This window comes from Paractinoplanes abujensis (assembly GCF_014204895.1).
In the GTDB taxonomy this organism is placed as follows: Bacteria; Actinomycetota; Actinomycetes; order Mycobacteriales; family Micromonosporaceae; genus Actinoplanes; species Actinoplanes abujensis.
In genome coordinates this window covers 2,002,598-2,059,498 of the sequence record NZ_JACHMF010000001.1, presented here as the reverse complement: position 1 = coordinate 2,059,498, position 56,901 = coordinate 2,002,598, and the positions used below count along the sequence as shown (strand labels likewise).

General features: G+C 70.6%; 49 protein-coding genes and 1 pseudogene (2 of these 50 only partly in view). 21 read left to right on the top strand and 29 right to left on the bottom strand.

Annotated elements, in window-relative coordinates; genetic code table 11:
• The 6 genes in view from BKA14_RS08890 to BKA14_RS08865 are tightly spaced (at most 48 nt apart) and all read left to right on the top strand, a layout consistent with a single transcriptional unit that may run on beyond the window.
• Window positions 1-1,140, top strand: partial view of a glycosyltransferase gene (locus tag BKA14_RS08890; protein ID WP_184950428.1) — the 3' portion only. 105 nt of this gene lie to the left of the window's left edge; 1,140 of the gene's 1,245 nt are visible here — the last part of the coding sequence; its start codon lies beyond the left edge, outside the window; the stop codon is at window positions 1,138-1,140.
• On the top strand, window positions 1,137-2,660 hold the full coding sequence (locus BKA14_RS08885) for an ArnT family glycosyltransferase (RefSeq protein ID WP_184950427.1): 1,524 nt from the start codon (window positions 1,137-1,139) through the stop codon (window positions 2,658-2,660). Before BKA14_RS08890 ends, BKA14_RS08885 begins: the two co-directional genes overlap by 4 nt.
• Window positions 2,657-3,877 carry a glycosyltransferase gene (locus tag BKA14_RS08880; protein ID WP_184950426.1) on the top strand — a complete coding sequence of 407 codons (1,221 nt, stop codon included), beginning with the start codon at window positions 2,657-2,659 and terminating at the stop codon, window positions 3,875-3,877. Before BKA14_RS08885 ends, BKA14_RS08880 begins: the two co-directional genes overlap by 4 nt.
• On the top strand, window positions 3,874-5,946 hold the full coding sequence (locus tag BKA14_RS08875; protein ID WP_184950425.1) for a galactose oxidase early set domain-containing protein: 2,073 nt from the start codon (window positions 3,874-3,876) through the stop codon (window positions 5,944-5,946). The genes BKA14_RS08880 and BKA14_RS08875 overlap by 4 nt, the downstream gene beginning before the upstream one ends.
• The gene (locus BKA14_RS08870) at window positions 5,943-6,512 is read left to right on the top strand and encodes a hypothetical protein (protein WP_184950424.1); all 570 of its coding nucleotides are present in this window, start codon (window positions 5,943-5,945) and stop codon (window positions 6,510-6,512) included. The genes BKA14_RS08875 and BKA14_RS08870 overlap by 4 nt, the downstream gene beginning before the upstream one ends.
• Window positions 6,513-6,560: 48 nt before the next feature.
• Window positions 6,561-7,520: a hypothetical protein gene (locus tag BKA14_RS08865; RefSeq protein ID WP_184950423.1), complete on the top strand. Its 960-nt coding sequence runs from the start codon at window positions 6,561-6,563 to the stop codon at window positions 7,518-7,520.
• 474 nt (window positions 7,521-7,994) lie between these two features.
• On the opposite strand, the gene BKA14_RS08860 is transcribed toward BKA14_RS08865, so the two are convergent.
• Window positions 7,995-8,507, bottom strand: coding sequence for a carboxymuconolactone decarboxylase family protein (locus tag BKA14_RS08860; RefSeq protein WP_184950422.1), 513 nt, complete (start codon window positions 8,505-8,507; stop codon window positions 7,995-7,997).
• Between the two features lie 190 nt (window positions 8,508-8,697).
• Here BKA14_RS08860 and BKA14_RS08855 point away from each other — a divergent pair, with 190 nt between their 5' ends.
• Entirely contained in the window at window positions 8,698-11,034 is a 2,337-nt protein-coding gene (locus tag BKA14_RS08855) for an alpha-amylase family glycosyl hydrolase (RefSeq protein ID WP_239092382.1), read from the top strand.
• Window positions 11,035-11,043: 9 nt separating this feature from the next.
• On the top strand, window positions 11,044-12,828 hold the full coding sequence (locus tag BKA14_RS08850) for a carbohydrate-binding module family 20 domain-containing protein (RefSeq protein ID WP_239092383.1): 1,785 nt from the start codon (window positions 11,044-11,046) through the stop codon (window positions 12,826-12,828).
• A gap of 29 nt (window positions 12,829-12,857) precedes the next feature.
• On the opposite strand, the gene BKA14_RS08845 is transcribed toward BKA14_RS08850, so the two are convergent.
• From BKA14_RS08845 to BKA14_RS08830, 4 genes are all read right to left on the bottom strand, one after another.
• Entirely contained in the window at window positions 12,858-13,496 is a 639-nt protein-coding gene (locus BKA14_RS08845; protein WP_184950420.1) for a lysophospholipid acyltransferase family protein, read from the bottom strand.
• Between the two features lie 305 nt (window positions 13,497-13,801).
• Entirely contained in the window at window positions 13,802-14,752 is a 951-nt protein-coding gene (locus BKA14_RS08840) for an AraC-like ligand-binding domain-containing protein (RefSeq protein WP_184950419.1), read from the bottom strand.
• A gap of 154 nt (window positions 14,753-14,906) precedes the next feature.
• Window positions 14,907-16,460, bottom strand: coding sequence for a dolichyl-phosphate-mannose--protein mannosyltransferase (locus tag BKA14_RS08835; protein WP_184950418.1), 1,554 nt, complete (start codon window positions 16,458-16,460; stop codon window positions 14,907-14,909).
• A gap of 109 nt (window positions 16,461-16,569) precedes the next feature.
• Window positions 16,570-17,178 (bottom strand): LysE family translocator, encoded by a 609-nt coding sequence (locus BKA14_RS08830; RefSeq protein WP_203721903.1) that lies wholly within the window; start codon window positions 17,176-17,178, stop codon window positions 16,570-16,572.
• A 106-nt stretch (window positions 17,179-17,284) separates the two neighbouring features.
• Between BKA14_RS08830 and BKA14_RS08825 the strand changes: the two genes are divergently transcribed.
• Entirely contained in the window at window positions 17,285-17,884 is a 600-nt protein-coding gene (locus tag BKA14_RS08825; protein WP_184950417.1) for a DUF4232 domain-containing protein, read from the top strand.
• 4 nt (window positions 17,885-17,888) lie between these two features.
• On the opposite strand, the gene BKA14_RS08820 is transcribed toward BKA14_RS08825, so the two are convergent.
• The 4 genes from BKA14_RS08820 to BKA14_RS08805 form a co-directional block, all read right to left on the bottom strand.
• Window positions 17,889-19,166 carry an outer membrane protein assembly factor BamB family protein gene (locus tag BKA14_RS08820; RefSeq protein ID WP_184950416.1) on the bottom strand — a complete coding sequence of 426 codons (1,278 nt, stop codon included), beginning with the start codon at window positions 19,164-19,166 and terminating at the stop codon, window positions 17,889-17,891.
• Window positions 19,163-19,399: a hypothetical protein gene (locus BKA14_RS08815; RefSeq protein ID WP_184950415.1), complete on the bottom strand. Its 237-nt coding sequence runs from the start codon at window positions 19,397-19,399 to the stop codon at window positions 19,163-19,165. Before BKA14_RS08815 ends, BKA14_RS08820 begins: the two co-directional genes overlap by 4 nt.
• A 56-nt stretch (window positions 19,400-19,455) precedes the next feature.
• Window positions 19,456-20,112, bottom strand: a complete 657-nt coding sequence (locus BKA14_RS08810) for a phosphate signaling complex PhoU family protein (RefSeq protein WP_184950414.1) — start codon at window positions 20,110-20,112, stop codon at window positions 19,456-19,458.
• Between the two features lie 262 nt (window positions 20,113-20,374).
• The gene (locus tag BKA14_RS08805; protein ID WP_184950413.1) at window positions 20,375-21,472 is read right to left on the bottom strand and encodes a diguanylate cyclase domain-containing protein; all 1,098 of its coding nucleotides are present in this window, start codon (window positions 21,470-21,472) and stop codon (window positions 20,375-20,377) included.
• 197 nt (window positions 21,473-21,669) lie between these two features.
• Between BKA14_RS08805 and BKA14_RS08800 the strand changes: the two are divergent.
• A pseudogene (locus tag BKA14_RS08800) lies at window positions 21,670-23,591 on the top strand (Na+/H+ antiporter NhaA); the annotation flags it as partial.
• A gap of 236 nt (window positions 23,592-23,827) precedes the next feature.
• On the opposite strand, the gene BKA14_RS08795 reads toward BKA14_RS08800, so the two are convergent.
• The 4 genes from BKA14_RS08795 to BKA14_RS08780 form a co-directional block, all read right to left on the bottom strand.
• Window positions 23,828-24,118 (bottom strand): CHAT domain-containing protein, encoded by a 291-nt coding sequence (locus tag BKA14_RS08795; RefSeq protein WP_369076704.1) that lies wholly within the window; start codon window positions 24,116-24,118, stop codon window positions 23,828-23,830.
• A 17-nt stretch (window positions 24,119-24,135) separates the two neighbouring features.
• Window positions 24,136-24,561, bottom strand: a complete 426-nt coding sequence (locus BKA14_RS08790; RefSeq protein ID WP_184950411.1) for a hypothetical protein — start codon at window positions 24,559-24,561, stop codon at window positions 24,136-24,138.
• 62 nt (window positions 24,562-24,623) lie between these two features.
• A complete protein-coding gene (locus BKA14_RS08785; protein WP_184950410.1) occupies window positions 24,624-25,601 on the bottom strand; it encodes a hypothetical protein in 978 nt (325 codons plus the stop codon).
• A 47-nt stretch (window positions 25,602-25,648) separates the two neighbouring features.
• The gene (locus BKA14_RS08780; RefSeq protein WP_184950409.1) at window positions 25,649-27,046 is read right to left on the bottom strand and encodes an Nramp family divalent metal transporter; all 1,398 of its coding nucleotides are present in this window, start codon (window positions 27,044-27,046) and stop codon (window positions 25,649-25,651) included.
• A gap of 178 nt (window positions 27,047-27,224) precedes the next feature.
• On the opposite strand from BKA14_RS08780, the gene BKA14_RS08775 reads away from it, so the two are divergent.
• Complete coding sequence (locus BKA14_RS08775; protein WP_184950408.1) at window positions 27,225-30,179, top strand: 3-keto-alpha-glucoside-1,2-lyase-like domain-containing protein; 2,955 nt, start codon at window positions 27,225-27,227, stop codon at window positions 30,177-30,179.
• On the opposite strand, the gene BKA14_RS08770 is transcribed toward BKA14_RS08775, so the two are convergent.
• Window positions 30,176-32,431: a putative bifunctional diguanylate cyclase/phosphodiesterase gene (locus tag BKA14_RS08770; protein ID WP_184950407.1), complete on the bottom strand. Its 2,256-nt coding sequence runs from the start codon at window positions 32,429-32,431 to the stop codon at window positions 30,176-30,178. The genes BKA14_RS08775 and BKA14_RS08770 overlap by 4 nt on opposite strands.
• A 163-nt stretch (window positions 32,432-32,594) precedes the next feature.
• On the opposite strand from BKA14_RS08770, the gene BKA14_RS08765 reads away from it, so the two are divergent.
• Window positions 32,595-33,086, top strand: coding sequence for an anthrone oxygenase family protein (locus BKA14_RS08765; protein ID WP_184950406.1), 492 nt, complete (start codon window positions 32,595-32,597; stop codon window positions 33,084-33,086).
• A gap of 19 nt (window positions 33,087-33,105) precedes the next feature.
• Here the strand turns inward: BKA14_RS08765 and mmsB are convergent, their stop codons facing one another.
• The 3 genes from mmsB to chvE are packed head-to-tail and all read right to left on the bottom strand — an operon-like array spanning window position 33,106 to window position 36,988.
• The gene (gene mmsB / locus BKA14_RS08760; RefSeq protein WP_184950405.1) at window positions 33,106-34,338 is read right to left on the bottom strand and encodes a multiple monosaccharide ABC transporter permease; all 1,233 of its coding nucleotides are present in this window, start codon (window positions 34,336-34,338) and stop codon (window positions 33,106-33,108) included.
• On the bottom strand, window positions 34,335-35,861 hold the full coding sequence (gene mmsA / locus BKA14_RS08755) for a multiple monosaccharide ABC transporter ATP-binding protein (protein WP_184950404.1): 1,527 nt from the start codon (window positions 35,859-35,861) through the stop codon (window positions 34,335-34,337). Before mmsA ends, mmsB begins: the two co-directional genes overlap by 4 nt.
• On the bottom strand, window positions 35,861-36,988 hold the full coding sequence (chvE, locus tag BKA14_RS08750) for a multiple monosaccharide ABC transporter substrate-binding protein (protein WP_184950403.1): 1,128 nt from the start codon (window positions 36,986-36,988) through the stop codon (window positions 35,861-35,863). The genes mmsA and chvE overlap by 1 nt, the downstream gene beginning before the upstream one ends.
• A 190-nt stretch (window positions 36,989-37,178) precedes the next feature.
• Here chvE and BKA14_RS08745 point away from each other — a divergent pair, with 190 nt between their 5' ends.
• Entirely contained in the window at window positions 37,179-37,577 is a 399-nt protein-coding gene (locus BKA14_RS08745; RefSeq protein WP_184950402.1) for a GNAT family N-acetyltransferase, read from the top strand.
• Between the two features lie 127 nt (window positions 37,578-37,704).
• Here BKA14_RS08745 and BKA14_RS08740 read toward each other — a convergent pair whose 3' ends face one another.
• Complete coding sequence (locus tag BKA14_RS08740; protein ID WP_184950401.1) at window positions 37,705-38,133, bottom strand: hypothetical protein; 429 nt, start codon at window positions 38,131-38,133, stop codon at window positions 37,705-37,707.
• Between the two features lie 216 nt (window positions 38,134-38,349).
• Here BKA14_RS08740 and BKA14_RS08735 point away from each other — a divergent pair, with 216 nt between their 5' ends.
• A complete protein-coding gene (locus BKA14_RS08735) occupies window positions 38,350-38,805 on the top strand; it encodes an NUDIX domain-containing protein (protein ID WP_184950400.1) in 456 nt (151 codons plus the stop codon).
• Between the two features lie 69 nt (window positions 38,806-38,874).
• Here BKA14_RS08735 and BKA14_RS08730 read toward each other — a convergent pair whose 3' ends face one another.
• Both BKA14_RS08730 and BKA14_RS08725 read right to left on the bottom strand, forming a co-directional pair.
• Window positions 38,875-39,045, bottom strand: a complete 171-nt coding sequence (locus BKA14_RS08730; RefSeq protein WP_184950399.1) for a hypothetical protein — start codon at window positions 39,043-39,045, stop codon at window positions 38,875-38,877.
• A 137-nt stretch (window positions 39,046-39,182) separates the two neighbouring features.
• The gene (locus BKA14_RS08725) at window positions 39,183-39,668 is read right to left on the bottom strand and encodes a hypothetical protein (RefSeq protein ID WP_438861874.1); all 486 of its coding nucleotides are present in this window, start codon (window positions 39,666-39,668) and stop codon (window positions 39,183-39,185) included.
• 792 nt (window positions 39,669-40,460) lie between these two features.
• Here BKA14_RS08725 and ybiA point away from each other — a divergent pair.
• Window positions 40,461-41,018 (top strand): riboflavin biosynthesis intermediates N-glycosidase, encoded by a 558-nt coding sequence (ybiA, locus tag BKA14_RS08720; protein ID WP_184950398.1) that lies wholly within the window; start codon window positions 40,461-40,463, stop codon window positions 41,016-41,018.
• Here the strand turns inward: ybiA and BKA14_RS08715 are convergent.
• A complete protein-coding gene (locus BKA14_RS08715; protein ID WP_184950397.1) occupies window positions 41,012-41,866 on the bottom strand; it encodes an MEDS domain-containing protein in 855 nt (284 codons plus the stop codon). The two genes, ybiA and BKA14_RS08715, sit on opposite strands and share 7 nt — an antisense overlap.
• A gap of 298 nt (window positions 41,867-42,164) precedes the next feature.
• On the opposite strand from BKA14_RS08715, the gene BKA14_RS08710 reads away from it, so the two are divergent.
• From BKA14_RS08710 to BKA14_RS08700, 3 genes are all read left to right on the top strand, one after another.
• Window positions 42,165-43,094: a glycosyltransferase family 2 protein gene (locus BKA14_RS08710; protein ID WP_184950396.1), complete on the top strand. Its 930-nt coding sequence runs from the start codon at window positions 42,165-42,167 to the stop codon at window positions 43,092-43,094.
• Window positions 43,087-44,184, top strand: a complete 1,098-nt coding sequence (locus tag BKA14_RS08705) for a glycosyltransferase (protein ID WP_184950395.1) — start codon at window positions 43,087-43,089, stop codon at window positions 44,182-44,184. Before BKA14_RS08710 ends, BKA14_RS08705 begins: the two co-directional genes overlap by 8 nt.
• 135 nt (window positions 44,185-44,319) lie before the next feature.
• On the top strand, window positions 44,320-45,000 hold the full coding sequence (locus tag BKA14_RS08700) for a DUF4190 domain-containing protein (RefSeq protein ID WP_184950394.1): 681 nt from the start codon (window positions 44,320-44,322) through the stop codon (window positions 44,998-45,000).
• A gap of 49 nt (window positions 45,001-45,049) precedes the next feature.
• Here BKA14_RS08700 and BKA14_RS08695 read toward each other — a convergent pair whose 3' ends face one another.
• Complete coding sequence (locus tag BKA14_RS08695; protein WP_184950393.1) at window positions 45,050-46,492, bottom strand: hypothetical protein; 1,443 nt, start codon at window positions 46,490-46,492, stop codon at window positions 45,050-45,052.
• A complete protein-coding gene (locus BKA14_RS08690) occupies window positions 46,489-47,346 on the bottom strand; it encodes a hypothetical protein (RefSeq protein WP_184956644.1) in 858 nt (285 codons plus the stop codon). The genes BKA14_RS08695 and BKA14_RS08690 overlap by 4 nt, the downstream gene beginning before the upstream one ends.
• Window positions 47,347-47,547: 201 nt before the next feature.
• Here BKA14_RS08690 and rho point away from each other — a divergent pair, with 201 nt between their 5' ends.
• A complete protein-coding gene (gene rho / locus BKA14_RS08685) occupies window positions 47,548-48,699 on the top strand; it encodes a transcription termination factor Rho (RefSeq protein WP_438861873.1) in 1,152 nt (383 codons plus the stop codon).
• 15 nt (window positions 48,700-48,714) lie between these two features.
• Here rho and BKA14_RS08680 read toward each other — a convergent pair whose 3' ends face one another.
• On the bottom strand, window positions 48,715-49,473 hold the full coding sequence (locus tag BKA14_RS08680; protein WP_184950391.1) for a hypothetical protein: 759 nt from the start codon (window positions 49,471-49,473) through the stop codon (window positions 48,715-48,717).
• Window positions 49,470-50,000 (bottom strand): RNA polymerase sigma factor, encoded by a 531-nt coding sequence (locus tag BKA14_RS08675; RefSeq protein WP_184950390.1) that lies wholly within the window; start codon window positions 49,998-50,000, stop codon window positions 49,470-49,472. The genes BKA14_RS08680 and BKA14_RS08675 overlap by 4 nt, the downstream gene beginning before the upstream one ends.
• Before the next feature lie 51 nt (window positions 50,001-50,051).
• On the opposite strand from BKA14_RS08675, the gene BKA14_RS08670 reads away from it, so the two are divergent.
• A complete protein-coding gene (locus BKA14_RS08670; RefSeq protein ID WP_184950389.1) occupies window positions 50,052-50,798 on the top strand; it encodes a serine hydrolase in 747 nt (248 codons plus the stop codon).
• A gap of 165 nt (window positions 50,799-50,963) precedes the next feature.
• Here BKA14_RS08670 and BKA14_RS08665 read toward each other — a convergent pair whose 3' ends face one another.
• The 3 genes from BKA14_RS08665 to BKA14_RS08655 all read right to left on the bottom strand — a co-directional run bounded on the left by BKA14_RS08665 (window position 50,964) and on the right by BKA14_RS08655 (window position 54,528).
• Window positions 50,964-52,835, bottom strand: coding sequence for a pectate lyase-like domain-containing protein (locus BKA14_RS08665; RefSeq protein ID WP_184950388.1), 1,872 nt, complete (start codon window positions 52,833-52,835; stop codon window positions 50,964-50,966).
• Between the two features lie 188 nt (window positions 52,836-53,023).
• Window positions 53,024-54,178 carry an RNA polymerase sigma factor gene (locus tag BKA14_RS08660; protein ID WP_184950387.1) on the bottom strand — a complete coding sequence of 385 codons (1,155 nt, stop codon included), beginning with the start codon at window positions 54,176-54,178 and terminating at the stop codon, window positions 53,024-53,026.
• A complete protein-coding gene (locus BKA14_RS08655; protein ID WP_184950386.1) occupies window positions 54,175-54,528 on the bottom strand; it encodes a YciI family protein in 354 nt (117 codons plus the stop codon). Before BKA14_RS08655 ends, BKA14_RS08660 begins: the two co-directional genes overlap by 4 nt.
• A 239-nt stretch (window positions 54,529-54,767) precedes the next feature.
• On the opposite strand from BKA14_RS08655, the gene BKA14_RS08650 reads away from it, so the two are divergent.
• Window positions 54,768-56,141, top strand: a complete 1,374-nt coding sequence (locus BKA14_RS08650) for an FAD-binding oxidoreductase (protein WP_184950385.1) — start codon at window positions 54,768-54,770, stop codon at window positions 56,139-56,141.
• A 66-nt stretch (window positions 56,142-56,207) separates the two neighbouring features.
• On the opposite strand, the gene BKA14_RS08645 is transcribed toward BKA14_RS08650, so the two are convergent.
• On the bottom strand, window positions 56,208-56,901 hold the 3' portion of the coding sequence (locus BKA14_RS08645; RefSeq protein WP_184950384.1) for a TetR/AcrR family transcriptional regulator. 47 nt of this gene lie beyond the right edge of the window; the window shows 694 of its 741 coding nt (coding positions 48-741); its start codon lies off the right edge, out of view; it ends in the stop codon at window positions 56,208-56,210.

The window sequence follows — 56,901 nt, the reverse complement described above, 5'->3', positions numbered from 1 at the left end:
CCGCCCGACGGGGAACAGCACCTGACCTTCTCCCTGCTGCTGCCCGCGCGCCACGAGAAAGCCGTGCTCGAGCACACGGTCGGGCGGCTGCTGCGATCCACTCACGAGGCCTTCGAGATCATCATCATCGTCGGGCACGACGACCCCGAGACGACCGAGGCCGCGCACCGCGTGGCGGGCACCGCGCCGGGGCGGATCCTGGTCGTGACCGATCACAACGAGCAGAAGAACAAGCCACGCGCCCTCAACACGGCCCTCCCCTACGTACGCGGGGACGTGGTCGGGGTCTTCGACGCCGAGGACCAGGTGCATCCGCTGCTGCTCGAGCACGTCGACCACGCGTTCCGGGCCACCGGGGCCGACGTCGTGCAGGGCGGCGTTCAGCTGATCAACTTCCATTCCAGCTGGTACAGCCTGCACAACTGCCTGGAGTACTTCTTCTGGTTCCGCAGCCGGCTGCACCTGCACGCCAAGAAGGGCTTCATCCCGCTCGGCGGCAACACCGTGTTCGTCCGCTCCGACGTGCTGCGCGAGGCCAACGGCTGGGACGGCACGTGCCTGGCCGAGGACTGCGACCTGGGCGTGCGCCTGTCCAGCCGGGGCAAGAAGGTCGTCGTCGCGTACGACTCGACGATCGTCACCCGCGAGGAGACCCCGCATTCGGTGGGCGCCCTGCTCAAGCAGCGCACCCGCTGGCACCAGGGCTTCCTGCAGGTGCTGCGCAAGGGCGAATGGCGGCGGCTGCCCACCTGGCGCTCCCGCATGCTCGCGCGGTACACACTGACCAGCCCGTTCCTGCAGGCGTTCTCGGGTGTGGTCATCCCGGTCGGCGTCGCGATCGCGATCTGGGCCCGGCTGCCCGTGCTGGTCGCGCTGTTCACGTTCCTGCCGGTGCTGCCGATGGCGGCCACGCTGATGTTCCAGGTCGTCGGCCTGCACGACTTCGGCCGCGAGTACGAGCTGCGCATCCGCTGGCACCACTACGCCAAGCTGGTTCTCGGAGCCTTCCCGTACGCCCTGGTGCTGTCGGCGGCGGCGCTGCGCGCGGTCTGGCGGGAGTACACCGGCCGCCGCAACTGGGAACTGACCGCCCACGTGGGCGCGCACCTCCCTGCGTCCGTCAAGGAGGCCGCGGCATGACCGTCCTGGAGCTGGTCAAGCCGCTGCCACCGGTGCAGCGCGAGGAGAAACCCAAGGACCGCACCGATTTCTACCTCGCGGTCGGCCTCACGACGGCCGTGCTGGCCCTGCTGGCCTGGAACATCACCGGCTTCCCGGCCGCCAGCGACGACGAGGGCACGTACCTCGCGCAGGCCTGGGCCGTGCAGAACGGCAAGGGCCTGGCCCACTACACCTACTGGTACGACCACCCGCCGCTGGCCTGGATCCAGCTCGCCGCCGGCGCGTGGCTGCCCGGCCTGATCGCGCCGAGCCTGCTCGCCGTGGCCGCGGGCCGGATCGCCATGCTGCCCCTGCAGGCGGCCGGGCTGCTGCTCGTCTACGTGATCGGGCGACGCGTCGGCTTCCCGCGCTGGGCGGCCGCGCTCGGCCTGCTCACGTACGGGCTCTCGCCGCTCTTTCTGACGATGGGCCGGCAGATCTATCTGGACAGCTTCGCGGTCGTGTGGATCCTGGCCGCGCTGGCCCTCGCGCTCTCCCCCAGCAGACACCTGTGGCACTACGCCGCGGCCGGGGCCGCCGCCGCGGTCGGGGTGCTGTCCAAGGAGACGATCCTGGTCATCCTGCCCGCCGTGCTGGTCGCGCTGTGGCAGAACACCGCTCGCAGCACGACCCGGACGTGGGCCTTCGGCGCGTTCGCGAGCGGGCTCGTGCTGGTCGGCTGCTTCTATCCGCTGTACGCGCTGCTGCGCGGCGAACTGTTCCCCGGTGCGGGGCACGTGTCGCTGTTCGGCGCGATCCAGTTCCAGCTGGGCTCGCGGTCCGGGTCGGGCAGCGTCTTCGAGGCCGGCTCGGGCGCGAACTCGCTGCTGCACTCGTGGATGTACTACGACAGCGTGCTGCTGATCGCCGGTGCGGTGGCCACGATCGCGGGCCTGGTCCTGCGGCGGCTGCGGCCGGTCACCGTGGCCGGGGCGATCCTGATCCTGGTGGCGTTGCGGCCCGGCGGCTACCTGCCGGCCATGTACGTGGTGCAGGTGCTGCCGTTCTTCGCGCTCGCGATCGCCGGGGTGCTCTTTCATACGCTCTCCCGGCTTCAGCATGGGTGGAAGTGGTCGGCGATCGCCCTTGCCGTCGTGCTCGCCGCGGTGGTCGTCGCGCCGAGGTGGTACGTCGGTGACCGCCGGGCGCTGACCGCGAACGACAACGCCGCGTACGTGCAAGCTGCGCAGTACCTGCGGGCCCAGCCGCCGTCGACCGTGGTCGTCGACGACGTGCTGTGGCTCGACTGCGTCAACGCCGGCTACCCCGAGGACCGGGTGCTCTGGTTCTACAAGCTCGACCTGGACTCCGAGGTCGCGGCCCGGCTGCCCGGCGGCTGGCGCGACGTCGACTACATCGTCTCGTCGCCCGCCCTGCGCCAGGACCCGGGCACCCTGCCGACCGTCACCGCCCTGCTCAGGAACAGCACCGTGATCGAGTCGTTCGGCTCGGCCGACGGCGTCATCGAGATCCGCAAGGTCGACAAGGAGCCCTCATGACCATCACCGCCGACTCTTCCTCGACCTCCTCGACCCCCGTCGCCTCTCCGACCGCGATTCCGGCCCCTGCGTCGGTGCGGGCGGCGCTGCGCGGGACGATCGGCGAGCTGCCGGTGGCCACGGCGCTCAAGCAGACGATCGTCGTGCCCACCTACAACGAGCGCGACAACATCGGCACGCTGCTCGAACGACTGGCGGCAGCGCTGCCCCACGACGGCACCGAGGTCGTCTTCGTGGACGACAGCACCGACGACACCCCCGACGTGATCCGCGCCGCCGCTGCCGACTGCCCGATCCCGGTCACCGTCGTGCACCGCGAGCACGCGACCGGCGGGCTCGGCGGCGCGGTGGTCGAGGGTCTGCGCGCGGCCCGCGGCGAGTGGATCGTCGTGATGGACGCCGACCTGCAGCACCCGCCCGAGGTCGTGCCGGCGCTGGTCGCGGCCGGGCGGCGCGACGGGGCCGACCTGGTGGTGGGCAGCCGCTACGCGGGCGGCGGCAGCAGCCGGGCCGGGCTCGACGGCGGCTACCGGCGGCTCGTCTCGGGCGGCTCCACGCTGGTCACCAAGGTGATCTTCCGGAACAACCTGATCCAGGTCAGCGACCCGATGAGCGGGCTGTTCGCGATCCGGGCGAGCTCGCTGGAGACGGAGGAACTGCGGCCGCTGGGCTACAAGATCCTGCTCGAGCTGATCGTGCGCAACCGGCCCGGCCGCATCGTCGAGGTCCCGTACGCGTTCCAGCCGCGCCACGCGGGCGAGAGCAAGTCGAGCCTGGCCGAGGGCGTACGGTTCCTCAAGCATCTGGCGATCCTGCGGTTCGGGGCGAAGCGGGCCCGGATGCTCGTGTTCGCGCTGATCGGCGTGTCGGGCCTGCTGCCCAACCAGGGCACCCTGTGGTTCCTGCACGAGGTGGCGAACGTGCACTACCTGCCGGCCGCGATCATCGCCAACCTGGTCGCCGTCGGATGGAACTTCGCGCTGACCGACACGCTGCTCTACCGTGACCGGCGGCAGCATCGCCGCTTCACCGGGCGGATCACCCGGTTCTTCGTGCTCGGCCACGCCGACCTGCTGCTGCGGCTGCCGCTGCTGGCCCTGCTGGTCTCCGGGCTGCACGTCGGGGTGCTGATCGCCAACCTGATCACACTGCTGGTCTCGTTCGTGGTCCGCTTCCTGATCCTGGACGGGGTCATCTACCGGGCGCGGCGCCCATGACTCCCCGCCCCTGGCTCAGCCGCCGCAACCGTCGCGACATCGGCGTCGTCACCGTTCTCTCACTTCTGCTGACCCTGGCCTCCGCGATGCCGGCCTCGGCGGGCGCCAATCTCGTGGCCAACGGCGGCCTGGAGGCGCTGGCCCCCGACGGCTTCCCGGTCTGCTGGGAACGGTCCGGCTGGGGTGACTCGCCGTACACGTTCGACGTGACCGCTCAGGCCCACACCGGCACCAAGGCCATGCAGATCACGCTGGCCCGGACGGCTCCGGGCGACCGCAAGGCGATGATGCTCGAGAACCCGTCCTGCGCGCCCAACGTCACGCCGGGCCACCAGTACGACCTCAGCGTCTGGTACACGACCACCACGCCCAACACGGTCATGACGGTCTTCCGGCACGACGTCGCGCAGGGCTGGGTCTACTGGACCGACCTGGCCACGCTGCCCGTCACCGCGGCCTACCAGCAGCAGACCGTACGCACCCCCGTGGTCCCGCCCGGCACCGACCAGATCGTCTGGGGCGTCACCGTCTACGGCGCGGGCACGCTGCGCACCGACGACTACCGGATGGAGGACGTGACCCAGCCCGCCCCCGGCACGACCGCCTGCACGGCCGGGGCGGCCTGCACGAAGGGGGCCTGGCAGGTAATGCCGTTCGACACCCCCGTACGGGCCATTCACGCCGTCGTCCTGCACAACGGGGACGTGCTGCTGGTGGCCGGGTCGGGCAACAACCTCGACGACTTCGCGGCCGGCACGTTCAAGACCGCCGTCTACCGGCCGTCGACCGGCACGTTCACCAGCGTGCCGACGCCGGCCGACCTGTTCTGCGCCGGGCACGTCCAGCTGGCCGACGGGCGGGTGCTGGTGATGGGCGGCAACAAGGACTACCCCTCGGCCGACGGGACTGTCGGCTACAAGGGGCTGCCCGACTCGTTCATCTTCGACCCGGCCACCAACAGCTACTCGCGCGTCAACGACATGACCGCGGGCTCGTGGTATCCGTCGGCCACGGTGCTGGGCAACGGCGACGTGATCTCGCTGGGCGGGCTGAACGAGAACTCGTCGGGCATGGTGGCCACGCAGTACTTCGACGCCGGGGAGCAACGCTGGCTGGGGCTCAACGAGGCCAACCAGACGTGGAGCTTCTGGGGGCTGTACCCGTCGATGATCCTCATGCAGGACGGGCGGCTCTTCTACACGGGCAGCCACGTCTTCGGCAACGGCCTGCCCGGCACCGGCGCGTCGATCTACAACTACGACGCGAACACGATCACGCCCGTACCGGGTCTGCAGAACAAGGACGAGCGGGACCAGTCGATGAGCGTTCTGCTGCCACCCGCCCAGGACCAGCGAGTGCTCACTCTGGGCGGCGGCAACATCGACACCAACCCGGACGCCAACCGGCTGACCGACCTGATCGACCTCAAGCAGGCGGCGCCCGTCTACACGGCCGGCCCGCTGCTGCCGACCGGCACCGGGCAGACCCCGAGCCAGGGCAAGATGTACGTCTCGGCGGTGCTGCTGCCCGACGGCAAGGTGTTCGAGACCGGCGGGGCGCTGCACAACCGGGCCGACCCGGTGTACGAGGCGTCCCTGTTCGACCCGGTCACCAACACGTTCGCGGCGGGCATGGCGACCGACCCGGTGCCGCGCGGCTACCACTCGTCGGCGTTCCTGCTGCCCGACGGGCGCGTGATGGCGGTCGGCAACAACCCCGGCGACGGCACGTTCGACATGCGGGTGTCGGTTTACTCACCGCCGTACCTGTTCAAGGGGGCCCGGCCGCAGATCCTCACGATGCCCGACAACACCTGGGCGTACGGGAGCTCCAACACCATCACGGTGGACGGCCCGATCGTGAGGGCGGAACTGATCCGCCCGGCCGCGGTCACCCACTCCAGCGACCCGAACCAGCGCTTCGTCGACCTGCCGATGACCGTCACCGGCAGCACGATCGACCTCAACCTGACGAGCAACCCCAACCTGGCCCCGCCCGGCTGGTACATGCTCTTCGTGGTCGGCGCCAACGGCGTCCCCTCCGTCGCGAAGTGGGTGAAAGTCGGATGACCGCCCGCATCGTCGCCGCGGTGGCCGGCCATCGCGCCGTCGTTGTCACCGCGCTGGTCCTTCTCGCGGCGGCGGCCGCCGTCATGTCTTTGCCGGCGCTACGCCCGGGGCCGGCCGGTTCGGCCGGTCCCGGCCCCGCCGCCGCGATCCCCTCGCCCGGCGTCCCCGCCACCGCCGTGCCACCCACTCGCCCCGCGCCCCCGCCCGCCTCGGCCCGCCCGGCCGGCGGGGACCCCGTGGCCGTTCCCCCGGCCTCTCCGACCTCGACCCGTACGGTCGTCGCCCCCGCCGCCCCGGCGCCGTTCGTGCAGACCTTCGCCGCCCAGCCCGGCGTCAAACCGTTGCCGCCCAAGCCGTCGCCGACCGCACCCGTCAAGGTGCCGGCCAACGTCGACGGCTGCGACCACGGCTACGGCACCCGCACCCAGTGCGTCCCGTGGACCTTCCCGTCCGCGGTCACCGACAAGTGCGCCTGGCTGGCCGCCCAAGGCTTCGAGGCGCTGACCGTACGGGGAAACGACCGTCACCGCCTCGACACCGACAACAACGGCATCGCCTGCGACTGACCGTTCTCATGATCCGTTGGCCTGCGGGATGCCCTACGCTCCCCCGCTGTGCCGTTCTTCAAGAAGAAGCGCCCCGCCCCCGGCGCCGACATCGAGTTCCCGGAGTTCTACGACGACGACGCCGAGAGCCTGAACGAGGCCCTGCTGGCCCGGGAGTGGGGCATCGCCCGGAAGATCCTGGCCGGGGCGGGCAAGGACGAGTTCATGTATTACGTGCAGACCGCCATGGGGGTCGACGGCGTCGAGCAGTGGATCCCCGAGGTGATCCGCCAGGACCCGGACGACCCGCTGCCCCGGCTCGTCCGCGGGGTGCGGGCGATCGCCTGGGCCTGGGACGTCCGCGGCGACGGCACCGCCGACACGGTGAGCCGGGAGGCCTGGCCGGTGTTCTTTCAGCGGCTGGCCCTGGCCGAGGACTCGCTCGACGAGGCCCTGGACCGCGACCCGTACCTCGCCGAGGCCTGGCACTACAAGATCGTCCTGGGCCGGGCCCGCCAGTTGCCCGCCGAGGAGGAGTGGCGGCGGTTCCACCGGCTCATCGAGCTCGATCCCAGCCACTATTTCGGGCACAAGGCGATGCACGAGGGCCTGCTGCCCAAGTGGGGCGGCACCTGGGAGGGCGTCTTCCGGTTCGCCCGGCAGCGGACCGCCGCCTGCCCCGGCACGCACGTGCCGCACCTGATCTCGATGGCCCACCTGGACGCCCGCTGGGTCGACGGCCACGGCGGCGACGCCTACCTCAAACGCGACGAAGTCTCGGCGGAGATCCTCGAGGCGGCCTACCAGTCCGTCTGGCACGACGACCACGAGACGACGATCCTGACGCCCAACCTCTGGAACTCGTTCGCCTACACGCTCACCTTCGGCCGGTACTTCAAGCAGGCTTGCAACCTGTACGACGCCATCGGCGACGACTTCGTCCGGCTCCCGCTGCTGTGGCGCGGCACCGACCGCTTCGCCGAGCTGCGGGCCTGGGCCCGCGAGGAAGCCGCCGACCCCGACTACTGACCGGCGCGTTTGCCCAGCGCCGCGGATGAGGCCACCGCCGGCTACCGCCCTGACCGCGCTGCGGCGAGAGCTGCGCATCATCGCGAGTTCCCCGGACGCGAGGGCCTGCCCCTGCCGGGGTTGCGACGCGACTCGAACGCGGCCCGCCAGACCTCCGCCCGCCTTCCGGAGGCACGGGAACCCCTCGCCGAGGCTCTTCGCCTCGCGACGCCACCGCTCGAGGCGCCGGACGTGGCCTGCGCGCCTGAGTCACGAGCCGGCGAGCCAGAAGGCGGGCAAGACGCTGCTCGCTGTCACGGACCGCCGCATCCTCGTGACCCGGTCCAACGCGTTCCTCGAGCAAGGCGACATCCGCCGGGACATCGGAATCGATCAGGTTCGTTACGTTCGGGCAGCGAGAGCGCGGAACGGGACGGCCCGTCGAGGATCGACCTCATCGGCGATCGAGGCGGATCCGGCAGTCGGCCGGACCGGTCAGGACGGCGGCAGGTAGCCGCGCTTGACGATGTGTGCGGCGCCCAGCTCGTAGGCCCGGGGGTTGTCCGGTGCGGTGGTGCCCAGGCCGTCGACGTAGCGGTTGAACATGCTGAAGGCCGCGGCGATCAGGACGGTGTCGTGGATTTCGAGGTCCGTGGCGCCGGTCGAGCGGGCGTCCGCGATCAGCGCCGGCGTGACCGCGTGACCGCCGGAGGCTGTCGCCGAAGCGACAGCTAGCAGAGACCGGAGCTTGTCGGTGACCGGCGCGTCGGCCGGCATGCCCTCGGCGGCCGCGACCGCGCCGTGCGAGCCCGTGCAGTAGGCGCAGTCGTTCAGGCTCGACACGTACGCGGCGATGTACTCGCGCTCGCCGCGGGTCAGCGGGCTGTCGCCGCGTAGCAGTGCCTCGGCCAGGTCGCTCAGGGGTTTGCCGGTTGACGGGCGGTAGCGCAGCAGCCCTCGGATGCCCGGCTCGCGGGTCTCGTCCACGCCCAGATCGATGTACGCCATGGGAAGCATCCTGGCAGAGATTTATGGCGGCAAGTATCTGCAAGCACTTCCAACCACTGCAAGCGCTTGCTATGGTCCGTTCCAATGTGAACGCGGGATTACGTCCTTGCTACCGGTTCCGTCCCTGGTAGTGGAGGTGCCCCGGCTCCCCATGCAGCGATACCTGTCGTTGAAACACGTTGGAGAACCTGTGCCCCCACTCCGATGGGCCGCCCCGGCCGCCCTGCTGCTCCTGGCTCCGGTGGTCCCCGCCGCCGCGGCCACGACCACCGTCGTCTACTACAAGCCGCCCGCGGCCTGGGCCACCGTCAACATCCACTACGCCGCGGACGACGGCGCCTGGACCCCGGTGCCCGGCGTCGCCATGGATGCAGCCTGCACCGGCTGGCGCAAGAAGGAGGTCGGCGCGACCGCCGGCTTGCAGATCACGTTCACCAACGGCGCCGGCACCTGGGACAACAACGCGGGCCGCAACTATCGCACCGGCGCCGGAACCGTGGTCGTCAACGCGGGCGTCGTTTCCTCCGTCGATCCGTGCACGAACACACAACCGACCCCCGCCCCCACTGCGACGCCCACGCAGCCGCCGCAGACGACCAGCGGCGAGATGCTGGGCGGCGACCCCCGCAAGGAGAGTATCTACTTCGTCATGACGGCCCGGTTCGCCGACGGCGACGCGTCCAACAACCGCGGCGGCAGCCAGCACGCGACCTCCGGCAACCAGGCGAACAACGACCCGATGTTCCGCGGCGACTTCAAGGGCCTGATCGACAAGCTGGACTACGTCAAGGGCCTCGGCTTCTCGGCCCTGTGGATCACCCCGGTCGTGCTCAACCGCTCCGACTACGACTTCCACGGCTACCACGGCTGGGACTTCCACCGCGTCGACACCCGCCTCGAGTCACCCGGCGCCACCTATCAGGATCTGATCGACAAGGCCCACGCCAAGGGCATCAAGATCTATCAGGACGTCGTCTACAACCACAGTTCCCGATGGGGCGCCGACGGCCTGTACGTCCCGAAGGTGTGGGGCGCGCGGGACGGCCAGTGGGACTGGCTGTACAGCGCGAAAACCGCGGGCAAGACGTACGACCCGCTCGACGAGAACAGCGCGGGCCGCCCGTACAACGGGGATCTGTGGAGCACCGAGGAACCGGCCGGCAACACCTGTCGCAACTGGGGCACGCCGACCGGGCAGAAGAGCCCCGAGGGCTACCCGCTGCACAACTGCCAATGGCCGTCGCCCACCAGCGGCATGTTCCCGGCGAGCCTCTATCACCAGTGCTGGATCGGCAACTGGGAAGGCGAGGACTCACGGTCCTGCTGGCTCGCCGACGACCTGGCCGACTTCAACACCGAGAACGCCACCGTGCAGCAGTACCTGATCGACGTCTACAACCGGTACATCGAGATGGGCGTCGACGGTTTCCGCATCGACACCGCCGTGCACATTCCGCGGGTCACCTGGAACCGCCGTTTCCTGCCCGCCATCCAGCAGAAACTGACCCAGAAGTACGGCGCCGCCAAGGCCGGCGACTTCTACGTCTTCGGCGAGGTCGCGGCCTTCGTGCACGACAAGTGGAACCGCGGCTCGGTCAACCATTCGGCCCAGTTCTTCACGTGGAAAGAGCGCAAGGACTACAGCGCGGACGACACGCAGGCCGCATGGGAGCAGTACGACTACGAGAACGGCCAGGGCACGGCCAACCAGCCGACGTCGGCCAACGCGTTCCTGAACGGCAACACCTATCACGCGCCCGACCGCAGCCGGTTCAGCGGCATGAACATCATCGACATGCGCATGCACATCAACTTCGGGGAGGCCTCGAACGCGTTCCACAACGGCAAGGACTCCGACGACACGGTCAACGACGCGACCTACAACGCGGTCTACGTCGACTCGCACGACTACGGTCCCAACAAGTCCTCCGTACGGTATGACGGCGGCACCGACGCCTGGGCCGAGAACATGGCACTGATGTGGACGTTCCGCGGCATCCCCACGCTCTATTACGGCTCGGAGATCGAATTCCAGGCCGGGAAACGCATCGACTGCGGCCCGACCTGCCCCCTGGCCACGACCGGCCGCGCCTACTACGGCGACCACGTGGCGGGCTCCGTCACCGCCGGCGACTACGGCGTCGTCACCAGCGCCGGCGGGGCGGTCGCCACCACCCTGGCCAAGCCGCTGGTCAAGCACGTGCAACGCCTCAACCAGATCCGCCGCGCGGTGCCGGCCCTGCAGATGGGCCAGTACTCGACCGAAGGTGTCAGCGGCACCATCGCCTTCAAACGCCGCTACACCAGTGGTAGCACCGACAGCTTCGTGCTTGTCACCGTCTCGGGCAGTGCCACCTTCACCGGCATCCCCAACGGCACCTACACCGATGCCGTGACCGGCGACGTCAAGACCGTCAGCAACGGCACCCTGACCGCCTCCGTCAACGGCAAAGGCAACCTCCGCGCGTACGTCCTCGGCAGTTCCGCCCCCGGCAAGGTCGGGTCCGACGGCCCGTACCTCAAGTAAGGAGCATCAATGATGATGAAACGGTTCGCCCCGCTGATAGTGACCCTGATGGCCGCCCTCGTCGCGGTCGTCGTGGTCGGCCGTCCCCACCAGGCCGACGCCAAGGCCGACGCGAACCCCGGTCCGCGCGACGTCATCGTCCACCTCTTCGAGTGGCCGTGGGCGTCGATCGCCTCGGAGTGCACGAACGTGCTCGGCCCCAAGGGTTTCGGCGGCGTGCAGGTGTCGCCGCCGCAGGAGCACGTGGTGCTGCCGGGCGCGGGCTACCCGTGGTGGCAGGACTACCAGCCGGTCAGCTACAAACTGCAGACCCGGCGCGGCGACCGGGCCGCGTTCGCGACCATGGTCAGCACGTGCCACGCGGCCGGTGTGAAGATCTACGTCGACGCGGTGGTCAACCACATGGCGGGCGGCGCGTCCACCGGCACCGGCTCGGCGGGCTCCACGTACAGTCACTACTCCTACCCGGCCGTGCCGTTCGGTAACGACGACTTCCACCACTGCGGCCGTAACGGCAACGACGACATCGCCAACTACGGGGACCGCTGGGAGGTCCAGAACTGCGAACTGGTCGACCTGTCGGACCTCAAGACGGAGGCGGAGTACGTACGGGGAAAGCTCGTCGCCTATCTGAACGACCTGATCTCGCTGGGTGTGGACGGGTTCCGGGTCGACGCGGCCAAGCACGTGCCGGTGGCCGACCTGCAGAACATCTACTCGCGGCTCAACGGCACCCCGTACATCTTCCAGGAGACGATCGAGGGCGGCGCGGGTGAGCCGTCACCGTCGGAGTACACGGGCATCGGGGACGTGACCGAGTTCCGGTACGGCGATGTGGTCGGCAACGCGTTCCGTGACGGCAACCTGTCCGGGCTGCAGAACCTGCCCTCGCAGATGCTGGTGGCCGGCGGCGACGCCGTGGCGTTCATCGACAACCACGACACCCAGCGCAACGGGCGGGCCAAGCTGACCTACAAGGACGGCACCACCTACGCGCTGTCCGAGGCCTTCATGCTGGCCTACCCGTACGGGACCCCGTCCGTGATGTCGTCCTTCACGTTCAGCAACCCGGAAGCGGGCCCGCCGGCGTCGTCCAACGGCACGACCAGCGCGGTCAACTGCGCGTCGGGCTGGGCCTGCGAGCACCGCTGGCGCACCACCGCCAACATGGTGGGCTTCCACAACGCCGCGTACGGCACGGGCCTGACCAACTGGTGGTCCAACGGCGGCAACCAGATCGCGTTCGGCCGCGGCGCCAACGCGTACGCCGTCTTCAACCGCGGCGGCGCGTTCAGCCGCACCTTCCAGACGTCCTTGCCGGCCGGCACCTACTGCGACGTCGCCAACGGTGACTACAGCAACAACACCTGCTCCGGTACGACGTACACCGTCAACTCCTCGGGCCAGTTCACCGCGAACGTGCCCGGCAGCAGCATGATCGCGCTGCACATCAACGCCCGCACCACCGGCGGCGGCACCACCCCGCCCCCGACCGGCTGCACCACCGTGGCGGTCACCTTCGCCGCCAACGCCACCACCGTGTGGGGCGAGAACGTCTACGTCCTGGGCAACCGCGCCGAACTGTTGAACTGGAACACCGCCGCCGGCGTGGCCCTGTCGTCGGCCACCTACCCGGTCTGGCGGGGCACGGTCAACCTGCCCGCCAACACGGTGGTCGAATACAAGTACGTCAAGAAGAACGGCTCCACCACGACCTGGGAGTCCGGCACCAACCGCACCCTGAGCACCGGCTCCGCCTGCACCCTCACCGTGAACGACACCTGGCGCTCCTGACCGCAGCGTCCCGGGCGGCCGTGCCACCTTCAGGCGCGGCCGCCCGGCGCAGCAACCGGCGCCACAGCGCGCAGTTCCGCCGTCAGCCTCGTGGACAGTTCCTGAGCGGTTTCCGCCGTCGAGGCCGGGCGGGGCTCGAAGAACGTCACCTTCAGCCGTGGCCGTCGCGGGAAACGGGCGATGTCCACGGTCCCCGAGACCGCCGCGCAGACGATGCGGGCCTGCGGCACGGCCTGCGCGAGCCGCCCGGCCCCGCTCCGGGCGCGCAACTGCCGGCCCTGCGAGCGCGTGCCCTCGGGGAAGATGCCGAGGCAGCCCCCGTCGGCGAGACACCGGATCGCGGCCTCCAACGCGTCCGTGTCGGCCTGCCCCCGCCGTACGGGGATCTGCCCCATCCCGTCGAGGACGCGACGCAGCACCGGATGCTTCCACAGCGACGCCTTGGCCAGCGCCTGGATCTGCCGGCGCCGGCGGGCCGCGTACGCGATGACCACGGGATCCCACGAGCTGTCATGGTTGGCCGCCACGATCGTCGCCCCGTGCGCCGGGAAGACGTCCAGGCCCTCCACCTCGAGCCGCCCCCACCACCGGACAACCGGCCCCGCCGCCGCCATGACCGCCCGATAGACCGGCGGGATCCGCCCGGTGTCACCCGTGTTGCGCCGCATCAATCACCTTCGCTGCTGGAGCCGAGCCGACTGGCCGGCTCTGTCTAACAGCCCGGACGGCCCCCGGGCAAACGCCGAGGCGCTCCCCGCACCAGTTTGCGATGTTCGGACGCGACCACGCCCGCACCACCGCGCCTGAAGTCGAGGCCGGTGCGGCCGGTCGTGGTTCAATGCAGGCGATGGCCACCCGGCCAACGTCGCGAAATCACCACGCCGCGCAGCCATGGGCACGGCCACGGCTGGAGGATCAGGGTCGGTAGCCGGCGCGGGTGTGGAAGCGCTCACGTTGGTGAGCCGGCGTGGCCTCACCCGCGCCGGTAGTCGTGGGGTGACTGGCCCGTGTGGCGGCGGAACGCGCGGCTGAAGTCGGACGGGCGGTCGAAGCCCCAGCGGGTGGCGATCGAGGCCACCGTGTGCTGGGCGAAACGCGGGTCGATCAGGTCACGGGCGGCCCGTTCGAGGCGGCGGGCGCGGATGTGGGCGGCGATGCTCGCGTGGTGGTGCTGCTGGAAGATGCGGTGCAGGTAGCGCAGCGAGACCCGGTGGGCGGCGGCGACCGCGGCCGGGGTGAGGCCGGGCCGGTCCAGCCGCGTCTCCACGTACGAGATGATCTGCAGGTAGAGCACGTGCGAAGGTGAGCGCAGCGGCGGGTCCTCGCGTTCGAGGTGGTGGGCGACCAGCGCGGTGGTGAGGTCGACGGCGGTGTGCCCGAGCCGTTTCGCGTCGCGCTCGGTGTAGTCGTCGTGGTCGTCACGCACGGTCAGCAGGAACTGGGCCAGCAGCCGGCCCAGGCCGCCCGTGCCGGGCAGCGACGTCGCGCAGAGCCTGGTCACCTGCGCCGGGGCCAGGGGCAGCAGCCGGCGCGGGAACTGCAGGATCACCGATTTCGAGACGCCGTCGCCCGTACGGGCCTCGAACGGCCGGGAACTGTCGTAGAGCACGAACTCACCGCCGCCCAGGACCGCCCGGACGCCCTCCTGGTCGATGCACTGCGGACCGGCCTGGATCAGGGCGATCTGGTAGAACTCGGGATCGGAGATCCGGATCGTGCGCGGGGACCGCCGCGAGGTCAGCGACGTGTACGACATCGCCGTGACCTGCACCTCGCCCAGCGCGACGGCGCCCAGCCGGGCCGTGAAGGCCAGCGGGTCCACACTGCCGATCTCGGTGGGGATCAACGACGTCGAGGTCGCGCTCTCCCACGCCTGCAGGCGGTCCGGCGCGGGCAGGGTGGCGCTGTCGAACAGCGTGCGCATGACCTCAGCGTGTCATGCGTGCGCCAATTGCACAGGGCAGTGCGCTGCATGCTGCGGACACGGCCGCGTCACAGGCCGACAATGGCCACTGTGGAGCGCTCCGGGCAACGAGGGGGCGGCCGGTTGGCGGGCGCGGCCGTGACCGGGGCGCTCCTCAGATCCACCTGCTGCCCAGCCACATGCGGGCGGACCAATCCTCGTACGGGATGGTCTCGTTGGTGAAAATCGGGAAGAAGTAGGCGAAACACAGCGCCACCAGGATGATGTAGGCCCCGGCGACCACAGTGCCGACCAGCTGGCGATCGGTCCGGGCCGGGCCGGTCGTCATCCCCCCGGGCGGTGTCATGATCGCGCCGAGCACGTAGACGACGGCCAGGATCAGGAACGGCAGCGCGGGCAGCACGTAGAACGAGAACATCGTCCGGCTGTCCTTGACCGCGTAGTAGAACCACGGCGCCAGGCCCGCGAAGGCCGGGACGAAGATCGCCCACGCCCGCCAGTCGCGCCGGGCCAGACCGAAGAAGATCAGGCCGGCCAGGGCGGGCAGGAACGACCACCACAGCAGCGGCGTGCCCAGCAGCAGGATCTCGCGTGCGCAGCTGGGCGCCCCGCAGCCGGTGGGGGTGTTCCAGTCGAACGCCACCGGCCGGCCGAGCAGCAGCCACTGCCACGGCCAGGACTGGTACGGGTGCGGCTTGGTCAGGCCGCTGTGGAACCCGTACGCCACCTGGTGGTAGTGCCACAGGTTGAGCAGCGCGCCCAGGATCGGTGGCTCACTGAGACCGCTGACCTCGCGGTGGTGGCGGAGATAACCCGAGTCGGTGACGAACCAGCCGGTCCACGTGGCCAGATAGCACACGACCGTCAGGGCCACGCCGGTCACGCCCCAGGCGAGGTCCTGGCCGAGCCCGGTCACGATCGGCCGGCGCAGACCCGCCGAGCAGCGGGCCTGCCAGCGCCACATCAGCACCAGGCCGCCGAAGAACGGCAGGAAGAACAGGGCACTCCACTTCACCCCGAGCGCCAGCCCGAACAGCACGCCGGAGACGAGCAGCCACCACGGCACGATCCGGGGCGCGCGGAACTCCATCGCCGGGTCGTAACCGCCTTCGAGCGCGCGCAGCAGCCGCCGCCGGTAGTGGTCCCGGTCGAGCACCAGCGCGGCGAACGAGGCCAGGACGAACAGGCCGAGGAAGATGTCGAGCAGCGAGGTTCGCGACAGCACGAGCTGGAAGCCGTCCAACGCCATGAGCAGCCCGGCCGCCCCGGCCAGCAGCACCGAGCGGAACAGCCGATAAGCCACCCGTACGAGGATGAGGATCATCAGGGTGCCCGCCACCGCGACCGGGACCCGCCAGCCGAGCTCGTTGTTGCCGAACACGGCCTCCCCCGCCGCGATCAGCCACTTGCCCAGCGGGGGATGGACGACGTACGCGGGCCCGTTGGTCTTCTCGTCCCATTCCACGCCGTGCTGCAGCATGTCCCAGGCGTCGGTCGGGTAGTACACCTCGTCGAAGATGTAACCCTTGCGGTCGCTCAGCCCCGGGAACCGCAGCAGCGCCGCGACGACCACGACGAACCCGGTGACGAGCCACGAGTACGGGTTGAGCCAGTCGTCGAGCGTGCTCAGCCGGCGGCGCACGACATCCGGAACGTTCCTCGGGGCCTGCTCCGGAGGCGCTTCGCTCTGCACGGTCACCGTCGTCACCCCGCGATCGTAGTGCTGCCGCCCACACCCCTCACGACCCGCGCCTGCGCAATCGGCGGCCGGCGAACTCGTGCCCGATCCACGGGCCTGGTCCGTTGTCGCGCGCCGGCTAGCGGGCGCTCGTCACCGCCAGCCGCACGCCCAGGCCGATCAGCACCACGCCGGTCACGCGGTCGATCGCGCGGCGCACCGGGGCGCGGTCCAGCAGCCGGCGCAGCGCCGAGACGAGTGCGGCCACACTGGTGAACCAGACGATCGTGACCGCCACGGCCAGTCCCGAGAGCACCACCGTGTCGGCGATGCCGGGCTCGGCCGGCAGGAACTGCGGCAGCAAAGCCACGAAGAACACGGCCGCCTTGGGGTTGAGCACGTTGCAGAGCAGCCCGTCCCGGAACGCGGCCCGCTTGGACTTGCGCGCCCCCGGTTCGACCGCCGCGGCCTGCCCACCCGAGCGCAGCGAACGCACCCCCAGGTAGAGCAGATAGCCCGCCCCCACCAGCTTCAACGCCGTCAGCGCGCCCGGCGCCCACGCGATCAGCGCCGCCACCCCCGAGGCGGCCGCGGCCGCCCACACGAACACGCCCGCCGCGATCCCGGCCGCCGTGGCCATCCCGTGCCCGCGCCCGGACACCACCGAGTGCCGTACGACCACGGCGAAGTCCGGACCGGGCGACATCGCCCCCAGCGCCACCACCAGGATGAAGGCCCACGTGTTCATGCTGTCTCCCGCTCCCTGGGCTCCCGGCCCCGCCGTCCGGGCCCGCCGGCCACCTTAGGCCCCTGCGACCCCCGCCCGCAGCGCCCATTGGTTAGGGTCCGTCGGCATGACCGCCCGCCTCCGCCTCCTCGCCGCCGGGCTGGCCACCGTGCTCTCCGGCTGCACAGCGCTCTCCGGTTGCACAGCGGACCGCCCGTGGACCACCGCCCCACCGGCGGCGCCGGCACCGAGCGCGATGCCGTCCGCCGGGGCTCCCGCATCCCTGTGCGCCTCCGACGGCAGTTACCTGCGCACGGAGACGGTCGACGCCGCCATGGGTCTGCGCGCCCTCGGCATCTCCCTGGTCAATTGCGGCCGTACGCCGTACGAGGTCGACGGCTACCCCGAAGTGCGGGCCTTGGACTCCCGGCGGTCCCCCCTCCCCGTCGAGGCTCTCGAGGGCGTCGGCCCCATAGCCCCCGGCATTCCACACCGCGACGCCGCCCCGAGCCCGTTCACCCTGGCCCCGGGCGCCCGAGCCACGGCCATCATCGTCTGGCGCGCCAAGTACGACGACCCGAGCCGGCCACCCCTCACCGTCCCCCTGCTGCAGATGGCGGTCCGCCCCGGCCGGCCCGCGCACGTGCTGGCCCCGGAGGGCGGCCTCGACCTGGGCACCACGGCCCGTTTCGGCGTCAGCCCGTGGCTGCTCGTGGATGGCCCCTGACCCGTCAGCCGACGGCGGTGACGGTCAGGACGTCCCCGCGCGGGCAGAGCAGATAGCCGGGGACGCCCTGGCATCTCTGCTCGGTGAGCCGGTCGACCGTGCCGAGGACGGTCTGCCGGCCGGTGGCCAGGTCGAGGCGGTTCACCGCGGTGCGGTCGCCGGATGGTCCGGTGGGCCGCAGCAGCGTCAGCGACCCGGCCCGGCCGGCCACGAACGCTTCCTGACCGCCGATCGGCCGGCCGATCGTACGGCCGGTGGCCGCGTCGACCAGCACCGTCGTGGCCGAGGCCAGGTTGGCGGCGGCGGAGAGCAGCAGGCGGTCCGGGCCGAGGTCCCACACGAACTTCATGTCGTCGCGCCGCCAGACCGGGCGGCCGGTGGCCGGATCGCGCCCGGCCACACCGCGCACGCCGGCCGTGCAGATCAGCGGGCCGCAGCCGGTGACGGAGCCGATCAGTTCGTCGGATCGCCACAGCGGGCGCAGGTCAGCGGCGCGATAGACGGTGGCGACGGTCTGGGCCGACGCCGTACGGACCACCACCAGCTGGGCGCCGACCGGGAAGAACGTCGAGGAGTACACCCCGTTCCAGGGGATGCGCGCCCGATGGCGGACGGCGCCGTCGGCGTAGCCGTGGACGGTGGTGTCGCCCGTGCCGGTCACCGTCACGACCGCGGCCGGGCGACCACCCTCGACGACCGTCGTCCACTCCTCGGCCGGGGTGATCGACCGTCGCCACACCTGCTGACCGTCGCGCCGCCCGACCAGGCGCAGGCCGTCGACGGCACCGGACCGGCCGGTCTCGGCCAGCAGCACCTCCGCACCGGACGCGCTCGGCGAGAAGCTGCCGAAGGACTGCCAGAGCCGCGCGCCGGTCTCCGCGTCGAGCGCGACGGTGCGAGGCCCCGGCGCGGACGTGGACGGCCCGGTGGCCACCAGCACGACGTCGCCGGCGGGCCGGATCCCGTACGCGTCACCGGTCGGCGAGCTCCACCGCAGGCGCCCGGTGGGCAGGTCGTACGCGACGACCTCGGCCGGACCGGAGGCGCTGCTGCGATTCAGGTACACGGTCCGCCCGTCCACGGCCACGATGTCGCTCGGCCGCAACGTCGTCGCCCACAGCGGCCGCACCAGCGACGGCGCCGGCGGCGCGGACGCGGTCATCGCGGCCAGGCCCACCACGGTCAGGAAGGCCAGCACCAGCCGGCGCAGCCGGGCCACATCGACCGCCGCGGCCGCCGGCTCGACGGCCGCGCCCGCGTCACCGAGGTCGATCAGGGTCATGACGCCGGTGTGGTGGCCGGCCGCACGGCCTTGCTGACCACGGGGTAGCGGTCGCCCCGGCACTGGTAGATCTTGCCGCCGGCGGTCCGGTGGCGGGCCAGCTCCGGCACGACGATCGCCCGCCCGGTCACCCGCTCGTCGCCGGACCCGGCCGGCTCGTCGAAGCGGCGGTCGTCGCAGCAAGCGAGATACCGCCCGTACCAGGCGGCGGTCTCCGACCGTGCAGGTGCCATGACGCCGATCGTCGCACGTCGGCGGCTCGGCCCGGGGCCGCGGCGGTTGCGCATGTTCACCTGGGTGATCGAGCCTCGCCGGCCGGGCGGGCCAGGTCGACGACGTGACCGGCCACGTTGACCGCGTGGTCGGCGTACCGCTCGTAGAAACGCCCCAGCAGGGCCCCGTCCACCGCGGCCTCCACGCCCAGCGGCCAGTCCGGGCTCAGCATCACGGCGAACAGCCGCCGGTGCAGCTGGTCCATCGCGTCGTCGTCCTGGTCGAGGCCCGCCGCGAGCACCGCGTCCTGATCGGCCAGCGCGGCCACCACCTTGCCGGCGAGCCGGTCGGCCACCTCGCTCATCGCCGCGAACAGGGTGGTCAGTTCGGGCGCGACGGCCGGTGCCGGGTGCCGGCGCAGGGCGGACCGGGCGACGTGCACGGCGAGCTCCCCCATGCGTTCCAGGTCGGCGGCCACCCGTACGGCGGTCATGGTCACCGGCAGCTCGGCCGGGCTCAGCCGCCGCCTGCCCACCAGGTCGTACACCCGGTCCTCGACGAGGCGGAACAACACAGTGATCTCGGCGCCGCGCTCGAGCACCAGCTGGGCGGACGTGTGGTCGGTCGTGAGCAGGGCGGTGCTGGCCTGCCGCATCGTCTCGCGGACGGCCTTGGCCATCGTGACCAGCGTGCCGCCGACCTGACTCAGTTCGCCGTGAAAACCCTGGGGCATGCCCTCTCCCAGCCTCCCGCTCGCGTCGTCTCCGGCATGTACTGATGGCGCACGTCGATGATGCCAGCAACCACGCGCCGCGGTGTGGTCCCGAGACGCGGGCCACCTCACACCGGCTTGTCGGCAAGATCGCGGCTTCCGTTCCAGCGCGTGCCCGGCTGCGAGCCGTCGCCGGTCGAGCGTGCGCTGGTTGCGACGTCGGCGGGCGGCCGGCCACCCCGCGAGCCGCGGCGCAGCCCCGCGTGATCGGCAGGACAGGCCCCTAGGCCACCCACGGGCGCTTGGCGCGGTGGCGTTGCTTCGTGCGGTACATGTCGGCGTCGGCTGCGGCGGCCAGCTGGGCGAAGTCGGTTCCGGTTTCGGCGTGGGCGTGGCCTATGCTCGCGCCGACCTTGCGGGGGCCGCTGCGGGTTGCGATCGGTTCGCTGAGGGCGTGGTGGATCCGGTCGGCGGTGTCGCGGAGCAGCGGGCCGACCTCGGGGCCGGTCAGTACGACTATGAACTCGTCGCCGCCGGCCCGGGCGAGCAGGTCCTCGGGGCGTACGAGGTGGGTCATGCGGTCGGCCACGGTGCGCAGGACCTCGTCGCCGGCGTCGTGACCGCCCGCGTCGTTGACTGCTTTGAAGTCGTCGAGGTCGATCACCATCACGCCGATCTGGCTGCCGGGGCAGGCGGCCAGCTCGTCGGTGAAGGAGCGCAGCAGAGCCCGGTTGGCCAGGCCGGTCAGGGGGTCGTGGGTGGCCGCGTGGGCCAGGCGGGCCCGGCTCTCGGCCAGCTCGTGGTGCAGGCGGGCGTGGTGCACGGCGATCGAGGCGTGCTGGGCGAACAGTTCGAGCATCTCGCGCTGCACGGGGCCGGGCAGGCGGCCGTTCAGGGGCAGGTCGACGCTGAGCACGCCGGCCAGTTCGCCGGTGGGCGCGGTGAGTGGCGCCAGGAGCATGTCGTCGGGGTGCCAGCCCTCCGGTGAGTCGGGGACCGGGAGCGTGCCCGACGTCCAGGTGATCATGTCGTCGGGCATCGCGTGGCCGTGGCCGATGAAGAACAGCGAACCCCACCGCTCGGCCTTGCCGAACAGTTCGTCCCAGATGGCCAGGGTCGTGCGGGTGCCGAGCAGCGAGCGCCGGATCTCCTCGGTGCCGTCGGCCGAGACGACCAGGAAGTCGCCGTCCGGCTGCACCACGTTGATCACCGCGACCTCGAAACCGGACGCCCGGGTGACGCCGTGCACCACCGCGTCCATGGTCGCGGTCAGGTCGAGGCTGGCGTGGACCGCCCGGCTGACCTCCTGGAGCGTACGGAGGCTTTCGAGCTGCGCGAGGGCGTCGGACAGCCGCGTCGACAGGTCCTCGATGTCGGTCACGCCGCCTCCCCAAGCGGGCCGCGGCCTCCGTGCCACGCGCCTGAACGTCGGATCTTATCCAGATTACGAGCCGAGCGCGTCCCGCAACGTGCGGGCCGGTCCGCGTACGGGGAAGGGGTCTTGATAGGCGCTGGTCACAGACTGTGGCACGACGGCGCGCGAAGTGCTTGGGTTTGTCCGTGAGTGAGGCCACCGAGCTGGACGATGCCACCACGACGACCAGGTGGACGCACAGGGTTACGACGCCGTTGCGCGACTTCCTGCGCACCGAGGCGGGCAGCGCCGGGGTGCTGGTCGCCGCCGTCGTCGCCGCGCTGCTGTGGGCGAATCTGGCCGACGGCAGCTACGAGTCGTTCTGGGAGACCCCGGTCAGCCTGCGGTTCGGCGACGCCGACCTCGAACTGGCCCTGCGGGAATGGGTCAACAGCGGCCTGATGACGCTGTTCTTCCTGGTGGTGGGGCTGGAGGCGCGGCGCGAGTTCGATCTGGGTGATCTGCGGGACCGGCGCCGGTTCGTGCTGCCCGCGGTGGCCGGGGTCGTCGGTATGCTGTTGCCGATCGGCATCTACCTGGCCGTCACCCACGGCGGGCCGGGCGCGGCGGGCTGGGGCGCGGCGATGTCGACCGACACCGCGCTCGCGCTGGGCCTGCTCGCGCTGGTCGGGCGGAACGTGCCCGTGCAGGCCCGGTTGTTCCTGGTCACCGTGTCCGTGGTGGACGACGTGGTCGCCCTGATCGTGATCGGTGTGGCCTACTCCGAGGAGTTCCACCTGCCGCCGCTGCTGCTGGCGCTCGGGGTTTACGCGTTCACGCTGCTGATGGTGCGGGCCGGTGTCCGCAGCGGTTTCGTCTACCTGCCGTTCTTCCTGGTCATCTGGGGTGCCACCCTGCAGAGCGGGGTCGACCCGGTGGTCAGCGGGCTGGCGATCGGCCTGGCCGCGGCCGCCTACACGCCCGCGCGGGGCGAACTCGAACAGGCCAGCGACCTGTTCCGCTCGTTCCGCGAACAACCGACGGCTGAATTGGCCCGTTTCGCGAGGATCGGCGTGCTGCGTTCGCTGTCCCCCAACGACCGTCTGACCCGTACGTGGTCGGGGGTGTCGAGTAATCTCATCGTGCCGCTGTTCGGCCTGGCCAACGCGGGCATCGAGATCCACGGCGACTTCCTCGGTCAGGCGCTCATGTCCCCGGTGACCGTGGGCATCTTCCTGGCGTACGTGGTGGGCAAGCCCGTCGCCATCACCGGAGTGTCCGCGCTGGTGACGTGGGTGACCGGGGGCCGCATCCGCCCCGCGGCGGGCTGGGCCTCGGTGCTGGGCACGGGCACCATCGCCGGCATGGGCTTCACGGTGTCGTTCCTCATCGCGAACCTGGCCCTCGAAGGCCCCGATCTGGCCGAGGCCAAACTGGGCCTTCTGCTCGGTGTCGTGGCCTCGTCCGCGACCACCTGGGCCGTCTTCTTCGTGACCAGCCGGATGCCCAAGCCGCGCCGGGCGGTGGCCCTGCTGGGCGACGTCGACGAGCTGACCGACCTGATCCCCGACGTCGACCCCGAGCGCGACCACGTGCGAGGTCCGGCCGAGGCCTCGGTCACCCTGGTCGAGTACGGCGACTTCCAATGCCCCTACTGCGGGCGCGCCGAGCCGACCGTACGGGAACTGATGACCGACGACGACCTGCGTTACGTCTGGCGGCACCTGCCCCTGACCGACGTGCACCCCCAGGCCCAGCTGGCCGCGCAGGCCGCCGAGGCCGCCGGGCTGCAGGGCCGGTTCTGGGAGATGCACGACTTGCTGATCAGCCGGCAGGAGCACCTGCGCATCGCCGACCTGATCGCCTACGCCGGGGAGCTGGGGCTCGACCAGGACCGCTTCCACGCCGACATGATGGAACCGGTCTGCAAGGAACACATCACCGCCGACCTGGAATCGGCCGACCTGAGCGGGGTGTCGGGGACCCCGACGTTCTTCATCAACGGGCGCAGGCATTACGGGGCGTACGACGTGGCCACGTTGAAGGAGGCCATCCGGGTGGCGCGCGTCCGGGCGAAGATCGCCGCCAAGCGCCGCTGAGACGGTCGGAGTCAGGTGGACAGCCCCGAGATGAGGAACCGGGCGACCATCCCGTCCTCCGCGTGATCCTCGTTGTCCTCGTCGTCCCCGGCTTCGCTGTAGAGGCGCGCCGCGGCTTGCGCCGCTTCGAGCCGGTCGTACGGATCGTGGCAGCGTCGCGAACAAGCCAGCCAGCCGGCCTGTTCTGGCGGACACGTCGACCGGCAGGACGCGTTTGAACATTCAGCGATCTACGGCGCGTGGGGGACGATCTCCCGGGCCGGCTCGAGCCGGACGTCGACGGTCACCGGTCCACGGTCAGGCGGGCGGCCACGCCGGGGCGTGAGAGTAGTTGCGGTACGTCGTGGTCCGGCGTGGTGTGCAGCATCAGGCTGGTGCGAGCCTGGTCGAAGGACTCGTGGACGGTCCGGCCGAAGGCCAGCGCGGAGTAGAAGGCCGCGGCGAAGATGGTGGCCGAGCGGTCGTCGACGGGGCGGCGCATGCCGACGACGTGGTCGATGTGCTGGGCGATCTGCTGGGCCTGGGTGGCCGACCAGCAGGCGTTGAGGACAACCAGCCGGACGGTCTCCTTCATGATGCGGAAAAGCTCAGTCAGGGCCGCTGGTCTGATCGGGCTGCTGCTGCCGGCACCGGACAGCACGATCTCGCCGGCGGGCTGCCGTGTCCGCTGAAGTGGACGATCTGCGGGTTGTGTTCGTTGAGATGCTGCAGCAGGTCACCGGGGCGTACCGCCCATCGCGTGACGAGGTCGAAGACCTGGCGGTCACGGGACAACCGGAGCTTCTCCGTGACCTCCCGTGCCTCCTCGTCGAGCGCAAGCCGCGATGTGGCCAGGGGGTTGGCCGCCAGGAACAGGATCCGGACGCGCGGCTGATGGCCTGGCACCGGGGCGGACTCGCCGTGCTGGATCAGGTTGCCGCCCTGAACGGCGTAGACGGTGGCGTTCGGCCCGGCCGTGTTGTGCTGGACCCAGGACGGGGCCAGATCCCGATCCGAGTCCTGACCGTTGGTTCCCATCCACTCACTCTTGCAGACAGTGCCGCCGTCCGGGGAGCGGCGGCTCTGCCGGGCAAGGACGGTCAGGAGGCTGTGCGCGGGGTGAGGCGGCTCTCGGCGGGGACCGGGGACGGGAAGCCCAGCACGGCGAGTTCGCCGCGGACCTGGTTCTCGGCCTGGCAGTCGGTGGTGCAGGTGGTCGGCGGGTTGGCCACCTCGGTGGCGTCCTCGCCGGTGACCATGCCCATGCGGCCGCCCGAGGCGACGTCCCAGATGGACACCCCGCCGCAGTGGTCCTTCGTCTCGGTCAGGCCCAGCGTGTTCGTGAAGTCGGGGCCGCACTCAGGTGAAGGGACTCGGGTGGCGACCTGGGCGCTGTCGCGGAGGACCAGGCGTGGGGCTGTGTCGTTGGCGATGGTGACTCGGGGGGTCACGCGGACGCAGGCCGGCCCGGCGGGACCCGCGACCGAGGTGCATCCGGAGCCGAGGTACTGGCCGAGGCGGGCCCGGAAGTTCGGGTTGTCGTAGTAGAACGTGGTGTCGGCCAGGGTGTGCACGATCCGGGTGGCGGTGCCGTCGCCGCGGGCGGGTTCCATCTGGAAGATGCCGCCCTGAGCGCAGTCCTTGGCCTGGATCTTCATGCTGAGGCCGCCGGGGCCCGTACGGGAGATGACCATGTCTTCGTCGCGCAGTTCGAGGCTGATCGCGCTCGTCAGGGTGAGCCCGCGGTGGTCGGGGACCTTGCCGGCGTAGATGCCGACCGCACGGCCGCCGGTCATGTCACCGGTGTTCGGGGCGCCGGTGAAGGCGTAGTCGTACAGGGCGAAGGTGGCCGGGTCGATGGTGAAGCGGGTGTATTTGCCCTGGACGGTGAACCGGCCGGCGGGCGCGGCGACCGTGCCCCGGAAGCGGTCCTTGGTGCCGGTTGTGCCGAGGACGGTGTAGCTGCCGCCGGTGCAGAACTTGGAGCTGGCGGCCTGCGCGGCGGGCTGGGCGGCGACGACCGCCAGCGGTACCACGGACAGAGCGGCCAGGGCCGCGAACGTGCGCTTGATTGACATGCGCTGCACTTTCGCGGCCCGGCGGCTAAGACCGGGTTAAAGCGGCGCTAAAAGACCCGGTCGATGAACGTGGCCACGGAGAGCACCCCGAAGAGGGCGAAGGACCAGATCAGGGCGGCCAGCCGGACGCCCCGGACCCGGATGGGGGCGGGCAGGATGCGCCGGTTGATCAGGATGAGCAGGGCCGAGTAGACGAACATCATGAAGCCGCCGACCACTGCCGAGATGACCAGCAGGACGATGGGCTGGTCGAAGCCGGCCACCAGCACCACGATGCCGATCGCGACCAGGCCCCAGACCAGGCCGGCGTAGACCTTGCTCTCGTCGGCGTCGCGGGCGTACGAGGTCTTGATGACGTCGGCGGCCAGCCGGCTGGTGTAGTCGACGATGCCCAGGGCCGCGGCGAACAGGGAGAACGCGCCGATGATCCAGAACAGGTACTGGAACCAGTTGCCGACGCGGTCGGCCAGCACCGCGCCCTCGACCTCGAGGAAGCCGATGCTGTTCTCCAGCCCGTCGCGGCCGAAGACCGTGGAGTAGGCCAGCAGCGACGTGAACAGGATCGTCACGAAGGTGATCAGCACGAATGTGGCCAGCTGCTCGATGTTGGCGAACTTCCACCAGCCCCGCCAGCGCCGCAGGTTCTCCTCCGTCGGCTCGAACACGTAACCCGTGCTGGGGGCGGCCTCGGACTGGCCGGTCACGGGGCTGACGAGCCGGGGCGCGTACGAGCCCATGCCGTATCCCTTGTCGCGGATCCAGTTGGACTGCACCAGGTTCTGCCCTCCCCCGGCTCCGGCGAAGGCGAGCGCACCCAGCAGCAGCGCGAAGCCGAGCTCGTCGACGGGCACGCGGGGCCGGGTCACCACGTCGGGCAGGTCGCTCCAGGCGGACGCGCCGATCGCGAAGATCGCGGCCACGACGAAGAAGGTGAGCACGGCGGCGACTTTGAGCATCTGGGCTCGTTCGAGGGCCACGTAGACGACCGGGGCCAGGGTGAGGATCAGCCCGATGGCGATCAGCATGCACACCGCGATCACGGTGCGGTTGCCGCCGAAGATGTACGTGGTGAGGGTGGCCGAGCTGGTGGCCCAGCCGGGCCAGAGGTTGGCGAAGTACGTGAGGATCGCGAAGACCAGGCCCCAGTGTTTCCAGTAGCGGCTGAACCCGGTGAGCGCGGTCTCGCCGGTGGCCAGGGTGTAGCGCTCGATCTCCATGTTGAGGAAGTACTGGGTGATCAGGCCGACCAGCGCGGCCCAGACGAAGACCAGGCCGACCTGCGAGGCGATGTACGGGAAGAGGACGAACTCGCCGGAGGCCAGGCCGACCCCGGCGGCGATGATGCCCGGGCCGATCAGTTTGCCGTAGCGGCGGGGCTCGTCGGGCAGTTCACGGATCTCGGGCGCGGGCAGATAGCGGGTCGGGAAGGCGTCGGTGGTCGCCACGGCCGCTCCTCACGGGACCTCCACCCTGGACAGTCCAAGACCAACATGTCAAGGGGCCCCGTACTTTCGGCTCGTACGGGAAAACTTTTGTCCAATCAGCGGAAAGCCATGGACTTTCCAACGAAAGCAAACGAAGGTATTCACCACCCTGAATCGTCGCGGTAACCCTGGAGTGCCGATGAAACGTTTGTTCGTGGCCGCCCTGCTCGTCGGGACGTTCACCGCCGCGCCGGCCTACGCCGCCGCCGACCCACCGCAGGAGCCCGGCGTCACGCTCCGGACGTACGACATCGGCCTGCCGATGAGCAAGGTGTGCGAGCTCAAGCCCAGCCAGACCCCCAATGTGGACAAGCTCATGCCCACCGTCGACTGGTCCACCACCGACCAGTTCGGGCTCAACGACAACTTCATCACGCACGCGCTGGCCAACCTGACCGCGCCGGCCGCCGGGGCGTACACCTTCCGGCTGGTCAGCGACGACGGCTCCAAGCTCTACATCGACGACGCGCTCGTGGTCGACCACGACGGGCTGCACGACGTCGAGCCGCCCGGGGAGGGCACGGCCGAGCTGACCGCGGGCGTGCACAAGTTGCGCGTCGAGCACTTCGACAAGACCGGCGGCCAGCGGCTGACCCTGTCGTGGAAGACGCCGGGCGCGAGCGACTTCGAGGTCGTGCCCACGAGCGCGCTGAGCACCGACGCCGGTGTCGTACGGGTGACCGCGCCCGGCCAGAAGGAGTGCGCCGAAGGCACCGACGCGCCCGGCGACGGGCTGCCGCTGACCGCTGTGAACCCCGGCTACAACCTCACGAACCTGCGCCCGCCGGGCTTCGAGCCCCAGGTCACGGGCATCGCGTGGCGCCCCGACGGCAAGATGCTGATCAGCACGTGGGGCGGCTCGGACAAGGTGCTCGGCGAGGTCTACCTGGTCTCCGGCACCGCCGGCACGACCGGGCCGGACAAGGTCACGTACAAGAAGATCGCCGAAGGCCTCAAGGAGCCGATGGGCCTCGCGGTCGTCGACGGGCTGGTCTACGTGTCGCAGAAGCACGAGCTGACCGAGCTCAAGGACACGAACTCCGACGACGTCCTCGACACCAAGCGCACCGTCGCCACGTGGCCGTTCGGCGGCAACTTCCACGAGTTCGCGTTCGGGCTGCTCTACAAGGGTGGCAACTTCTACCTCAACCTGAGCGTCTCGATCAACCTGGGCGGCGCGACGACCGACCCGCAGCCGGTCCGCGGCCGCGGCACGCACATCGTGGTCAACCGCAAGAGCGGCAAGGTCACGACGGTCGCGGGCGGCCTGCGTACGCCCAACGGGATCGGCTGGGGCGAGGGCGGCGACATCTACGTCACCGACAACCAGGGCGGCTGGCTACCGTCGTCGAAGCTGCTGAAGATCGAAGAGGACGCGTTCTACAACCACTACACCAACCCGGACGGCAAGTTCGACGCCAACCCGGTGACCCGGCCGGTGCTGTGGATCCCGCAGAACCAGATCGGCAACTCCCCCAGCACGCCGGTGCTGCTCAAGTCGGGCCCGTTCAAGGGTCAGTTCGTGATCGGCGACGTCACGTACGGCGGTCTGCAGCGGGCCGCGCTGGAGACGGTGCACGGCGTCGAGCAGGGTGCGATCTTCCGGCACACCCAGGGCCTCGAGGCGGGCATCAACCGGGTCGCGATCGGGCCCGACGGCGCGATCTACGTGGGCGGGCTCGGCGCCGACGGCAACTGGGGGCAGGAGGGCAAGCTGCGCTTCGGGCTGCAGAAGCTCACCCCCAACGGCAAGACCGTGTTCGACATGAAGACGATGAAGGCCACCCAGACCGGCTTCAAGATCGAGTACACGAAGCCGCTCAACGCTTCGACGATCGAGGGGCTCAAGGCGAAGTACGCCGTCGAGCAGTGGCGCTACGTGCCGACCGCGCAGTACGGCGGCCCGGAGGTCGACCGGGAGACCCTGGCGGTCACCGACGCGAAGGTCTCCGGTGACAAGAAGACGGTGACCCTGACCGTCCCGGGGCTGCGCAAGGACCGGGTGGTGCACCTGCGCTCCCCGCGCCCCTTCGCGGCCGCCGACGGTGAGACGCTGTGGAGCACCGAGGCCTGGTACACGATGAACGAGAAGCCCGGCCCGCAGACCCAGCAGGTCTTCTACGAGGCCGAGGAGGGCAACCGGGAGGGCGGCGCGTCGCTGGCCACCGACCACCGCGGTTTCTCCGGCATCGGGTTCGTGGCCGGGTTCGGCAACCTCAACGCCTCCACCACCAACCACGTGACCGTCGACAAGGCCGGCGACTACACGGTCGGGCTGCGCTACTCCAACGGGCCCAACCCGTTCAGCGGCACCAAGACGGTCAGCGTCTACGTCAACGACAAGAAGATCCGCCAGGTGTCACTGCCGTCCACGGTCACGTGGGACGAGTGGGCTTCGGTCTACGAGACGCTCAAGCTCAAGAGGGGCGTCAACACCATCCAGTGGCGGGTCGACGCCTCGGACTCCGGGCACGTCAACCTCGACCAGATCAGCGTGCGCAAGCCCAGCGCGCGGATCGTGCTCTTCGACGGCAACGGCCTCGACAACTGGCAGCACACCGACGGCCGGCGCCCGCAGTGGCCCGCTGTCGCCCCGAACGCGACCGAGGTCTGCTGCGGCGACATCCGTACGCTCGAGGCGTTCGGCGACTACAAGCTGCACGTCGAGTTCAAGGTCCCGCTGCTCCCCGACGACGTGACCGGGCAGAACCGGGGTAACAGCGGCGTCTACCAGCAGGAGCGTTACGAGCTGCAGATCCTCGACTCGTACGGGGACACGACGCTCGCCAACAACGAGGCCGGCGCGATCTACACCGTCAAGGCGCCCGACGTGAACGCGGCCACCGCGCCCGAGACATGGCAGAAGTACGACATCACGTTCCGCGCGGCCCGCTACGACGCGGCCGGGGCGAAGACGGAGAACGCCCGCATCACCGTCGTCTGGAACGGTCAGAAGGTGCACGACAACATCGAGATCCCCAACGGCACCGGCGGCAACATCCCGGAGGGCCCGGCCACCGGCGCCATCCGCCTGCAGGATCACGGCAACAAGGTGCAGTACCGCAACATCTGGATCGAACCGGCCGCGAGCTAGACGGCGGCCGGCAGGGCTCCCCAGTGCGGCGACGCGGCGATCATCTCGGTGGTCGCCGCGGCGCCGGCCGGGCGGTTCCAGAGGTAGCCCTGGCCCGCGTCGCAGCCCAGCTCGCGCAGCTTGGCCAAAGTCGCCTCGTCCTCGACGCCCTCGGCGATGGCCCGCAGCTTGAGCGAGTGGGCCAGGGCGATCATGGCCCGGACCACGCCCTCGCGGGACTCGTCGGTGGCGATGCCGGCAGTGAAACTGCGGTCGATCTTCAGCGCGTCCCAGTGCCGTCCGGCCAGGCGTGACACCGACGAATAACCGGTGCCGAAGTCGTCGACGGCCACCGCCACCCCGTGCCGGCGCAGCTCGGCCAGGGTACCCGTCATGACGGTGTCGTCGACCAGGCCGGTCTCGGTCACCTCGAGGATCAGTGCCTCCGGCGGGGTGCCGTGCGCGGCCAGGGCGTCGAGCACCATCGGGACGAGCCGGGAGGCGTTGAGCTGCCGCGGCGACACGTTGACGGCCACCGGCGGGCGCCAGCCGAACGCGTCGTACCAGGCGTCCTGCTGGGTCAGCACCTCGGCCAGGACCTGCTCGAAGAGCTGCCCGATGATGCCGACGGTCTCGGCGTGCGGCACGAACTCGTCCGGCGCCAGCAGGCCACGTTCCGGGTGCCGCCACCGTACGAGGGCCTCCAGCGCGTACAGCCGGCCCGTCGCGAGGTCGATCTCCGGCTGGTAGAAGCATTCCAGCTCGCCGTTGGCCAGGGCGTGGCGCAGCTCGGTGTCGAGCTTGAGCCGGGCGCCGGCCTCGGCCGCGTACCGGTCGTCGAACCGTTCGGCCCGGCCCCGGCCGCCGCTCTTGGCCCGGTACATGGCGGTGTCGGCGTCGCGCAGCAACTCGTCCGGGTCGGCCTTGTAGTCGTCGGTGGTGCGCACGCCGACCGACACCGACGGGTAGAGCTCGACGCCGTCGATGACGATCGGCTCGGTGAACGTGGTGACCAGGCGCTCGGCCACGACGTCGGTGTCGGCGTCGGTGGCCTCGGGCATCAGGATGACGAACTCGTCGCCGCCGAGCCGGGCCACGATGTCGCGGCCGTCGCGCACCGAGGCCACGATCCGCTCGGCGATCGTGACCAGCATCCGGTCGCCCGCCGCGTGGCCCAGGCTGTCGTTGACGTCCTTGAACCGGTCGAGGTCGCAGAACAGCAGCGCGACCTTGCTGCTGCCGTCGGCGGGCAGCTCGGCCAGCGCGAACGTGAGGCGGCGGAGCAGCTCGGTGCGGTTGGGCAGGCCGGTCAGCGCGTCCTGGGTGGCGCGCCGGCCCATGTCGCGCAGCGGGCGGCGGATCCGGATCGCGGCCAGCGTGGCCGAGACCAGCACGGCCACGCTGACGAGCTGGTCGGCGCCGTCCACGGTCACCGCCGCGTAGGCGTCCAGCAGCAGCACGCCCGTGATGACCAGCATGTAGCGGCGCACGCTGAGGATGTTGGTGGAGACGTGCAGCGGCACGTTGAGCTGCGGCATCTGCGGGTGCAGGGCGGCCGCGCCGATCAGCAGCGGCATGAGCATCCAGCCCAGGTCCATCCAGCCGCCGGACTCGTACGTTCCGTTGAGGCTGGCCGTGGCGTAGTAGGCATCCGCGACGAACCACGCCATCATGCCCGCCACCAGCAGCCGGGCCGGCGCGCGGCGCATCTCCATGCTCAGACCCGCCCGCAGCGCGCCGAACAGCACGATCAGCGTGCCGACCGGGGTGCCCACGGCGACCAGGACGGCCAGGCCGTTGCCGCCGCCGCTCAGGGTCGGGCTGATGATGTGGATCCAGTACTGCAGGGCCAGCGGGACGGTGAGCACGCCGGCCTCGAGCACGCTGTCCCGGCCGGCGTGATGGCTCAGCCGCGCCACGGCCACCACGGCCAGCAGGTGCGCGGCGATGTAGAGGACGTCGGCCACCGACGGGAAGGGCGGGGCGGCGTGCACCAGGTCGTAGCCGGCGAAGATGATGTCCCCGGCCGCCGACAGCGTGAGCGCGGCGGCCAGCATGGTCCAGGCGGCCTTGTTGCGGGGCTGCTTGCGGTGCAGGCCGATCCACGCGGCCACCGCGCCGCTGGTGTTGATCGCGGGGAACATCCAGTTGGTGAACGCGTTGGGCGGCAGCACGACGTACGCGACGGCCGCGACGCCGCCCATCAGCAGGAACCACAGCCAAACCCGGCTCGTACGGGGTACGGCGCCGGATTCGCGCGGCACTGCGGGCATGTGTGTCTCCGGCCGGTTGCACCTGAGTTGCGGACTCGGTGGTGATCGGCCGGGCGGGGTCCGACTTGACGGTCGGTCGGACATATCACAGTGAGCTCAATGCGTATGGGCCGTGGATTCTGAGCGATGTCGGGCCGGCCCGCGCGCCGGTTGACTGACAGGCATGTTCGCACTGAGAGTGACCGCACTGATCGCGGCGACGATGACGACGGGTCTGATGGCCGGCGTGTTCGGCCTCTACCAGCACACGGTGATGGCGGGGCTGGCCCGCACCGACGACCGGACGTTCATCGGTGCGTTCCAGGCCCTGGACCGGGCGATCATCAACCCCTGGTTCATGACCGGCTTCGCCGGCGCCCTGCTGTTCACGGCGGCCGCGGCGATCCTGAGCCCGGGGCGCGAGATCCTGCCCTGGGTGCTCGCGGCGCTGGTGCTCTACATCGTGGTCTTCGGGATCACCGTGGCCGTCAACGTGCCGCTGAACGACGCGCTCAAGGCGGCCGGCTCCCCCGACAGCATCGCCGACCTGGCCGGCGTGCGCGCGGCCTTCGACGAGGCCCGGTGGACGGCTTGGAACCTCGTGCGCACCATCGCCACCACCGCGGCCTTCGGGTGCCTGTGCTGGGCGCTGGTGGTGCGCGGCCGGCTGGGCTGACCCCACCGGCCGCGCGCTGCTACCTGCTGGCGCCGGCTCGCCGCTTCGTCCAGACGTCGAAGGCGACGGCCGCCAGCAGCACCGCCCCCTTCACCAGCAGCACCTGCTCGCTGGGGGCGCCGATCAGGCTCATGCCGTTGTTGATCACACCCATGATCAGGCCACCGGTGATCGCGCCGACCACCTTGCCCACACCGCCCTGCACGGCCGCGCCCCCGATGAAGGCGGCCGCGATCGCGTCCAGCTCGAACTGGTCGCCACCGGTCGGGTTGGCCTGATTGAGCCGCCCCGCGAAGATGATGCCCGCGAGCGCCGACAGCACCCCCATGTTCACGAAGATCCAGAACACGACGGACTTGACCTTGACGCCGGACAACGTCGCCGCCTGCAGGTTGCCGCCGACCGCGTAGATCTGCCGGCCGAACACGGCCCGGTTGGTCAGCAGCGAGTAGCCCAGCACGAGCGCGGCCAGCAGCACCAGCACCCAGGGCACGTTGCGGAACCGGGCCAGCTGCACGATCACGAACATGACCACGAACCCGGCTAGGGCGATCTTGAGCACGAACAGCGGGAACGGCTCGACGGCCTGGCCGAACTTGACCCGCCCGGCCCGCGAGCGCCACTGCGTGACCACGATGCCGGCCACGGCGGCCACCCCGACCAGCAGCGAGACCAGGTCGGCCCCGCCCAGCGCGCCCAGGCCGATGTTGCCCAGATAGCCGTCGGTGAAGCCGTTGGAGAGGGTGCGGACCTCTTCCGGGAAGGGCCCGATGCCGCGGTTGCCGAGGATGTTGTAGGTGACCGCGCGGAACAGCAGCATGCCGGCCAGCGTCACGATGAACGCCGGGATCCCGAAGTACGCCACCCAGTAGCCCTGCCACGCGCCGATCGCCGCCCCCACGAGCAGCGTGATCAGCAGCGCCAGCGGCCACGGGACGTCGTGGTTGACCATCAGCACGGCCGCGACCGCGCCGGTGGCCGCCACGATCGAGCCCACCGACAGGTCGATGTGCCCCGCGATGATCACCAGGATCATGCCGATGGCCAGGATGAGGATGTACGAGTTCTGGACGATGATGTTGCTGATGTTCTGCGGGGCGAGCATGTCGCCGCCGGTCAGGATCGTGAACAGCAGCACGATCGCGACGAACGCGATGTAGATGCCGCTCTGCCGCAGGTTGATCTGGAAACGGCGCGGGCCCCGGGGGGCGAAAGAGAAAGCTTCCCGCTGCTTGGAGGGGGCGATGCTCATCGCGGCGCCTCCCCGGTCATGAGGGTCATGAGCCCTTCCTGGGTGGCCTCGGCCCGCGGCACCTCACCGGTGATCCGCCCGGCCGAAAGGGTGTAGATGCGGTCGCACAGCCCGAGCAGCTCGGGCAGCTCGCTGGAGATCAGCAGCACCGCCTTGCCCTCGTCGGCGAGCCGGTTGATGATCGTGTAGATCTCGTACTTGGCGCCGACGTCGATGCCGCGGGTGGGCTCGTCCAGGATCAGCACGTCGGGATCGGTGAAGATCCACTTGGACAGCACGACCTTCTGCTGGTTGCCGCCCGAGAGCTTGCCGGTGACGCTGGAGACGCTCGGCGCCTTGATGTTCAGGCTCTTGCGGTACGACTCGGCGACCTTGTACTCCTCGTTGTCGTCGACCCAGCCCCGCCGGGCCAGCTTGCCCAGCCCGGCCGCGGAGACGTTGCGCTTGATGTCCTCGATCAGGTTGAGCCCGTACCGTTTGCGGTCCTCGGTGGCGTACGCGATGCCGTGGTCGATGGCCTCGCGCACCGAGCGCAGCCGGATCTCCCGGCCGTCCTTGAAGATGCGGCCGCTGATCCCGGTGCCGTACGACCGGCCGAAGATGCTCATGGCCAGCTCGGTGCGGCCGGCACCCATCAGCCCGGCCAGCCCGACGATCTCACCCCGGCGCACGCTCAGGTTGGCGCCCGACACGAGCAGCCGGCCGTGCTGGGTGGGGCTGTGCACGGTCCAGTTCTCGACCCGCAGGACCTCCTCCCCGATGCGCGGCTCGTGCGGCGGGAAACGGTGGTCGAGGTCGCGGCCGACCATGCCGCTGATGATGCGGTCCTCGGTCAGGCCGGCGGCGTCGAGCGTCGTGATCGTCTTGCCGTCGCGCAGGATGGTCACCCGGTCGGCGATCTCCAGCACCTCGTTGAGCTTGTGCGAGATGATCACGCAGGTGATGCCCTCGTCGCGCAGGCCGCGCAGCAGCCCGAGCAGGTGCGCCGAGTCCTCGTCGTTGAGCGCCGCGGTCGGCTCGTCCAGGATCAGCAGCTGCACCCGCTTGGACAGCGCCTTGGCGATCTCGACGAGCTGCTGCTTGCCGACGCCGAGGTCGAGCACCTGGGTGACCGGGTTCTCGCGCAGGCCGACCCGGCGCATCAGGTCGGCGGCGGCGGCGTTCGTCCGGTTCCAGTCGATCAGGCCGCGCCGGGACTGCTCGTTGCCGAGGAAGATGTTCTCGGCGATCGACAGGTTGGGCGCGAGCGCCAGCTCCTGATGAATGATCACGATGCCGCGGTGCTCGCTGTCGCGGATGCCGGCGAACCGGCCCTCCTGCCCGTCGAACTCGATCGTCCCGGTGTAATCGCCGTGCGGGTAGACGCCGGAGAGCACCTTCATCAGGGTGCTCTTGCCGGCGCCGTTCTCCCCGCAGATCGCGTGGATCTCGCCGCGGAGCACCTCCAGATTGACGTCGTCCAGGGCCCGTACGCCCGGGAAGGTCTTGGAGATGCCCCGCATGCGCAGGATGGAATCCGACATCACTTGAGCTGGGACTCGGTGTAGTAGCCGGAGTCGACGAGTTCCTTCTTGTAGTTGCTCTTGTCGACGATGACCGACTCGAGCAGCATCGACGGGACGACCTTCTTGCCGTTGTCGTAGTCGGTCGTGTTGTTCGTCTGCGGCGTCTGCCCCTTGAGCACGGCGTCGGCCATCGTGACGGTGGTCTTGGCCAGCTCGCGGGTGTCCTTGTAGATCGTCGAGTACTGCTCGCCGCGCAGGATCGACTTGACCGAGGCCTGCTCGGCGTCCTGCCCGGTGACGATCGGCCAGGGCTGCGCCGCGGTGCCGTAGCCGTTGCTCTTGAGCGCCGACAAAATACCGATCGAGAGACCGTCGTACGGGGAAAGGACCCCGTCGACCTTGGAACCGGTGCGATAAGTGGACGTCAGCAGGTCTTCCATCCGGTCCTGCGCCCGCTTGGCCTGCCAGCGCAGGATCGCGACGGTCTTGAAGTCGGTCTGCTTGCTCTTCACGACCAGCGTGCCGTCGTCGATCTTGGGCTTGAGCACGCTCATCGCGCCGTTGAAGAAGAACGTGGCGTTGTTGTCGTCGGGCGAGCCCGCGAACAGCTCGATGTTGAACGGGCCCTTGGCGTCACCCGCCGAGCCGTCCGGCTTGAGCACCTTGAGCCCGGTGAGCAGCGACGTCGCCTGCTGGACGCCGACCTTGAAGTTGTCGAACGTGGCGTAGTAGTCCACGTTCGGGCTCTCGCGGATGAGCCGGTCGTACGCGATGACCGGGATGTTGGCAGCCTTCGCGTTCTCGAGCTGCGTGGTGATGGCGGTGCCGTCGATCGAGGCGATGATCAGCAGCTTGGCGCCCTTGGTGATCTGGTTGTCGAGCTGCTGCGTCTGCGTCGGGATCTTGTCCTCGGCGTACTGCAGGTCGACCTTGTAGCCGAGCGCCTCGAGCTGCTTCTTGAGGTTGTCACCGTCGCTGATCCACCGCTCGCTGGAGCGGGTGGGCATGGTGACACCGATCAGGGCGCCCGTGTTGTCGCCCGGGGCGGCTTGCTGGTCGACAGTTTTCTCGCTTGAACCACATGCGGCCAGGGAGGCGGCGAGCACGGTGGCGCTGAGCACCGCGCCCATCCTGGACATTCTCATGCGGAACTCCTTGGGGTCCGTCGGAGCGGGAGTGCGGTCGAGTGTGAACGGTCACACGAACGGGTGTCAACCGTTCCGAGCAACGTTGCCGTCATTTGGCCGTTACTTTGTTATCGATAACAGAAGGGTCTCGGAACGATCGATGCTCGACTCTCCCCCGCCCGGACCCCACCCGTGATCTGCTGGCCACATGACCTTCACGCTGGTGACCCGGTTCGCGGTCGACGACGCCGAACTGAGCGAACTGCACGCGCGGGCGTTCGACGGCGACCCGGCCGTCGTGACCCCGTGGGCGAGTCGCCTGGCCCGGCACGCGCTGACCTGGATCGGCGCCTTCGCCGGCGAACGCCTGATCGGCTTCGTCCAGGTCTGCTGGGACGGCGGCGCCCACGCGTTCCTGCTCGACACCGCCGTCGACCCGGCCTGTCAAGACAGCGGCGTCGGGACGGCGCTGGTGTCAGCCGCCGTCGCCGAGACGCGAGCCGCCGGCTGCGCCTGGCTGCACGTCGACTTCGAGCCCCGTCTCCGGCACTTCTACCTGGACCGGTGCGGCTTCCGCCCGTCCGAGGCAGGCCTGATCCGGCTCTGACCCCGGCCCCCGTCCGCCCCGCAGCCTGCCCGGCCGCGCACATGCCGCAAACTCACCGAGGGGCGCGGCCTCAGCAACCGAACACCGCGTCGTGCGGCCCGGACAGGTGTAACGGAACATGCCCGGTTCAGGCAGCCGGCCCCGGCCGGGTCAGGTGCCAGTGGCCCAGGTCGCCCGTCTCGCCGGTGCGGACGAAGGTGTGCACCAGCTCCCAGGCGTGCTCGACGTCGAGGACGAACTCGCCGTCGAACCGGATCAGGTCGTCCCGGACCGGCACCTGGACGTAGGCCCCGTCCGGCACGCTGCCGTCCCCGCCGAGCAGGAAGGATCGCGCCGCCGGGTCCGTCCCCACCGATCGGACAACCGCATACAGGCCGCGAAAACCGATGCTCAGCCGCCGTGACCCCGCGTCCGGAAACGCGACCTCCACGTAACCCCGGATCCGGCGGCGACGCAGATGCTGGAAACGATCGTCCAAGCCGGCCCAGCCGGAGTGCACCGGCACCGCGCAGAAGAGCCGTGATCGCACTTCCGTCGCCCACCAGGCCACATTCATCGACGCAGCATAGGGGATCGGGTGCCCAGCCCTCAGACGCCGACGCCGCGAATGCCGGAACCAAATTGATCATTCAGAAGCCCCCGCTTTGATCGGCACGCCGGCCACGGCCGCTGCCCGCCTTTCACACCGGTATTGCCGTTCACCGGACTGGCGGCTGTTCTGGAAACTCGGCACGGGACAGCCCCCGCTCACGACAGGTGACACAATGCGCCGGTGCCGGTCCCCGCCGAACGTCCTCCCCGAGACCAGGTCGTCACGGCGTTACTGCGCGACGGCGACCGGCTGCTGCTCTGCTACCGGTCACCCCGCAAACGCAACAACGCCGATGTCTGGGACCTGCCCGGCGGACTGGTCGAGCCCGGCGAACTGCCCGCCGCCGCACTCGTGCGCGAACTCCGGGAAGAACTGGGCATAGACATCGCGCCGCCGTCGGGCCCGCCCGACGGCGAAGTCCACGGCGACACCTTCGACATCCAGATCTGGGTGATCGAGACGTGGACAGGCTCCCCGATCAACGCCGCCCCGGAGGAACACGACGCCATCGCGTGGTTCACCGAGGACGCACTGCCCGGACTCAAACTGGGCGTAGCGTGCCTCGCCCTACTCGGCGACCCCACCCCGCGCCACAGGACGACCCAGAAACGAACCGACCCGCAACGCCACAACTGACCCCCACCCGCCGACGGCGAGACCCGCCCGCCGCCGACAACCCGTGGCGCCAGCAGCTCGACGGACTCATCAATTCAAGCCGCAGCCGTCGGCGCCCGGCGCAGTCCGGCGCAGAGCCACAGTGTCAGGCAGCAGGAACGCCCCGAGCGGCGGCCGCAGCGCGAGTAGCGGCCGCAGCGCGAGCAGCACGAGCAGCCCGCGCAGCACGAGCAACGCGCGCAGCACGAGCAGTCGGCGCACGGCGTTCGCCGAGGTGGCCAGGCGTACGGACCGTGCCGGCGAGCACCAGTCGCAGCGCGAGTAGCCGACGCAGCTAGCAGCACGAGTAGCGAGCGCAGCGGGAGCAGCGGGCAGGGGCAGCGATCAGCAGCAGCTGCTTATAAGGCCAGCGGCTCGACCGACCCAGCGTCGAGGGCTCGGCGAACCCTGTCGGCGCCCACGCGGATCAGCTTTCCGTACTCGTCGTCGGGCACCGCGTCCAGATCTGCGACGGCGGCCGCCAAGTGAGTACGCGCCGCTTTCGCGTGGCCGGAGCGGCGGTGTGCGTCGGCCAGATTCAGGTGCAGCGACGGCAGCAGCGCCCGCACCTGCCAGGCGGCGTCGTAACTCCGGGCACGCTCGTCGGACAGCCTCGCCGCCTCAGCCAATGCACGCTCGTCCCACATCAACTCGTCGGCCACAGTCTCCTGCAGGTCGGCCGCGTAGTGCGCGATGCTGCACCGATGCAGGGGGTCGTCACTGCCGTCCCACAGCCCAGCCAGCGCCTGACGCGCCCCGGCCCGGTCACCGGCCCGCCCCCGCCCGACGGCCGCCGCGATCGCCGCCATCACGTCGTCGACACCATTACTCGGGGACTCGCTCACGTTCCACTCCAGGCGATTGCACAACACGACGCCCGCGACTCTGACCCCTCAACCAGGTCGAGAGTCAACGCAACACCGAGACTCCGAACTCGATACCAGTTCAGGCCGCCCGGAAGGCAGCAGCCCGACGACAGCGACCGACACGGCCTGCACGAACTGCGGCCGCAGCGAATGGTGTGGGTTCGCGGCGACGTGCGGGCCCGTGGCGACTGGCGGCAGCGAGCGGCCCGCAGCGGGCGGTACGGCTAGACAGTAGCGGGCGGCAACGAGCGACGAAGGACCGCGACCAGCCGCGACCAGCGACGACCAGCGGCGACGAGCGACGAAGGACCGCGACGAGCGGCGACCAGCCGCGACGAGCGGCGACCAGCCGCGACGAGCGGCGACCAGCCGCGACCAGCCGCGACCAGCGACGAGCTCGGACCGAGCGGCCCGCAGCAACCGATGCGGCAGACGGCAGCGGACGGCTCACGGCGAGCGGCGGCGAGCTCGGACGGAGCGGCCCGCAGCGGCGCGAGCCGCGAGCAGCCCCGGGCGAGCGACCCGAGCGTCAGGGCACGGCGCCGGAAGTCACTGGGCTGCTCTTCGGATTGCGGCCGCTGCTGAGGCTCGTAATCTGGCGCGGCGAGCCCGGCGTGCGCGCAGCGCGGCCGGCACCACGGGTGGGCGTGAAGCCGGGGAAGCAGGACGGTTGGCGGGCTTCGTCTCGTTGTTCATGGCTCGAAACTTAGCCTCGGGGTACGACAAAAATGGGTGCGCCACCGAGGCCTCTTGTGAGGCAGACTCGCGGGCATGTCTGTCATGGCCCGCAGCGTCGACGACCTGTCCGAGTACGCCGCCCGTAACCGGGTGAAGTATCTGTTCTTCTGGGGGCACCAGCCCGAGCGGGACGGCAGTGTGGGCTCCGGTTGTCTCAGCCAGTGGTGGCCGGCCCGGTTCACCGCTGACGGGCACAGTTTTGCCAGCGCCGAGCATTACATGATGTGGCGCAAGGCGACGCTGTTCGGTGACGACGCCATGGCCGCGCGCATCCTGGCCGCGCCGCACCCCAAGGTGGCGAAGGCGCTGGGCGGACGGGTGACGCCTTTCCGGCAGCCGGAGTGGGACGAGCACCGCTACCAGATCGTCGTGGCCGGCAATCTGGCCAAGTTCGGGCAGGACGACGAGTTGCGCGACTATCTGCTCACGACCGGCGAGCGGGTGCTGGTCGAGGCGAGCCCGCTCGACCGTATCTGGGGCATCGGGCTGGGCCGGGACGACCCGCGCGCGGCCGATCCGCGCCGCTGGCGGGGCACCAACCTGCTCGGGTTCGCGCTGATGGACGTCCGGGAGAGTTTGCGGGGTCAGTAGCCTGACGTCACGACCAGGCCGGGGATCTCCTCGGCGCCGAGGAAGAGCAGCAACCGGACGAGCACGGGGGTGCAGCCCACGACGTGCAGCGGTCCGAGGGTGGCGGCGGCGTTGAGCAGCACGCGGGCCGCGGCGGTGTCGGCGAACCGGAGCGCGGTGACGTCGAGCGTGACGATCGGCTCGCCGTCCCGGGTCACGAAGACCTCTTCGATCATGGCCCGGAGGGCGTGCCGGTTGGACATGTCGGCTTCGCCGGAGAGCCACAACCCGTACGGCTGGTCGGTCCGCCGGATCCGCAGTGAGGTCTCGGGGTCGAAGGGCAGCAACGGGCCGGCCGCCCCGGGATGCGCCAGGGCGAGCCGGCGCAGGTGCACGGGGTCGAAAACCCTGCGGTCGTACGCGCAGACGCCCATCACGTAGCCGTCGGCGAACACGGTGTTGCAGCGTTGCTCGTACCATTCGAGCCGGTCGGCGCCCGGCACCTGACGCAGCGCCCAGTTCATGTCGCCGACGACGCGCAACCCCAGGTATCCCTCGGCCCGGCAGCGGGCCTTCTCGACCTGCCAGTGCGCGAGTGTGCCGTCGGCGTCGAACGAGCCCCCGGCCAAATAGCTGCTCTCGGGGGTGGCCGCGGTCAGCTGCCCCGATCGGAGGGCGGCCCGGATCGCGACGCCGCGCCGTTCGAGCCGGGACAGGACCGGGGCGGGGTCGTCGCCGGAGTAGACGACTTTGTGCCGGGAGAGCAGCCCGTCGTGCAGGATGCCGGCGATCTCGTCCTGCCGGGTGTCGTCGTCGTCGACGGTCCAGCAGATGTGATCTCCGAGCTCGAGGCGGTCGAGCAGCGCCACAGCGGTCTCCCTCCGGTCTGCGCCGCCTTCCCCGCGCAGCATCGGTCACCTCCGCGCAAGGTGGCGTTCACCGTACGCCGCGAAGCGCTTCCGTCGCGTTACCTCGTACGAGTGAGTTCGTCACCTGAAGGGCGCCGGGACACCTCGTGTTCACCGGGGGCGGCCGGGGACCGCGCCTGCACATTGCCGGTTCGCCCGGGCGTTGAGCGTCATTCACCGTTTCGCCGCCGGGGCCTTCTAATCTGCGGCGCAGTCACCGGGCACCAGCCCGGCAAAACGGTGAGCAGGTATTCGACACATGGACGTCAGCGTCGTCATTCCGACGTGCAACCGCCCGGAGCTGGCCACCCGTGCGGTGCGCAGCGCGCTCGGGCAGACGCACCGCAGCCTCGAGGTCGTCGTCGTGATCGACGGGCCCGACGAAGCCACGGTCAGCGCGCTGCGGGAGATCGACGACGACCGCCTCCGGGTGCTGGTGCTGCCCGAGCGCGGCAAGGCCCCGAACGCCCGCAACCAGGGCGTCCGGGTCGCCGAGGGCACCTGGGTGGCCCTGCTCGACGACGACGACGAGTGGCTGCCGGGCAAGATCGAGGCGCAGCTCGCGCTGGCCGCGACGGCGACCAAGGCCTTCCCCGTCGTCGCCACCCGCATGATCAGCCGGACGCCGCGGTCCGACACCGTGATGCCGCGCCGGTTGCCCGAGCCGGGTGAGCCGCTCAGCGAATATCTGACTGTGCGCCGGGGGCTGTTCTACGGCGACGGCTTCATCCAGACGTCCACCATCATGGCGCCGGCCGAGCTGCTGCGCCGCGTCCCGTTCACCGTGGGGCTGCGCCGCCAGCAGGAGCTCGACTGGACGTTGCGCGCGCTGCAGCACGACGACGTCGAGCTGCTCTACGCCGCGGAACCGCTCGTGCTGTGGCACCAGGACGAGAACCGCGAACGGATCAGCCTGCAGAACCCGTGGGAGGAGCAACTCGCCTGGGTCCGGCAGAGCCGCCACCTGTTCACCCCGCGCGCGTACGCTGCCGTCACGATGAGCGTGATCAGCTCGATGGCCGCACCGACGCGCAGTCCCAAGGTGTTCCGTGAGCTGCTGACCGAGGCGCGCACCAACGGCCGTCCGGGTGCGCTCGACTACGTCACCTTCCTGCAGATCTGGGCGCTGCCGCCCACCGTCCGGCACCGCGTACGGGATCTGGTCGTGGGGAAGAAGGCGCATGCGTAAGGTCGCCATCTGGCGCAGCGCGCTGATCTCGGCCTCGGAGACGTTCATCCGCAACCAGGCCGATTCGCTGGGCCGCTGGGAACCGGTTTACGTGGGCGCGACGAAGACTGCCTCGACGCTGGCGCGCGACACCGACATCACGCTGTTCCGCGCGCAACGCGACCACGACTTCCTGCGGTTGCGGCTGCTCGGCAGTTCCCCGGTGCTCCGGCGGGCGCTGACCGATCTGCGGCCGGATCTCGTGCACGCGCATTTCGGCGGCGACGGCTGGCTGGTCAGCGGGGAAGCCGCCCGGGCCGGGATTCCGCTGCTCGTCACGCTGCACGGCCACGACGTCACGCGGCAGCCCGAGAGCACCGGGGCCAAGGGTGTGCGTTATCGGCGCAACTTGCGCACGGTGTTCGCGCGGGCGGCCGGGCTGATCGCGGTGTCCGAGGTCATCCGGCAACGCGCGATCGGCTGGGGCGCCGACCCGGCCAAGGTGCGCGTGCACCACACGGGTGTCCCGATCCCGGCCGCGGTGCCCACCGGCCCCAAGCGGTGGGATGTGGCGTTCGTCGGCCGGTTCGTCGAGAAGAAGGGCGCCGACGACCTGCTGGCCGCGCTGGCCACGCTGGACGCGCCCAAGGCCGTGTTCATCGGCGACGGTCCCCGGCTGGAGGAGATGCGCGAATATGCGCGTTCGTTGCGCGTCGACGCGACGTTTCTGGGCGCGCAGCCCGCCGCTGAGGTGTATCGGCTGCTCGGCGAGTCCCGGGTGGTGGCCGCCCCTTCCCGTACGGCGGCCGACGGCGACAGCGAAGGCCTGCCGACCACTGTCGTCGAGGCGATGGCGCTCGGCCTGCCCGTGGTCTCGACCCGGCACAGCGGCATCCCCGAGGCGGTCGCCGACGGCACCACGGGCCTGCTGGGCGCCGAGGGCGACCGGGAGGCGCTCGCCGCCAACCTGCGCAAACTTCTCGGCGATCAAGACCTGCAAACCGCTTACGGTACGGCGGCCCGTGCGCGCGCCGAGGCCGAGTTCGACGTCGTGAAGCAGAGCCGGCGCCTGGAGGACGTGTACGACTCGGTCGCAGGGCAGCGCAGCTAGCGCGGTTTTGCAGGGTGCGCCGGTGAAGCCTGGGCACGGCGGACGAACAGCTGCTCGAGTGGACAACGTGGAGCGACAAGCGCGCCGGCGATTGACGGGGCACCGAAACCCGGCCTGTTTGTGTAGGGTTCGCCGGTGAATCCGCAGAATTACCCGCCGTATCCCGAGCCCCCGATCGCCCCGCCGCCACCACCACCGATGAAGCCGGCCTGGAACGGCAAGACGAACGGTTTCTCGATCGCGGCGCTCACGCTGTCGTTGTTCGGATGCACGGGTCTGCTCAGCATCGTCTTCGGCTTCATCGGCCTGACCCAGAGCCGGCGCAACGGCGACAAGCGCGGCCGGCTCTTCGCGATCATCGCCCTGAGCATTTGCGCACTCTGGATCACCGCCATCGCCACGGCCGTCGTCGTGGCCGTGGTCCGCGACGCGGCGGATGGCCCCGACCGCGACGCCGCCGGCGCCATCCGCGGTGAACGGTCCATCCGGCTGGCCGATCTGCGCCCCGGCGACTGCGCGAAAGACCTGGAGGAGCAGCGCGGCACCCGGGTCGACGTGCTGCCGTGCACGTCGGCGCACAGCAGCGAGGTGTTCGCGACCTTCGAGCTGCCCGCTTCCGGCGACACCCAGGAACGGGCCGAGGCCGGGTGCGAGCAGCGGTTCCAGGCGTACGCGGGGAAGAAGCGGCCGGAAGACGCGCCCTACTTCCTGTTCACCGCGCGCCTTTCGGACGTCACCAGCAGCACGACCGACCACGGTGTCCTCTGTTTCGCCCATCGCCTGAGCGGCACGTCCACCGGGTCCATCCGCGACTGAGCCCGCCACGGTGCCGGCCGCGCCGACGTGGACGAAGCGGCGAGCCGGGTCAGGTGCCCCGGGTACGGCGGACGACCGACCGCACGGCCCGCTTGCCCGCCCGCAGGCCACCCACGAGCCCGGCCGCGGCTTTACCGGGCACCGTGGCGGACAGCAGGGCGTTCATCTGGCGGACCCGCTTCAGTTCGGCCTCCCGGTGCAGCAGCATCTTCTCGTACCAGGAGTGCTTGGCCTTCGCCTCGGCCAGCTCGCGGGTCAGGCGCTCGCGGTCGGCCAGCAGGCCGGCGATCGTGTGCGGGGCCGGGGGCGAAGCGGGCGGGACCTCGGTGGGGTCGAGCTCGCGGCCGGTCATCCCGGCCAGGACGGTGGTCAGCTCGGCCTCGTCGGCCGGGATCGGCCACAGGTGGGCGTAGCCGGCCGCGATGGCCTCGGCGGCGAACGCCCGCAGAGCCGTCAACGGCTCACCCGCGGGGGCCAGCGGGGTGAGAGCCGCCGGCGCGGATGAGGCCGGGGTGACCACCAGATGGGTGGCCGGGACTTCCGCGGACGGGCCGGACTGCCAGGCCGTGAGCAGCTCACGCATAGCCGGGAGGTCGCGGCGCTGAGCGGCGGCCAGCAGGTGGTCGTTCAGGGTGCGGCCCGGCGGCAGCGCGGACAGCTCGACCGGAGCCGAGGCGATCACGGCGTCGGGGGCTGTCGCGGACGGCTGCGGGGTGCCGCGCTCGGCGATCACGAACCACGCGGGGGCCAGCGCCGCGGCCAGGTCGTGGCGCAGCGCCGCGGTGCTCAGCCGTACGGGGTCGGAAAGGGTGTCGGCCGTGGTCCGGAAAGCCGAGGCCAGCGCGGCCGACAGGACGCCGGACACCGCACGCTGGGTCAGGGCCTCGGCACTGAGCAGCACTGCGGGCGACGCGAGCGACGGGTACGCCGCGTAGTCGCGGGAGACGTGCAGGCCGGCCTCGGTGAGGCGGGACAGCAGGCGGGTGTGGCCGGCGGGGCGGGCCGGGTCGTGGTCGTCGGGCACGACCCAGTCGGCGTCGGCCGGGGTGGGCGGCAGCGCGGTCAGGCGGTGCACACCGAACAGGTTCTCGTGGCCCAGCAACAGCCGCCCGTCCGGCTTGAGCAGGGCCAGCAGCTGGGTGAACGTCTCGTCCCAGGTGAACGGGGGCGCCTCGGCGGAGTGCAGCCGGTCCAGGCCGTCCAGCGCGATGATCGTGTCGAACGCGGGCTCGGCGGCCAGCTTCTCGAGGCTGCCGCACAGCACGGCCGGGCCGGTGAAGGCGGCCACGTCGGCGTCACCGCGGATCAGGACAGTCACGTCGGCGGCCGGCAGCGCCGCGAGCACCTGCGGGGAGTGCGGGCCGGCCACGAGCGTACGGCCGGAAGCGGTGGCAAGGAGCGATGGCAAAGCGTCACCGCCGGACGGCGCGGGGCCGTGGCTGCCGTCGAGGTCGGACCAGGCGAGCATCTCCCCGCCGATCAGGGTCGTCATCGGGTGATCACTCCGGTCAGCTCGAAATCGGGTGTTTCCTGCGGCCGCGGCCATTGGAACAGGCGGCGCAACTCGGCCGGTGGGAGCAGCCGGTCGGCGCCGAGTTCGGCCGTCGCGACCGTGCGCGCGTGCTCGGCATCGATCGAGGTGCCGTGGAGGGAGCCCCACTCGCGGACGATGCGGGCCTGCCCGCCGAACGCGGACTTCTCGCCCTCCAGCTGCATCGGGTCGCCGTAGACGGCCGGTTCGCAGCCGGCCAGCGTGCCGTACATGATCGCGCTGCACAGCCGGTTGGACGCCACCCGGGAATGTCTGCGCTGCTCAGCGAGTTGACGGTACAGGAAGCCGGGGTCCAGGTCCTTCCACCAGCCGCCCCGGTAGCCGTGCGAGATGACCCGGAAACCGGCCCGTTCGTAGAGCATCCGCACGCGCTTGTCGCGGAACTCCTGCCAGTACAGGCACACCGTCACCGGACCCGTCTCGGTGTCACGGATCTCGCGGATCAGCCCGTCGTGGTCGCCGACGATGTGCTGCCCCTCCCAGCCGTGGAACGGGTAGAAGATCGTCCCCTCGCGCGGCTCGTCGGCGGGTGGCTCCATCGCCAGCAGATAGGCCCACGGGGCGCCCACCACGTACACCTCGCGGCGGCCCAGCGACCAGGCCCGGCGGCGCACCCGCTCGGACCAGACGAACTTGGCGATGCCCGGCACGTACTCGTGATCGGGGGCCATGCCGTCGCCGATGTTCCAGCCGTGCTGCAGGTAACCGTGGATGCGCGGCGGCTCGGCGTCGTCGAGGCCGCAGTAGCGCGCCAGGACGTGCGAGTGCCCGTAGTAGTGGTTGGCGTGGTGCACGCCGAATTCCATACCGGGCAGACGACCGGACGGCAAACCTGCGGTGTCCGCCAGGTGTCATGTCGCGCGCCGGTGCTGTGATCTTCGCCGGGCGGGTGCTATCTTGGCCCCAGTTGCCTTCCGGATGCGGCTCCGCCCCCGGATCGGCCACGGCCGTGACACCCTCCGGCCACCCCCGTACGACCTTCCGCCGCCCTCACCGTGGCGACGTCTTCACTTGTCGACGCGCATGCCATGCCGCGTCACCTCTCCCTCTGGAGCACCACCATGACCGAAATTTCGGAAATCTCCGTCGATGCCCTGTTGGACATCGTCGACGATCGGGCCTGGCTCCGCCTCGACGGCTACCTGCCCGGCCCCAAGGACATCCCCGTCGCCATGCAGGAGGTCCGCCGGCTCGGCCTGCGCCGCGGTGACCGCGTCACCGGCCTGGCCAAGGTCAACGGCCGCAAGCCGGCCACCCTGCGGCTCGACCAGCCGATCGGGCGCCGCCCCGGCTTCTACGACCTCACCGCGCTCTACCCCCAGGAACGGCTGCGCCTCGAAACCGGCCCCGCGCTGCTCACCACCCGCGTCATCGACCTGGCCATGCCCATCGGCAAGGGGCAACGGGCGCTGATCGTGGCCCCGCCCAAGGCGGGCAAGACCACGATCCTCAAGCAGATCGCCAACGCCATCGCGCACAACAACCCCGAGGTGCACCTGATGGTCCTGCTCGTCGACGAACGGCCGGAAGAAGTCACCGACTTCACCCGTACGGTCAGGGGCGAGGTCGTCGCGGCCACGTTCGACCGCCCGCCGCACGAGCACGCGGCCCTGGCCGAGCTGGCCATCGAGCGGGCCAAACGCCTCGTCGAGCAGGGTCAGGACGTCGTCGTGCTGCTCGACTCGATCACCCGGCTCGGGCGCGCCTACAACCTGATGGCGCCGGGCCGGGGCCGTACGCTCTCCGGCGGTCTCGACGCGTCGGCGCTCTACCCGCCCAAGCGGTTCCTGGGCGCGGCCCGCAACATCGACGGCGGCGGCTCGCTCACCATCATCGCGACCGCACTCGTCGAGAACGGCTCGGCCATGGACAACCTGATCTTCGAGGAGTTCAAGAGCACCGGCAACGCCGAGCTCAAGCTGGACCGGGGCCTGGCCGAGGGCCGCATCTTCCCGGCCATCGACCTGTCGTCCACCGGCACCCGCCACGACGAGACCCTGCTCTCCCCGGCCGAACTCGCCATCGTCACCCAGGTGCGGCGCGTGCTGGGCACCCCCGACGCGATGCGCCAGCTGCTCGACCAGCTCCGTGGCACGGCCTCCAACCACGACTTCCTGCGCCGCGTCGCCCACTCCCTGGCCGCTTGAAACTCGGGTTTCTGGTCAAGAGGCTGGTTGCGCGTTCTTGACCGTACGGCCGTCGTCGAGCAGCACGTCGTAGGTGCGGGGCACGTCGCGCCACTTGCCGTCGCCGTCCTTGACCAGCGCCTTGGCGGGCCACCAGGCGACCCAGCGGCCGTCGTGCACAGTGGCCTGCACGGTCAAGCCCTCGGTGTGGACGGTCAGGCCGGCCACCCCCTCGCCCGCCGCGCCCTCGGTGATCGAGACGCCCTCGGGAAGCACCGCGAGGGCCCCCTCCAGGAAGCGGCCCGCGGGAGCCTTCGCGAACGGCGCGGAACTGCCGGACGCGCCGGTCTTCACGTCGTCGACGTCGTCGGTGCCGGGCAGGTTGTGCGCCAGGCAGAAAGCCTCCGAACCGGGATTGTCGTAGCGGTAGACCATCGCCACGAACTCACCGCGGCGTTCGGCCAGCACGAGCTCGGCCCGGTCGAGGTCGAAACTCTTGTAGATGCGCATCTGGTCCTTGCACGCGGCGCCCACCAGGGCCGCCTCGCCCGAGCTCAGCGGCACGGGAACGGGCGTCCAGGTGGCGTACGCACGACCGCTGCTGCCCCAGGGGACGACGAGGAGCAGCACCGCGACCGCGGCGGTCAGCGCGGGAACCAGCATCCAGGTCCGCAACGGCGTCCGGCGCGGCGGGTCGGGCGGGGTGGCCACGATCCGGTCCAGGCCGGCGGCGGCCCGCTCGTACTGCTCGGCGGTGGGCGGGGTGGCGACGTCCAGGGCACGCAGCGACTTCACGACTGGGCCTCCATCAGCTCGGCGGGAAAGGTGCTGGGGGCGAGGTGGCCGCGCAGGGCCCGGCGGGCACGCATCAGCCGGATCCGGTAACTCGCGGCGCTGACCCCGAGCACCCGGGCGGCCTGGGCCGAGGTCAGATCCTCGAAGACGGTCAGCGCCAGGGTCTCCTGCTCCGCGGGGCTCAGCCTGCGCCACGCGGCGGCCAGGTCGACCAGGCCGGCGGACGGCTCCCGGCCCACCTCGGCCGGCGCGGCGGCGATCCGGACCGCCAGCGCGTCCTGGCGGCCCTGCCCGCGCCGCGCGTTGAGCAGGCAGTGCCGGGCGATCCCGAAGATCCAGGCGCGGGCGTCGCCGGGGCGGCGCGGCACGTCGGCGAAGCGCCGCCACACCACGAGAAAGGTCTCGGCGGTCACGTCCTCGGCCTGGCTCGGATCGCCGCGGCGCTGGGCGAAGGCCAGGACGTCGGCGTACGCGTCGGCGTAGAGCGCCCGGAAGCGCGCCTCCCGATCGGGTTGCAGTGTGCTCACACTCCTACCTGTCCGGCCGCCCGGACGCTGTTACGCCCTAGCGTGACGAGCATGAACGTGATCGATCAGGTGGTGACGGCGACCCCGGGCGTACGGTGGTCGATCTCGATTCCTCAGCTGGGCGAGCACGAGCCCGCGCGGCGGCTGCGGACGGCCAGCATCGGCAAGCTGCTCCTGCTGATCGAGACCGCCCGGCTGATCGACGGCGGCGAGCTGGATCCGGGTGAACCGCTGGCCAAGGACCCGGCCGTCGCCGTCGCCGACTCCGGATTGTGGCAGCACCTGACGGTCGGCGCGCTGCCGGTGGCCGACCTGGCGGTGCTGATCGCGGCGGTGAGCGACAACTACGCGACGAACGTGCTGCTCGCCCGGATCGGGCTGGACGCGGTCGCGGCGCTCGCCGACCGGCTCGGCCTGCGCGAGACGCGACTGCTGGACCGCGTACGGAACAAGCGGGACCCGGCCGACCCGCCGACGCTCTCCACCGGGTGTGCCGGCGAGCTGGCCGGGCTGATGGGGCACCTCGCCCGGGGCACGCTGCTCACCCCCGGGGTCTCGGCGCGGATGGACGCGTGGATGGCGACCAGCGCCGACCTGTCGATGGTGGCCTCCGGCTTCGACGCCGACCCGCTCGCGCACACCAGTTCGGTGCGCAACAAGACCGGCACCGACGACGGCATCCGCGCCGATGTCGGGTACGCCGGGCAGCAACCGTGGGCGGTGCTGGCGGAGTTCGACCCGCCCGACCTGGCCGCGGTGATGAGCGGGATGCGCCGGATCGGGTCGGCGCTGTCGTAAAGCCGTCCTAGCCGTAGCTGTTCGGACAATGGCGCCCGGCCTGCGGAGGAGCACAATGGCGAACGGGACGGGTGCCTATCCCCGCCAGGAGGCATCCTTCCCCTGTACGACAAGCGAACGGGCCGGGATCCGCGAGGACCCCGGCCCGTTGCCGTGCGACGTGCCCTAGGAAGCCGGGTAGTCGGTGACGAAGACCGGGGAGCCCACCTTGGTCATGTCGGCGGCCTCACCCACCCCGTTGACGACGTGGTTGATCACGCCGGCGCTGAGGTTGACGGTCATGATGTGGTGCAGTTTGACGCCGGGGCGGTTCGGGACCTCGAAGCCGTTCTCGGTCACGATCGACGGGTTGTTCTGGTTGAAGACGTAGACACCGGCCCCGTACAGGGAATGGTTCTTGACCTTGTCTCCGACCTTGTAACCCGCGTACCCCTTGACCTTGCCGTTCATCCAGTCAGCCTGCGTCGGCGGGTCGTACGGCAGTTCGTTCTGGTAGAGCACCGTCGTGCCCTTCTCGCCGTTCCAGACGGTGTTGTACTTCTGGAAGTGCTCGACGAACAGGCCCGTCGCGGTCACGTTGTCGCCGTTGATCACGGCGCCGTAGCGACCGGTGTTGGTGCGCCACCGCTGGGTGTCACCGTTCACGCCCTCGGTGAAGCCCTCGACACCGTGGTCACCGCGCCACACCCAGGTGTGGTCGATCAGCACGTTGTCGCTGTTGATCTCCAGTGCCGTGTCCACCTTGCCGATGTGCGGGCCGCCCACCCGGAAGTAGACGTCCGACAGCGTGGTCGGGTTCGAAGGGGAGCTGATCTTCAGCCCGTTCTTGTTGCCGACCTGCAGCAGGTTCTTCGACTCCTTCGTACCGGCGTCGATCGTGACCCCCGCGATGATCACACCGGGGACGTCGGCCACCTTGATCGGCGTGACCCCGTTGACCGCGGTCAGCGTGGCGTGGCCGATACCGAGCACGACCTGGTTGGGCCGCAGCACGTGGATGGTCTGATCGATGTTGTAGACACCCGGCGTGAACAGCAGGTTCTTGCCGAGCAGGAGCTGCGCGTTGATCAGCCACTCGGGGTCGGACGGCTTCGCGACGAAGAAGTCGCTCAGCGGGATCGTCCGGCCGCTGGTCAGGTCCTCGTCCCAGCTCACACCGCTGGTGTTGCGGTGCGCGCTCGGCACGCGGACGTTGTACTTGCCCTTGGCGTCGACGAACAGGAACGGCTTCTCCCGGCTGAGCGGGGTCTTCTCCAAGGTCGTGTACGGCGGGTCCGGGAACGTGGCGTCGGAGGGCGCGCCCTCGACACCGGCGAAGACCTGGTTCCACACCGCGTTCGACCAGTTGCCGACCTTGCTGTTACGGGTGAGCCACTGCTGCTGCGAACCGTTGGTGACATTGCCGAACTGCGAGTCGGCGATGAAACCACCACTGGCGTACTGCGGGCCGGCGGTGCAGTAGTCCATCAGCGTGAAGCCGCCGTCGACGTTGAGCCGGCGCAGCGACACGGCCTGCGAGACGGCCCAGAAGTTGGCGCCGGCGCGGCACCCGTCCTGACCCGTTCCGTTGACCTTGATGGACAGGTTCGACAGCGTGCGCCAGAAGTTGACCAGCGCGAGGCAGTTCGCGGTGCCGTTCTCGGTCAGGCAGCGGTTGTAGACCTCCACCTTGCCGTTGATCACCACGTCGTTCGGGGACGCGCCGAGGCCGGAGACCTCGGTGTAGTAGCCCACCTTGATCTGCAGCGGCTGGGCGTCGGTGCCATAGGTGCCCGGCTTGAACAGGAAGGCGTAGCGGTTGGTGCCCATCTCCGCGTCGACCTGCTGCGCGTGCGCCGCGTCGAGCTTCGCCTGAATCTCGGCGACGGGCATGCTCGGGTCGAAGATGGTGACATTGGTGCCGAAATTCGGTGCGGCTGCGGCGGCCGCGGCGGGGGCTGCGGCGGCGGGGGCGCCGGTGAGCGCACTCACGGTGACCGCGGTGAGCCCGACGGCGAGAATCCGTCGCAGGTGCCGGCGACCGGCAGTTTTCGTCATGCGCGAAGGTCCTTCCGTAATGGGGAAGCAACAAACTGGATCACAGGAAGCAATAGACCCATGCGCATGTCAAGAGCCGGGCTGCCCGGCTGGTGCGGCAATCGCACAGGCTTCGGACATAGCGCCGCGGTTCCGGAACCGACGTTGCCCTTTCGCGTGGAAGTTGCTGCCCCGAAACCGGTACCGGGTCAGCCGGCCCTCTTGATCAGAAAGTCACGTTCCGTGTCCGTCGGCGCCAGTTCGGCCCCCCTCGCGAACTCGCGCCGGGCCCCCTCCCGATCGCCCAGCCGCAACAGGCACTCACCGCGGGCGGCCGGCAGGTGGTGGTTGCGCGGCAAGTGCTGCTCGAGCCCGTCGAGCAGGGCGAGCGCGGCGGCCGGGCCGTCGGCCTCCAGCACGGCCACAGCGCGATTGAGCCGAACGACGGGGGAACCGGTGATCGCTTCGAGGCGCGCATAGAGCTGGGCGATGGCAGGCCAGTCGGTCTCGTGCGCGTGTTCGGCCAGCGCATGCTGCGCGGCGATGAGCGCTTGCAGGCGATACGGCCGGTCCGGAGCGTCCGACGTGAGCAACGTGAGCGCCTCGGCGATGTCCCGGGCGTTCCATTGCGTACGGTCCTGGTCGGCCAGCAGCACGAGGCGCCCGTCACGCCTGCGCGCCCGCCGCCGCGAATGGTGCAGCAGCATGAGCGCGAGCAGGGACGCCGTCTCGGAGCCGGACGGCAGCAGCTCGTGCAGCAACCGGGTCAGCCGGACCGCCTCGCCGGCCACCTCGTCGCGGTAGGAGCGGTAGCCCTCGGTGAACAGCAGGTAGAGCACGGCGTGCACACCCGGGACACGTTCGGGCAGGTCGGCCGGGGCGGGCAGGCGCAGCGGGATCCCGGCCGTGCGGATCTTCTGCTTGGCCCGGGTGATGCGGGCCGCCATGGTGGCGTCCGGGACGAGGAACAAGCGGGCTGTTTCCGGCACGGTCAGGCCGGCGACGAACCGCAACGTGAGGGCGATGCGGGACTCGGGGCCCAGCGCGGGGTGGCAGCAGGCGAAGAGCAGAGCGAGCGAGTCGTCGGCCGGGTTTCCCGCACGCGCCTCCTCCGTGATCAACAGCGGCAGACAGCGGGTCAGGGTCTCCTCGCGGCGGCGCCGGTCGACGGCCCGCCGCCGGGCCACCGCGAGCAGCCAAGCCGCCGGGCGCCGCGGGACACCCTCGCCGGGCCACTGGACGGTGGCGGCGGCGAAGGCGTCCTGCAACGCCTCCTCGGCCAGGTCGAAGCTGCGCAGCTCCGCGACCAGCGTGGCCAGCAACGGCCCCCGATGCTCGCGGAAGGCGGCCCCGACCGCGCTCATGCCGACGGGTGCTCGACGACCGGGCGCACCTCGATGATGTCCTCGACCCCGGCCAGCTCCCGTGCGAACTCGAGCGCCTCGTCCAGGTCACGCGCCTCGACCAGGTAGAAACCGCCGAGCTGCTCGGCCGTCTCCGCGTACGGCCCGTCGGTCACCACGTGCTCGCCGTCCTTCACCCGTACGGTCGTCGCGCTGCTGGTCAGCGCCAGTTCCTCACCGCCGCGCCCGGCGTCGCGCGCGCGGAGCAACTCGGAGAAACGCCCGTGCGCGGCGTAGACCTGCTCCCGGGTCGCCTCGTCGGCCTCGGCCCAGCTCTTCTCGACGCTGTACATGAGCAGTGCATACTTCATGGCCACATCCTCTCGTGAACGACTGTCGCCCGGTCGTCGCGCGCCGTCCGGCGAAATCGACATCACCGCCCAGATGATTTTCCGCGTTTCTTTCAACGTGACACTGCGGCGGTCGTCAGGGTCGTCCCCGCAGGTCAGGGTCGCTCGCAGGAATTCCTCAAAGTCATTCTTAAGCGGATGGCAAGTGGAGCTCGGCAGAGTCATCGGTGTTGACGCACGGATGACCGAAAGGGAACACCATGACCACCGCCGTCGAGTCCTTCGACACGCTGCGCCGCAAGCTCACCGGGGCCTTGGCGCTGCCCGGCGACCCGCTCTACGCCGAGCTCGCGACAGGCTTCAACGTGGCGATCACCGCCAAGCCGGCCGCGGTCGTCGAGGCCCGTGACGCGCAGGACGTCGCCGAGGCCGTCCGGTTCGCCGCGGCCACCGGGCGTGCGGCCGGTGTGCAGGCGACGGGGCACGGCCTGGCCGGCACGCTGGACGAGGCCGTCCTGGTGCACACCGGCAAGCTGGACGAATGTGTCGTGCACCCGGACGGCTGGGCCCGTGTCGGCGCCGGTGTCCGCTGGCAGCAGGTCGTCGACGCGGCCGCACCGTACGGGCTGGCGCCGCTGTGCGGTTCCGCGCCGGGCGTGGGCGTCGTCGGCTACACCACGGGCGGCGGGCTGGGCCCGGTCGCGCGGACGTTCGGGTGGGCCTCCGACCGCGTACGGGCGGTGGAGATCGTCACCGGCGACGGCGTGCTGCGCCGCGTGACCGCGAATGATGAGCCCGACCTGTTCTGGGGTGTCCGCGGCGGCAAGGGTGCGCTCGGCATCGTCACGGCGCTCGAGTTCGACCTCGTCCCGTTGCCTTCCCTGTACGCCGGCGCCCTGTACTTCGCCGGCGCCGACGCCGCGGCGGTCCTGCACCGCTGGCGCGAGTGGTCGTCCTCGCTGCCCCTGGCCGCCACCACTTCGCTCGCGTTCCTGCAGCTTCCGCCCATGCCGGGCGTGCCCGAGCCGCTGGCCGGCCGGTTCACCGTCGCGGTACGTTTCGCCTGGACCGAGTCCGCCGAGTCGGGCGCGGCGGTGCTGGCGCCGATGCGGGCGGCGGCGACCCCGATCATCGACCTGGTGCAGACCATCCCGTACGCGGCCATCGGCATGGTCCACGCCGACCCGACCGAGCCCATGCCGGTGATCGAGGAGACCGACCTGCTCGCGTCGTTCCCCGCCGAGGCCGCGGACGCGTTGCTGGCCACGGCGGGCCCCGACGCCCGCTCGCCGCAGGTGATGGTGGAGCTGCGGCAGCTGGGCGGCGCCCTGGCCGAGCCGGGAGAGCACGAGTCGGCGCTGTGTCACCGCGACGCCGCGTTCAGCCTGATCCTGATCGGCGTGCCCGTGCCCCCGATCGCTGAGGCCATCGTCCCGCACGCGGCCGCCGTCCGCGCGGCCCTGGACCCGTGGCTGACCGGCGGCGCCCTGCCCAACCTGAGTTCGGGCACCGGCGCGGAGCGGATCGCCCGCTCGTACGACCCGGCCACCCTGGCCCGCCTGGTGGAGATCGCCGGCCGCTTCGACCCCGCGAACGTCCTGCGGGTGGGCCAGGTCCCGGTCCGCCAGTCCTAGTCGGGGTCGCGGCCTGGCGGGGTCGCGGCCTCACCGGCCGGGCGGCGAGGGGGCAGCCCGGCCGGTTCACCCGTCAGCAGTGGCCGCTGCCGCAGGTGGCGCCGCCAGCCTGACCTGGGTGAGACGTTCGAGCCAGCGGTCGAGCAGCGCCGCCTCGGCCGGCTCGAGGGCATCGGTGCCGGAGACGGCGAGCTGCGAGCGTAACCGGAGCGCGGCCGCGGCCAGCGGGTTCTCCGCGGTCTCGGCGGCGGGGGCGGTCAGCACGGCGGCGAAGACGGCGTCGCGGGTCCGGTCGGACAGCTGCGGGTCGTCGAAGAGTTCGGGCTGGGCGATGCAGCTCAGCACCAGACCGACGTTGGCCGGCAGGATCAGCTGGGCCGCCGCGTTGGGGCTGACGCGTAGCGCCCCGACGGCCGCGCAGCGCAGCAGGGACGCCTCCAGCAAGTCCATGATCTGGCGGCGGGCCCGGGCGTGCGAGCGCGGCCGCGGGGCGAACATCAGCTGGTAGAGCGCCGGGTTGCGGCGGCCGAAGTCGATGTGGTCGTCCCACCCGGCGACCAGGTCGGCCACCGGGTCGCCGGTCTTGGGCTGGGCCGCCTTGTGTTCCGCGTAGCGGCGCAGGCCGTCGTCGGCCAGCGCGTCGAGCAGCCCGTTCTTGTCGCCGAAGAGCCGGTAGAGCACGGGCTGGGTGACGCCGACGGCCTCGCAGACGGCCCGGGTGGCGATGTCGCCGTCGGGCGAGGCCACCAGCTGCTGCTCG

Excerpts from the sequence above, each read along its gene's own strand:
- BKA14_RS08885 (WP_184950427.1), top strand. The coding sequence starts at position 1,137 with ATGACCGTCCTGGAGCTGGTCAAGCCGCTGCCACCGGTGCAGCGCGAG.
- BKA14_RS08880 (WP_184950426.1), top strand. The coding sequence starts at position 2,657 with ATGACCATCACCGCCGACTCTTCCTCGACCTCCTCGACCCCCGTCGCC.
- BKA14_RS08875 (WP_184950425.1), top strand. The coding sequence starts at position 3,874 with ATGACTCCCCGCCCCTGGCTCAGCCGCCGCAACCGTCGCGACATCGGC.
- BKA14_RS08870 (WP_184950424.1), top strand. The coding sequence starts at position 5,943 with ATGACCGCCCGCATCGTCGCCGCGGTGGCCGGCCATCGCGCCGTCGTT.
- BKA14_RS08860 (WP_184950422.1), bottom strand. The coding sequence starts at position 8,507 with ATGGCGTACATCGATCTGGGCGTGGACGAGACCCGCGAGCCGGGCATC.
- BKA14_RS08850 (WP_239092383.1), top strand. The coding sequence starts at position 11,044 with ATGATGATGAAACGGTTCGCCCCGCTGATAGTGACCCTGATGGCCGCC.
- BKA14_RS08845 (WP_184950420.1), bottom strand. The coding sequence starts at position 13,496 with ATGCGGCGCAACACGGGTGACACCGGGCGGATCCCGCCGGTCTATCGG.
- BKA14_RS08840 (WP_184950419.1), bottom strand. The coding sequence starts at position 14,752 with ATGCGCACGCTGTTCGACAGCGCCACCCTGCCCGCGCCGGACCGCCTG.
- BKA14_RS08830 (WP_203721903.1), bottom strand. The coding sequence starts at position 17,178 with ATGAACACGTGGGCCTTCATCCTGGTGGTGGCGCTGGGGGCGATGTCG.
- BKA14_RS08825 (WP_184950417.1), top strand. The coding sequence starts at position 17,285 with ATGACCGCCCGCCTCCGCCTCCTCGCCGCCGGGCTGGCCACCGTGCTC.
- BKA14_RS08820 (WP_184950416.1), bottom strand. The coding sequence starts at position 19,166 with ATGACCCTGATCGACCTCGGTGACGCGGGCGCGGCCGTCGAGCCGGCG.
- BKA14_RS08815 (WP_184950415.1), bottom strand. The coding sequence starts at position 19,399 with ATGGCACCTGCACGGTCGGAGACCGCCGCCTGGTACGGGCGGTATCTC.
- BKA14_RS08810 (WP_184950414.1), bottom strand. The coding sequence starts at position 20,112 with ATGCCCCAGGGTTTTCACGGCGAACTGAGTCAGGTCGGCGGCACGCTG.
- BKA14_RS08795 (WP_369076704.1), bottom strand. The coding sequence starts at position 24,118 with ATGAAGGAGACCGTCCGGCTGGTTGTCCTCAACGCCTGCTGGTCGGCC.
- BKA14_RS08790 (WP_184950411.1), bottom strand. The coding sequence starts at position 24,561 with ATGGGAACCAACGGTCAGGACTCGGATCGGGATCTGGCCCCGTCCTGG.
- BKA14_RS08785 (WP_184950410.1), bottom strand. The coding sequence starts at position 25,601 with ATGTCAATCAAGCGCACGTTCGCGGCCCTGGCCGCTCTGTCCGTGGTA.
- BKA14_RS08775 (WP_184950408.1), top strand. The coding sequence starts at position 27,225 with ATGAAACGTTTGTTCGTGGCCGCCCTGCTCGTCGGGACGTTCACCGCC.
- BKA14_RS08770 (WP_184950407.1), bottom strand. The coding sequence starts at position 32,431 with ATGCCCGCAGTGCCGCGCGAATCCGGCGCCGTACCCCGTACGAGCCGG.
- BKA14_RS08765 (WP_184950406.1), top strand. The coding sequence starts at position 32,595 with ATGTTCGCACTGAGAGTGACCGCACTGATCGCGGCGACGATGACGACG.
- mmsB (WP_184950405.1), bottom strand. The coding sequence starts at position 34,338 with ATGAGCATCGCCCCCTCCAAGCAGCGGGAAGCTTTCTCTTTCGCCCCC.
- mmsA (WP_184950404.1), bottom strand. The coding sequence starts at position 35,861 with ATGTCGGATTCCATCCTGCGCATGCGGGGCATCTCCAAGACCTTCCCG.
- chvE (WP_184950403.1), bottom strand. The coding sequence starts at position 36,988 with ATGAGAATGTCCAGGATGGGCGCGGTGCTCAGCGCCACCGTGCTCGCC.
- BKA14_RS08745 (WP_184950402.1), top strand. The coding sequence starts at position 37,179 with ATGACCTTCACGCTGGTGACCCGGTTCGCGGTCGACGACGCCGAACTG.
- BKA14_RS08740 (WP_184950401.1), bottom strand. The coding sequence starts at position 38,133 with ATGAATGTGGCCTGGTGGGCGACGGAAGTGCGATCACGGCTCTTCTGC.
- ybiA (WP_184950398.1), top strand. The coding sequence starts at position 40,461 with ATGTCTGTCATGGCCCGCAGCGTCGACGACCTGTCCGAGTACGCCGCC.
- BKA14_RS08710 (WP_184950396.1), top strand. The coding sequence starts at position 42,165 with ATGGACGTCAGCGTCGTCATTCCGACGTGCAACCGCCCGGAGCTGGCC.
- BKA14_RS08705 (WP_184950395.1), top strand. The coding sequence starts at position 43,087 with ATGCGTAAGGTCGCCATCTGGCGCAGCGCGCTGATCTCGGCCTCGGAG.
- BKA14_RS08695 (WP_184950393.1), bottom strand. The coding sequence starts at position 46,492 with ATGACGACCCTGATCGGCGGGGAGATGCTCGCCTGGTCCGACCTCGAC.
- BKA14_RS08670 (WP_184950389.1), top strand. The coding sequence starts at position 50,052 with ATGAACGTGATCGATCAGGTGGTGACGGCGACCCCGGGCGTACGGTGG.
- BKA14_RS08665 (WP_184950388.1), bottom strand. The coding sequence starts at position 52,835 with ATGACGAAAACTGCCGGTCGCCGGCACCTGCGACGGATTCTCGCCGTC.
- BKA14_RS08660 (WP_184950387.1), bottom strand. The coding sequence starts at position 54,178 with ATGAGCGCGGTCGGGGCCGCCTTCCGCGAGCATCGGGGGCCGTTGCTG.
- BKA14_RS08655 (WP_184950386.1), bottom strand. The coding sequence starts at position 54,528 with ATGAAGTATGCACTGCTCATGTACAGCGTCGAGAAGAGCTGGGCCGAG.
- BKA14_RS08650 (WP_184950385.1), top strand. The coding sequence starts at position 54,768 with ATGACCACCGCCGTCGAGTCCTTCGACACGCTGCGCCGCAAGCTCACC.